The following is a 55,512-nucleotide window of genomic DNA, read 5'->3' as shown; positions in this document are numbered from 1 at the left end:
GCGCTCGGGTACGGCATCGGCGCGGCGGTCGGGGTGGCGATGGCCGACCCGTCGCGGCGCACGGTCGCGCTGATCGGCGACGGCTCCAGCATGTACGGGATCCAGTCGGTGTGGACGGCGGTCCGCGAGCAGGCGCCGGTCACGTTCGTGATCATGGACAACTCGCGGTACGCGGCGGTGGCGGTGCTGGGCGAGGCGGCGGGCGGCGACAAGCTGCCGGGCGTGGAGCTCGGCGGCATCGACTTCGGCGCGCTGGCGACCAGCCTGGGCTGCCCGTCGAAGCTGGTGCGGACGCCGGAGGAGCTCGACGCGGCGCTCGCCGAGGAGTTCGCGGGCAAGACCGGCCCGACCCTGCTGCACGTCAAGGTCGACCCGGGCCAGCGCTACCTGTACTGACCGGAGTTTCGCCTGGCCAGGTCCCGTGAGTGCTTTGGGGCGCTATAGCACCCCAAAGCACTCACGGGCCATGGCCTGCTGAACCATCGGTCCACATCGGACCAAACGGTCTTGGCTGAAACGCGAAGAGCGCCTCCCGCCGGGCTGTCCGGCGGGAGGCGCCCTTCGCGCGTGCTGCGTCAGTTGCGGGCGTCGGCCTTCTCGGCCTCCGCCTTCTCCGCCTCGGCCCACTGCTTCGCAGTGGACTCCGCGTCGTCCACATCGGACTCCGCCGGGGCGGAGTCGGACTTCGCCGGGGCGTGGGCGCTGCGGACGTCGAGGAGGCGGGCCACCTCGCTGCGGAGGTGCACGAACGTCTCCGACTCGCGGGTGGTGATCTGGTCGCGCTCGTCGCCGAGCGGGATCTCCAGGTCCGCCACGATCGACGCCGGGGACTTCGAGAGCACGAAGACCCGGTCCGCCAGGTAGATGCTCTCGTCGATGTCGTGGGTGACCAGCAGGACCGTGCTGTCGAACTGCTTGCGGACCCGCAGCAGCAGGTCTTCCAGCTCGAAGCGGGTCTGGGCGTCCACCGAGGCGAACGGCTCGTCCATCAGCAGCAGCGCCGGCCGGCAGGCCAGCGCCCGGGCGATCGACACGCGCTGCTGCATGCCGCCGGAGAGCTGCCACGGGTACTTCTTGGCCGCCGCGCTCAGGCCGACCCATTCGAGCACCTCGTCGGCCCGGCTGCGACGCTCCGCCTTGCTCAATCCCCTGGAGCGCAGCGGGAATTCGACGTTGGACCGCACCGACAGCCAGGGGAACAGCGACCGGCTGTAGTCCTGGAACACGACGGCCAGGTCCTCCGGCACGCCGTTCACCGGGTTGCCGCCCAGCTTGACGTCGCCGGTGGTCGGCTTGATCAGGCCGGAGATGGAACGCAGCATGGTGGACTTGCCGCAGCCGGACGGGCCGACGATGCAGGCGAGTTCGCCGGTGCGCACCTGGAACGTCAGGTCGGCGATGGCCTGGTGGCCGTTCGCTCCGCCGTAGCGGTGCCCGAGCGCGGAGACGTCGAGCATGATCTTGTTTTCGGTCATGGGGGTTCAGCCTCCGACTACTTGGTGCGCCTGCGAGGGTTGCCAGCTCAGCGCGCGGCGTTCCACCACGAGCAGCAGGGTGTTGAGCAGGTATCCGAGGATGCCCAGCAGCACGATGCCGGCCCACATCGCGGGGAAGTCGAACTGCCGCTGGTCGAACATCAGCCGGTAGCCGATGCCGTTGGTGGAGCCGACGAGCTCCGAGACGACCATCAGCACCAGCGCCAGCGACAGGCTCACCCGCAGCCCGGCGAAGATCTTCGGGGTCGCCGCGGGCAGCACCACGCCGAAGATCCAGTGCGCGCGCGGGATGCGGAACGACCGGGCGGTGTCCACCTTGACCTGGTCGACGGAGCGGACGCCGTCGACGGTGTTCAGCAGGATCGGCCACATCACGCCGAAGACGATCACGGTGATCTGCATCTGCGTGCCGATGCCCAGCAGCACCAGGAAGACCGGCACCAGCACCGGCGGCGGGATGGCCCGCATGAACGCCATCAGCGGCCCGAAGTAGTCCAGCGCGGTGCGGGACCGGCCGAGCAGGGTGCCCAGCGCGACGCCGAGCACCACGGCGACGAGCCAGCCCGCGGCGATCCGCCCGAGGCTGGCCAGCAGGTCGGAGAACGCCTCGTCGGTCAGGAACAGCGACGACGCCGGCCCGCTGAACCACTTCTCCGCGGCCGCGCCGACGATCGTGGTCGGGGGCGGGAAGAACGGGCTCTGCGCGGCGCGGGTGAGCAGCTCCCAGGCCACGATCGCGCCGATGAAGACCACCCAGCGCTGCAGGAATCCGCGCATCTTGATCACGCCGCCTCCCGGTCGACCGCGCTCCACCGGAGGCCGCGCTTGTGCACCTGTTCCAGCACCTCGTTGATGAGGTAGCCGACGATCCCCGCCACCAGCGTCCCGGCCAGCACCAGGTCCATCCGCCCGGCGCCGGTGCTCGCGTCGAGCACGAAGCTGCCGAGGCCGCTGCCGCCGCCGGCCAGGAACTCGGTGCTGACCACCAGGATCAGCGCCACCGCGGCGGACATCCGGATGCCGGTGAGCACGAACGGCGCCGCGTTCGGCAGCGCCACCGTGAACATGATCCGGCCCCGGCCCAGCCCGAAGGAGCGCGCGGTGTCCACCATCACCGGGTCGATCTCGTCCAACGCGTAGATGGTGTTGAACAGGATCGGCCACACCGCGGCGTAGACCGCGAGCGTGATCTTGGTTTCCGGCCCGGCGCCGACCAGCACGATCGCCAGCGGGATCAGCGCCACCGACGGGATCGGCCGGAGGAACTCGATGATCGCCCTGGTGGCGACTCGGATCCAGCGGACGCTGCCGAGCAGCAGCCCGGCGGGCACCGCGATGGCGATGGAGATGCCCAGCGCGATCGCCCAGGCCAGCACGGTGGCGATCAGGTCGAGCAGGAAGCCGCTATCGCCGAGCAGTTCGGCGAACTGGGCGAGCACTGTGGACGGTGGCGGAAAGTATTGCTGGGGGACGATTTCGGAACGGCTGAAGGCTTCCCACAGAACCAGGAAGCCCACCAGACCGACCAATCCCCGGAGTGTTTTCGTCATTTCCCCGAGTTCAGCTCTGCGGCGGCGCGAAGATCATGCTCGCCACGTCGATTTCCTTGTCGATGTAACCGAATTCCAGCATCAGCCGCGGAATGCGCTGCAAGCGGGTGGCGTCGGCGCGGGAATTCATCTTCAGCAGCGTGATGATCGCCGCAGTCTCCTTGTCGATCTTGGCGAATTCGGGCAGCAGCGGTTCGATCTTGCTGCGGTCCTGCGCCTCGGTGACGGCGGAGTCCATGGCGCGCTGGAACGCCGCCACGGTCCTGGGGTTCTCGTCGGCGAACTTGGCCGCCGACACGTAGCCGCCCAGCGGCAGGTCCTCCAGCGGTCCGGTGACGGTGTCCACCACCGGGACGGCGCCCGCGTCGCGGGCGGACAGCGTCAGGAACGGCTCGACCACGAACGCCGCGTCGACCTGGTTGGTGCGCAGCGCGTTGGGCATGTTGATGAACCCCAGCGGCATCCACTGGACGCCTTCGTAGTCCACGCCGTTGGCCTTCATCGAGGCCTTGACCAGGAGTTCGGAGATGGTGCCGCCGCCGCTGATCGCGATCCGCTTGTCGGCCAGGTCCTGCGGCGTGCGCACGTGGGAGTCCGGCGACGCCATGATCATGCAGGTGTTCGGCATGCTCGACGCGCAGTCCGCGACGATCTTCAGCTGCGCGATGCCCTTGGCCTGGGCGGCGAAGATGGGCACGTAGCTGCTGAAGGTGATGTCGTAGTCGCCGCCGATGGTGCTGTTCAGCGCGGTGGCGCCGTCGGGCGCGTTGATGATCTCGACGGTGAGGCCCTCCCGCTGGAAGTGGCCGTTCTTCGCCGCCAGGTGCAGCGGCGCGAGTTCGCTGGTGGGCAGCCCGCCGATCCGCAGGTGCGCCTTCTCCACCTGCGCGTTGCCGCCCTTCTGCTCCTCCGAACCGCCCAGGAGTCCGCAACCGCTGGTGCCCATCAGGGCGCCTGCCGTGACCATCCCGCCGGCGAGTTTCAACAGGTTGCGGCGGGGAAGGGCGCGGGGAAGGGAACTCATCTGGATCCTCCTGGCATCGGGGTGCGGTGCGCGGTGTTCCGTTGTGCCCTGCGCCGGGAGCGGTACGGGTCGGCGTCGATTCCGCTGCCACGGGGTGTTTCTGGTGCGGGGTGGCGGGTTTCGTCGCGATGGTGACCCGGGAGGAAGAGCGGGTGAGCAACGACTCCGGGCGCGGTGGTGCCGCGTCCGGCGGCGGTGCGTCGTTTCTCCCGGTGCGGTGGCGGGTCTTGGTGTCCCGAACTGTAGAAGGTCGGACCACATGCGACAACCAGGCGTAATTAGCTCGTTGTCACGAGTCACTCACAAGCGTTGAGTGATTCACGCCACTCGGTTCAAAGCTGGAGGCGAATTGTGACGGTGAGCTGAATAGCGCTGGGCAATTCGAGCGAACGCGGAATGTCGTCTGGACCAACGGCGCGCTCCGCCGGGTCCGCCGGCCGTGCGTGTTCTGTGCTGCTACCGCGACACGAAGCGCACACGGCCGGCGTGACCAGCGAGAACGTCAGGCCTGCGGAGGCGTCGCGATCATGCTGGCGACGTCCAGGTCGGCGGTGATGAAGCCGAAGTCCTTCATCAGGCGCGGCACCCGCTGCAGGCGGGTGGCGTCGGCGCGCGAGTTGAACTTCAGCAGTGTGATGATCGCCGCGGTGTCCTTGTCGATCTTGGCGAATTCCGGCAGCAGCGGCTCGATCTTGCTGCGGTCCTGCGCCTCGGCGACGGCGCGGTCCATGGCCCGCTGGAACGCCGCGATGGTCTTGGGGTTCTCCTGGCAGAACTTCGCGGTCGCCCCGTAGCCGGTCAGCGGCAGGTCCTCCAGCGGACCGGTGGCGGTGTCCACCACCGGCACGGCGCCGCTGTTGCGGGCGGCCAGGGTGAGGAAGGGCTCGGTGACGATGGCGGCGTCGACCTGGCCCTGCTGCAGCGCGGCGGGCATGTTGATGAACGGGATCGGCGCCAGCTGCACCTTGCTGTAGTCCACGCCGTGGGCGTGCATGGTGGCCTTGACCAGCAGCTCGGTGATGGTGTTGGGGCCGCTGATCGCGATCTTCTTGCCCGCCAGATCCTGCGGGAGGCGGACCTTGGAGCCTGGCGAGGTCATGATCACGGTCGTGTTCGGCGTGGCCGACGCGCAGTCCGCGACGATCTTCAGGTCCGCGATGCCCTTGGCCTGGGCCTGGAAGAACGGCACGTAGCTGCTGTAGGTGATGTCGTAGTCGCCGCCGATGGTGCTGTTCAGCGCGGCGCTGCCGTCCGGGGCGGTGACGATCTCGACCGTCAGGCCCTCCTGCTGGAAGTAGCCGTTGCGGACGGCCAGGTGCAGCGGGGCGAGGTCGTTGATCGGCAGGGCGCCGACGCGCAGGTTCGCCTTCTCCACCAGCCCGTTGCCGCCGCTTTCCGCCTGCGATCCACCGAGGAGCCCGCAACCGCTCGTGCCCAGCAGCGCACCAGCGGTGACGGCTCCGCCGGCGAGCTTCAGCAGACTCCTGCGTGGCAGGGAGCGGTGGGCGAGGGCGGGGCTCATCTGTTCCTCCTTGCATCGGGTGCGACGTGGAGCGGCGGCTGCGGTGGGATGTCGGTGGCGCAGCCGTGCCGAGACGGCGCGAAGTTCACCCCGCGGGACGTCCGGGAGAAGCGTTGGTGCACAGTGGACTGAGCCACGGATCGGGCGAGCCCCGTCGGTCACGTGCGCCGGGGGGTGTTTCGGCCCTTGTGCGAAGTTGTGCGTCTCCCGGGCTGTGACGGGGTGCGGGTGCCCATGAACTGTAGAACGTTGAACTAAACCCGACAACTGGGCGTAACTAGGCACAGGTCACACGGATGGCCCAGTGTTGTCCATACCACTCTTTCGAGTGATGAACACTCTCTCTGGGGGCCTGACTTGTGACGGCCAGTTAAGTATAGTCTCGCCCGTCGAGGTGACTGGCCTCTGCTTCGGGGGATGCACGTTGTGACCAGGGAGTGTGATGGCAAGCCGGGCTGACGGAGTCTGGGTCGTCGGGGACTCGGCGCGAGCCGGAGAACCATCGACCCGCTCGTGGGTACCTGGCGCCGCCGCGTCGGATCGCGGGCACGTTCCCAGCACGAGGATCAACACTGTCGCGGCGCGGAGAGGCAGTTAGCCGTGGCGGTGTCGCACATGTCCGCCGCAGCGCAGGAAACAGGGATGCTCAACAACGACCCCGCTACCGGAGCCGACGCAGCCACCGAACCGGCTGGCCGGTCCAAGACGTGGTGGCTGCGCAACTGGCGCCTCCGGTACAAGATGGCCGCCGTCCTGCTCGTCCCGACCCTGGCCGCGCTCGGCGTCGGCGGCATCCGGGTGTACGACGGCCTCGCCACCCAGTCCCGGCTGACCACCATCGTCGAGCAGGTCGAACTCGGCCAGCAGGCCGCGAACCTGACCCACGAGCTGCAGCGCGAGCGCGACTTCGCGATCGTGTTCACCACCGCCAACGGCGGCAACGCGGGCGCCGACTACGCCGCGCAGAGCCAGCGCGTCGACGCCGCGGTCCAGCAGCTCCGGGCCTACGACACCCGGGTGGCGGACTTCTCCCCGGAGGTCCGCAACGCCTACCAGAGCGCCACCCACCGACTCGACAGCCTCGGCGCCTTGCGCGCCACCATCAACGACCGGTTCACCGGCCCGCAGACGTTGGTCGCCTACAACTCGGTGCTCGACAACCTGCTGCAGATCAACCGGATGGTCGCGACCTCCGCGGTCAACACCCAGGTCAGCCAGACCGCCCGGGCGGCCGAAGCGCTCGGCCGGGCCAAGGAGCAGCTGGCCCAGCAGCGCTCGATCCTGCTCAGCGCCGGGATGCTCAACCGCTTCCTCACCGGGCAGACCGACGCGGTCCGCGCCGCGAACGCCCGCTTCGAGGCCGCCTACGCGGAGTTCGAGAACGCCGCCACGCCCGAGCAGCGCGCCCTCTACGCGGCGCGGGTCGCCGGCGCCGAGGTGGACGACTCGGAGCAGATCGAGCAGAGCGCGCTGATCGCGTCCGACCGCGGGCAGCAGTCGTTGGGCATCAACCCGCTGGAGTGGGGCACGCAGTCGGGCAAGCGCACCGACCTGGTCCGCTCGGTGGAGGACTCGGTGCTCGCCGACTTCCACGACGACGCCACCGAACTCGCCGATTCCGCCTGGTGGTCGCTGGTCCGCGACTCGGCGCTGCTGTTGCTGCTGCTGGTGGTCGCCTTCGGCGTCGCGGCCTACATCGCGCGCTCGATGCTGCGGCCGCTGCGCACCCTCCGCTACGGAGCCCTGGAGATCGCGCAGAAGAGCCTGCCCGAAGCGATCGACAAGGTGAACGAGAACCCGAGCGCCGCGACCCAGATCACGGTGCCGCCGGTGCCGGTGCACTCCAGCGAGGAGATCGGGCAGGTGGCCCGCACCTTCGACGCGGTGCACCAGCAGGCGCTGCGGCTGGCCGCCGAGCAGGCGCTGCTGCGCACCAACGTCAACGACCTGTTCGTCAACCTGGCGCGCCGCAGCCAGACGCTGGTGCAGCGGCAGCTGGCCCTGATCGACCGGCTGGAGCAGGACGAGCAGGACCCGGACCAGCTGAGCAGCCTGTTCGAGCTGGACCACCTGGCGACCCGCATGCGCCGGAACAACGAGAACCTGCTGATCCTCGGCGGCACCGACCTGACCCGCCGGATGATGCGCCCGGTGCCGCTCAACGAGGTGCTCGGCGCCGCGGTGTCCGAGGTCGAGCAGTACGCGCGGGTCGCCGTGGTCGACGCGCCGGACCTGGCCATCCAGGGCCGCGTGGTCAACGACTTCGTGCACCTGGTCGCCGAGCTGCTGGAGAACGCCACGGTGTTCTCCAACCCGGACACCGAGGTCACCGTCCGGACCGCCTACCGCAGGCAGGAACTCGTCATCGAGATCCGCGACCGCGGCGTGGGCATCGACGCCAGCGAGATCGATGAGATCAACGACCGGCTCACCCGGCCGCCGGAGATCGACGTCGCGGTGTCCCGCCGGATGGGTCTGTTCGTGGTCGGGCAGCTGGCCCGGCGCCACGACATCCGGGTCGAGCTGCACAACAACGACAACCTGGAAGGCGGCGTCACCGCGACGGTGCACCTGGCCGGCGAGTTCGTCGTCCAGCTGACCCCGGACGGCCCGAAGCCGATGCCCGACGTGCCGCGCGCGGCGCTCGCCGAGGAGCGGCGCCAGGAGCTCAGCGAGACCGGCACGCACCTCGGGCTGGCCGCGGCCTTCGGCGGCCGCGCCGCCGGTTCCGACCGCGGGATCGACCCGCCCACCGAGCGCGCGCCGCTGCCGTCGCTGGCCGGTATCGAGCAGGCCACCGCGTTCACGCCGATGGCGCAGCAGGAAGAAGACGAACCGGACGTCGACGACACCGAGCTGTCGACCCAGTACTCGGTGACGGTGTCCAGCGGCGATTCGTTCGGCGCCACCGACGTCCCGGACTGGGAGAACGCGTCGAAGGCACCCGCGGACGACGTCCGCGCCGAGGAGTGGCCGAGCGAGGAGAGCGCCGGGGCCCAGTTCGCGGATTCCCAAGGCGGGCGGTGCGGGCCACCTGCCGAGTCCACCGGACCGGCCGACCTGTTCCACAGCCCGTTCGAGGCGGAGAAGACGGCCAACTTCGTGCCGGCCGTGTTCCCGCCCGATCCCGCGCACAACGGCAGCGGACTGAACGGATCAGGCTTGGGCGGTGGCCTCTTCGGCACCGCGGACTCCGACGGCGCAGCGGACAACGGAACCCGGCAGGAGCCGGCCTCGGCGTCCTGGGCCCGAGGGGGCGGCCCGGTCGAAGGCACCGACGGCCCGGCGCCGGCGTTCGCCGACGACGAGCCGAGAGGGGCCGCCTGGGACATGGACGATGCGCCGACGCAGCGACTGCCGATCTACGAAGCCGTGCTCTCGCAGTGGTTCCGGGAGTCCGATGTGGACGATTCCGCGGCCGCGCCGGCGACCCCGGCCGCCCCGGTAGCGGCCGAAGCGCCGGCCGAGCCGGAGCGGCCCAGCGCGCCGGAAGAACCCGTCGTCGACGAGGTGCCGCGCACCACGACCCCGGATCCCGGCTGGGGTTCGGCCGACGACGGCTGGCGGGCCGCGGAGGCGCTGCTGCAGACCCAGCAGGTCCAGGAGACCACCTCCGCCGGGCTGCCCAAGCGCGTGCCCAAGACGAACCTGGTGCCCGGCTCAGCCGCACCGCGCACCCCGCAGGCTCCCCGCCGCAAGCCCGCCACCCCGCGTTCGGCAGACGCCGTGCGCGGCCGGATGGCGAACTTCCAGCAGGGCGTCACACGCGGTAGGCATTCCAAGGCCGAACCGGTTTCCACCGAAACACCCCGCTCGAATCCGAGCCGTCCCGAGGAGCAGGAGTGAACGGGTCCGTGCAGCAACCGACGAGCAGCAACAGCTTCAGCTGGCTGATCACCGACTTCGTGCGTCGCGTCCCCGGCGTGGCGCACTCGGTGGTCGTCTCCGCGGATGGCCTGCTGCTCGCCGGGTCCCAGGGTTTGCCGCGGGACCGAGCCGAGCAGTTGTCCGCTGTCGCCTCCGGGTTGGTCAGCCTCACGCAGGGCGCAGCGCGCTGCTTCGAAGCCGGTGAGGTCACCCAGACCGTGGTCGAGATGGAGCAGGGCTACCTGTTCCTGATGTCCATCAGCGACGGTTCCTGCCTCGCGGTGCTGGCCGCGCCGAACGCCGACATCGGCCTGGTCGCCTACGAGATGACCCTGCTGGTGGAACGGGTCGGCCGGCAGCTCACGCCGGAACTGCGGGCGCAGCTGCAGGGCATGGTTCGCCGGTGAGTCCGGTTGCGGAACTCTGAGGGGAGCTCGCCATGAACACCGGTTCCGAGCCCAGCTGGGACGGTGACCTGTTCCGCCTCTACAACAAGCGGCTGAGCGCCGAGTCCTGGCAGGACGACTTCGTCGACGACGGCGCCGCCGGCCAGGGCGGCGAGTCGATCGGCGGGTACGACCGGGCGCTGTTCGGCGGCCCGGGCGCGGACCTGTTCGGCTCCAGCTACAACTCGGTGCCCGAGGTGGCCGGTCCCCCCAGGCCGGCCGACAGCGGGCCGCCATCGGTGTCGATGCCGTCGATCTCGCAGTCGATGTCGCCGATCTCCCAGTCGATGCCGTCGATTTCCCAGCCGATGTCGGCGATTTCGCAGTCCATGCCGTCGATCTCGGGGTCGATGCCGGCGATCCCGGCCATCGATCCGCAGGAGTCCGACGGCCTGGACGGCGGGTCGTTGGTGCGGCCGTACGCCCGCACGCGTGGGCGCACCCGCACCGATTATGATCTTGCTATCGAGACGCTGGTGACCACCAGCGAACGCGGTCGCACGCAGGCGACCCAGACCAGGGCCGAGCACCGCTCGATCTCCGAGCTGTGCCTGGAGGCTCGCTCGGTGGCCGAGGTGGCCGCGCACCTGCGCCTGCCGTTGGGCGTGGTTCGGGTGCTGATCGGCGACATGGCCGACACCGGCCTGGTTCTGATTCATGACAGTGGCATGGTCGTTGGTGATCGGCCGTCCATGGAGTTCTTGGAAAGGGTGCTCAGTGGGCTTCGCAGGCTCTGATCCCCGATCGAATGCGGCCGGCCAGAAGACCTCGACGAAGATCGTGGTCGCCGGTGGTTTCGGTGTTGGGAAGACGACTTTCGTCGGTTCGGTGTCCGAGATCGTGCCGTTGACCACCGAGGCGGTCATGACCGAGGCGAGCGTCGGGGTCGACGACCTCAGCGCGACGCCGGGCAAGGTCACGACCACGGTGGCGATGGACTTCGGCCGGGTCTCGCTGGATTCGGACTTGATCCTGTACCTGTTCGGCACGCCCGGGCAGCACCGGTTCTGGTTCATGTGGGACGACCTGGTGCGCGGCGCGATCGGCGCGGTGGTGCTGGTGGACACGCGGCGGCTGGCCGACGCGTTCGCCTCGATCGACTTCTTCGACGACCGCGGCCTGCCCTACATCATCGCGGTGAACACCTTCGACGGCGTGCTGCACCACCGCCAGGAGGACATCCGGGAGGCGCTGACGATCGACGCCTCGGTCCCGATGATCACCTGCGACGCCCGGAACCGCGAATCCACCAAGCACGCGCTGATCACCCTGGTGGAGCACGCCATGCGCCAGCGCATGGCCACAGCCCGCTGATCCCGCAGCGCTCGTGAGCGTTTTGGACCGGGGCAGAGGCCGTCCGGGATGTCGTCAAGCGGGGTCGCCGTAGGGCGGCGGTGCCTTCGGGATGGTGGAGTCAACGGCCTGTTCGCCTCGCCTATCGAGACGAACGGGCCGTTCACCTCAACTCCAACGGTGTCCACCGCCTCGGGCGGATGAGGTGAACAGGCCGTTCACCTCTCCTATCGAGGTGAACAGGCCGTTCACTCACGTCAGCCAGCGGGGCGCACCAGTGCGCGGAACGAGTCCTGAGCTCGGAGCTTTCGGTGCTCCGTCAGCGGATGTCGGCGCCGTACACGCGCTCGACCGCGATCGTGATGAGCACCCGGCGATCGGACACCATCACCGACCGGTACTCGTCCCAGTCCGGGTGCTCCCCGGCGGCCTTGCGGTAGTAGTCCACCAGCGCCTCGACCTCGGGGCCGTGCGGATCGGTTCCCGGCCGGGTGAGCGTCGCGGTGCCCTCGGCGGTGGCCCACGTCATGCCGTCGGGGCCGGTGACCTCCAGTGCGGCGCGCGGATCCCGGCGCAGGTTCGCCGTCTTGGCCAGCCCCTCCCGCGTCGAGATGTGGATGGCCCCGGATTCCTCGTCGTAGAAGGGCATGACGGGGGAGAGCTGCGGGCGGCCGTCCGACTTGATCGTCGCGAGGACGCCGAGCCGGCTCTCCGCGAGCAGCGCGCGCGGGTCGAACGATGTGCTGGTCATGGTCGAACCTCCGGAGGCTTGCGGAACCGCTCGATCATCGCCGCGCAACCGTCCCCGCGCAGGGACTCGGCTTCGAACGGATGGCACGATCATCGACCTTCACATCGGTGTGAAGGTCAAGGGGAAGATCAGTCCTCGACGAGCGCGACGGACATGATCCGGTGCAGCGGGAAGTTGCCCACCTCGTCGCTGCTGGTGTCGACGCCCTGCAGGATCCCGCCGCCGACGCTCACCGGCCGCACCACGCGCTGGCTCCGCACCCCGTGCGTGTCGACGAACCCCAGCCACACGCTCCGCTGCTGACGCGCCGCGTCGCGCAGCAGCTGCAGCGTCGCCTCGGCGCTCGGCCGCCCGCGTTCGGGGCTCACGGCGCGGCCGCGCCGCGCCGCCCCCGCCCGGTCGCCGGCTCGCAGCTGCGCCACGAGCTCGCCGAGCAGCTCCCCGCTCGGCGCGGCGATCGCCACCGGCGGAGCCGGGCGGCTCTTACCGCGCACGCGCCGCCCGCTCTCCCGGAGGTCGAGCACGTTGCCGTCCGGGCCTTCGGCGACCGGCGAGAACCCGGCCGCGCGCAGCACGGCGACCACGTCGGCCAGCGGCAGCGGGCTGACCAGCACGGTGGGCGCGATGCGGCGGAGTTCGAGCTCTTCGGCTCCGGGCTTGGCCAGGATTTCGGCCAGCAGCAGCGGATCGTCGCAGCGCAGGAAGGCCGCGGCGGTGCCCGCGCGGAGCCGGCCGTGGCGGCGCGCGACGTCGTCGATGAGGTAGGTCAGCGACTGCGGGATCGGCGTGCGCGAGCGGGTCCGGAACAGCGCGTGCAGGTCGTCGGCGGTGTAGCCGGCGTCGAGCGCGCGCCGGATGCTGCCGTCGCCGACGCGGTAAACCGTTGCGCTGCCGGCGGATTCGACGTCCGCGACGAGCTTCATCTCGATGGCGAGCTCGGGTTCGAGGCGGCCCGGCGCGACGATGGTGAGGTCGGCCTGCACCAGCACGTGGTCGAGCGGTTCGGGCAGCGCGGCGGCGAGCTGGCGGGCCGCCTCGGCGGCGCCGTCGGCGAGCAGGACGCGTCCGGCGGCGGTCAGCGCGTGCAGCGCCACGACGCCGAGGGCGGTCGCTTCGGCGAGCGTCCAGCGGACCAGGTCGTCGCGCAGCCGACCGCCGCGGCGCGGCGCGCGCCAGCCGAGCACGGCGGCGACGTCGTCCGGCCGGGCGCCGTACCCGCCGGGCAGTTCGTCGAGGTAGTCGAGGATGCGGCGGCGGTCCTTCGGCGCGAGCGGCCGGCGCAGATCTTCCGACAGCGGGTTGAGCAGCCGGTCCTTCTCGTCGCGGGCGCCGACCAGGCCCGGCAGGCGCGGCAGGTCCAGCCAGGCCTGGGCCAGCGCGGCCCAGCGCTGCTCGGGCGGCGAGGCAAGCCAGGTGTCGGACTGGATGGTCGGCACCCACTGCGGTTCCGCGCCCTCGCTGTTGGCGATGAGGTTGGCCGCGACCGCGACCTCCACGAGCAGGCCGAGGAGGTTCTCGTCGATCTCGATGGCCTTGGCGGTGCGGCGCAGGTCGCGCACCCCGACCCCGCCGGAGCGCAGCACGTCGGGCGGTTCGTCGCCCCAGGCGTTCAGCAGCCCTTCGACGTGCCGCAGCAGTTCCAGCGCCGCGCCGCCGGCCGTTTTGTCCACAGTGGATTGATCGGTGCCCACCAGGTCCGGGATCGGCTCGTCGGGTTCGACCGCGCCCATCGGCCGGTCACCGCGCACGGCCAGCGCGAGCTGGCGCGGCAGCTCGACGGTCTCCGCGTCGCGCCGCAGCAGCAGGCCCTTGGCGAGCAGCCGTTGCACCGGGTTGGTCGCCTGCTCCAGCGGGACCTGCTTGGCCGCGTCCTTGGTGCGCCCGATCGGCGCGCCGCCGGCGAGCTTCTCGACCAGCCGCCGCTCTTCCTCTCCGAGCTCGCCCAGCGCGGCTTCCGCCGCGGCCGCGGTGAGGTCTTCGGCCGGGCGCCCGAGCCCGGCGGGGAAGGTCGGCAGTGCCTCCCGCGCGGCAGAAGGCACGGCGAGCTCGGCGTCCCCGCCCCAGGCCAGCGCGAGGTCGCGCAGCTGCGCGACCGACCGGCGGGCGCGTTCGACCGTGACGTCCGGGCCGAGCATCGCGGCGACGGCGTCCAGCGACACCGGCGCGTCGTCGGCGTCGAGCAGCACCAGCGCTTCGAGCGTGGCGAGGGCGAAGGAGTCGAGGTCCTCGCAGGCCCGCGCGACCGACGAGCGCACGCCGAGCCGCGTCGCCAGCACCGAGGTGTCGGCCGGCGGCGGGGTCGCGAGGTCGGGCCGAGCGCGGAGCAGCGCGACCAGCTGTTCGTCGCTGCGCTCCCGCAGCCAATCCGCCAGTGATGACATCGGCTCCACGATACCCAGCCGGGCGGTGCCGGCGGGCCGTCTCGAATGCCGGGCGGCCGCCCCGGTGAGACATGCGTCGCAGGCGGCGCGCCCGCCGGAACGTTGCGCTGCGCACCCTTGGGTGAGGTTCGGGGCCCGATCCGGCAAACTGGAAGTGCACCGTAGCCGGAATGCCCAGGAGGAACGACGTGGCCGGCAAGACCAAAAAGGACCGCATTGACCCGTCTTGGCCGAAGGTCGCCGACGGCGAACACCCGGTGAGCGAGTTCCTGGCCGACATCCAGGGCGCGATGTCGCCGTACGGCGACACCACCTTCCCGCTCCGCCAGGACGCCGTTCCCTACGTCCACCCGGTCACGCGCATCAACAAGTGACCCCCCTGCCGGCATCCGCCCCAGCGCGGATCGGCGATCGCCCGTAGACCCGCTCCGTCGTGGCCGTGCCGCTTCGGGGCGGGTTTTGTCAAGGGGAACCGGCCGGTAACGGGACCGGACGTCGCTCACACTCGGGAAAGTTTTAGGCTTTTTCGTGCTGGGTGAAGTTCCGGTCGCTTAGCAAGCCCGAAGGGCTTGCATCCCGGATGAGCGATCTGCTGCGACGGCCCCCGAGGCCGCCCCGGGGACGGCACCCGCCAAGTCCATAGCCGATCAGCTCGACAGGGGTGTGCCATGCCGGTTCCAGGTCCGGGTTATTCGATCACCGTTCGCGTCGAGGCCCCGCCGTCGACGACCGCGGCGGGCGACCTGACCAGCGCGATCGGTCGCGCCGGCGGCGTCATCACGGCATTCGACGTCGTGGAGTCGCACGCCGACCGCATCGTCGTCGACATCACCTGCAACGCGCTGTCGGCCGACCACGCCAACGACCTCGCCGAGGTCCTCGGGACGCTGCCCGGCGTCCGGGTCCGCAAGATCTCCGACCGGACCTTCCTGGTGCACCTCGGTGGCAAGATCGAGGTCAACTCGCGGGTCGCGCTCAACAACCGCGACGACCTCTCCCGCGCGTACACGCCCGGCGTCGCCCGGGTCTGCACCGCGATCGCGGACAACCCGGAGGACGCGCGCCGCCTGACCATCAAGCGCAACGCCGTCGCGGTGGTCACCGACGGTTCCGCCGTGCTCGGCCTGGGCAACATCGGCCCGGAGGCCGCGCTGCCGGTGATGGAGGGCAAGGCCGCGCTGTTCAAGAAGTTCGCCGGGGTCAACGCCTGGCCGGTCTGCCTGGACACCCAGGACACCGAGGAGATCATCCGCGCCGTCGAGCTGATCGCCCCGGTCTACGGCGGCATCAACCTCGAGGACATCGCCGCGCCGCGCTGCTTCGAGATCGAGGCCCGGCTGCGGGAGAAGCTGAACATCCCGGTCTTCCACGACGACCAGCACGGCACCGCGATCGTGGTGCTGGGCGCGCTGCGCAACGCGCTGCGCGTGGTGAACAAGGACATCACCGACTGCCGCATCGTGGTGTGCGGCGTCGGCGCGGCCGGTTCGGCGATCATCCGCCTGCTGCAGCACAAGAAGCCGGCCGACATCATCGCCGTCGACATCGACGGCATCGTCCACACCGGGCGCGGCGACACCGACCCGAACCTGCAGTCCATCGCCGCGGGCACCAACAAGGACGGCCGCACCGGCACGCTCTCCGACGCGGTGCGCGGGGCGGACGTGTTCATCGGCGTGTCCGCGCCGAACCTGCTCACCGCGGACGACGTGGCGACCATGAACACCGACTCGATCGTGTTCGCGCTGGCCAACCCGGACCCGGAGATCGACCCGCTGGAGGCGCAGAAGCACGCCACCATCGTGGCGACCGGCCGCAGCGACTACCCGAACCAGATCAACAACGTGCTGGCGTTCCCGGGCGTGTTCCGCGGCCTGCTGGACGCGCACGCGCACAAGATCACCGACGAGATGATGATCGCGGCGTCGAACGCGATCGCCGACGTCGTGGACGGGGAGCGGATCAACGCCTCGTTCATCGTGCCGAGCGTGTTCGACTCGGCGGTGGCCCCGGCGGTCGCGGATGCGGTGAAGAAGGCGGCGATCGCGTCGAAGGACGGCGACCCGGAGCCGAACGGCGGCGGAACCTCCCTGCCGTGGTCCATGGCCGAGGACGTCGATTTCTGATCCACCGAGGTGCGGGGCGTCCTCTGCCGGGGCGCCCCGCACTCGTGTTCTCAGGCCGCGATGGGCGACTAGGCTCGGGGCATGGCGCAGGACGAGCTCACGCATGTCGACGAGGCGGGCGCCGCTCGCATGGTCGACGTCTCCGGCAAGCAGCCCACGGCCCGCATCGCGGTCGCCAGCGGCGTGGTGCGCACGACGGCCGAGGTGATCGCCCTGCTGCGCCGCGACGGGCTGCCGAAGGGCGACGCGATCGCCACCGCCCGGATCGCCGGGATCATGGCCGCGAAGCGCACCCCGGACCTCATCCCACTGTGCCACCCGATCGCTATCTCGGGCGCCAAGGTCGAGCTGGAGCTCGGCGAGTCGGAGGTGCGGATCACCGCCACGGTGAAGACCACCGACCGCACCGGCGTCGAGATGGAGGCGCTGACCGCGGTGGCGGGCGCCGGCCTCACCCTGCACGACATGATCAAGGCGGTAGACCCGGCCGCGGTCCTCGACGAGGTCCGGGTGGAACGCAAAGAAGGCGGCAAAACCGGCACCTGGACCCGCAACACCTGACCCCCGGCCCCCAGCGGTCCGCAATTTCAATGGAAATCGGACCTTCGATTTCCATTGAAATTGCGGACGGACGCGTTGCCGGGACGTCGGTGCGGTGTGCCACGGAGCGGGCGCGCTTGAGGCCATGTCGGTCGGTCGCGGAAGATGGCCTTGCGGCGGCCGAGCGGACTCCGGCGCCAACACACAGGAGGTCTCCATGACGAGGACAGCGCGAGTGATCGCCGCGTCCAACCGCGCCTCGGCCGGCGTCTACCCCGACCGCACCGGCCCGGTGATCGTCGAGTGGCTGCGCGGGCGCGGCTACGAGGTGCCGGACCCCGTCGTGGTGCCGGACGGCGACCCGGTGGGCGAGGAGCTGCGCCGCGCGGTCGCCGCCGGCGCGGACGTCGTGATCACCACCGGCGGCACCGGGATCAGCCCGACCGACCGCACGCCCGAGGTCACGGCGGCGGTCTTGGACTACCCGATTCCGGGACTGGCCGAGGCGATCCGCTCGGCGGGCCTGCCGGAGGTCCCGACGGCGGTGCTCTCCCGCGGGCTGGCCGGCGTCAGCGGCCGGACGCTGATCGTGAACCTGCCCGGCTCGCGCGGCGGCGTCAAGGACGGCCTCGGCGTGCTGGACGGGGTCCTGGACCACGCCGTCGACCAGCTGCACGGTGGCGACCACGCGGCGCCGAACCGGGCGGTCGCGGACGTCCTGCGGGCCGACGTGACGGAGCAGGTGATCGACGTCGACGACCTGGCCAGATCGGTGGAGCACCGAGCGGCTGGCGCCGTGGTGACCTTCGGCGGGGTGGTCCGCGACCACGACGGCGGACGCGGCGTCCGCGAGCTGGAGTACGTCGGGCATCCCAGCGCGTCCGACGTGATCGCCGAGGTGGCGCAGGACATCGCCGCGCGCTTCGAAGGCGTGCGCGCCATCGCGGTGTCGCACCGGATCGGCCTGCTCAAGATCGGCGACGTGGCGCTCGGCTGCGCGGTGGCGGCGGAGCACCGCAAGCAGGCGTTCAGCGCCTGCTCGGAGCTGGTCGACGAGGTGAAGCGGCGGCTGCCGATCTGGAAGCGCCAGGTCTTCGAGGACAACACCGAAGAATGGGTCAACTGCCCTTGATCCGGTTCGGGCAGGTGAATGCCCGTGAGCGCTTTGGGGTGCCAGAGCGCCCCAAACCGCTCACGGCACGTTCTGGCACTGGGAACCCCGCCCGTCACTCCGGGCGGAAGGCGCGGAGCGCCGCGTCGACCAGGGCGTCGGCGAAGGCGTCGTCGAGCGGGCCGGAGCGCAGCAGCCAGCGCTGGGCCAGCGGGGCGTACAGCACGTCCAGGAACAGGTCCAGGTCCGCGTCGGCCGCGAGCTGGCCCGCGCGCTGCGCGCTGCGCAGGCGCTCCTTCTTCGCTTCCTCCATCGGCGCCGCCATCTTCTCGCGGTAGATCGCGGCCAGCTGGGCATCGTTGATGATCTCGGTGTTGAGCGCCCGGATCGGCGCCTCGAACTCGGGGTCGGCGAACTCGGCCGCCGTCGCGCGCAGCACGGTCTTGAGGTCCGCCTCGATGTCGCCGGTGTCCGGCAGCGCGATGCCCTCGCCGTCCGCGCCTTCGCTGAGCGCCAGCAGGGAATCGAAGACGACCGCGCCCTTCGACGACCACCAGCGGTAGATCGTCTGCTTGCCGACTCCGGCGCGGGCGGCGATTGCCTCGATGGACAGCTTGGCGTAGCCGACCTCGGCGATGAGTTCGCGGGCCGCGGTCAGGATCGCCACCCGGGACCGCTCGCTGCGGCGGGTCACGTCCGGCGTCTTCCGGGATGCCATGCCGACACAATAACGCGCGACGAGACGGTCCGTCTTGACAGTCTGCGAACGGGTGGTGCATGCTCGAAATCAACGAGACGGACCGTATCGTCTCAAATATATCGAGGAGTGCCCGTGCAACACGCATCCACCGGACTCGGACCCCGCACCTGGTTCATCACCGGCGCCTCCCGCGGTCTCGGGCGGGCGTTCACCGAAGCCGCGCTCGCGGCGGGCGACCGGGTGGTCGGCGTCGCCCGCGACATCACGCCGCTGGAGGAGCTCGTCGACCTCTTCGGCGGCCGCTTGATCGCGTTCCCGCTCGACATCTCGGACCGAGAGGCCGTTTTCGCAGGCGTCGAGCGGGCGATCGCGGCCTTCGGTCGCCTGGACATCGTGGTGAACAACGCCGGCGGCGTCCTGCTCGGCATGATCGAGGAGCTCACCGAGGAGCAGGCCAGGGCGCACCTGGACACCAACTTCTTCGGCGCGCTGTGGGTGAGCCAGGCCGTCGTCCCGCATCTCCGAGAGCGGCGCACGGGCCACATCCTGCAGGTGTCCTCGATGGGCTCGGCGGGCGGCTTCGCGGCGACGGGCATGTACGGCGCGGGCAAGGCGGCGCTGGACTCGATGAGCGAGGCGCTGCAGATGGAGGTCGAGCGGTTCGGGATCAAGGTGACGATCCTGCAGCCAGGCGGCTATGAGACCGACCTGTTCACCCGCGGCCTGACGCAGACGGTGGAGCACGAGGCCTACGAGCCGCTGCGCGAATGGCTGGCCGGCCTGTGGGCGGAGTCGGAGGACTTCGACCCGGCGAAGGCGGCGGAGGTGGTGCTCGACGTGGTGAACATGGCGGAGCTGCCGAAGCGCCTGATCCTGGGATCGGCGGCCTACGACATGGTCGACGGGATGACCAAGGCCATGACGGCGGAGCTGGCCAAATGGGAACACCTCAGCCGCCAGGCCGAGTGAGGGCGGCGGCTGTCAGGCCGGGGTCGTGAGTTCTTTCGGCTGTAGTAGCGGTGGTTTGGGACGTGCTGAGGTGAGTAGCGCGGCCTTTTGTCTTTGAAGCGGCGAAGCCGCTTAGCCCACCTACGCAACCCGCACCGCCGCGGGTTCTCAGGGGTCTTCTCGCGAGGACAGCCTCGACGCGACGTTGGACATACGTGTGTCGGGGATCCCGGAGTCGAGAAGGCCCCTGAGGTTCCGCTACCCGCACCGCTATGCAGGATGAGTCCTCCATTTGTTGAAAAGACGGAACCCCCGCCGCTGGGGGGTGCGGTGGGGGTTCCGAGAGTGCGGAGCACGTGCCGTGTCGGGGGGTACGACACGTACTCCTCGCCGGCCGGCTCAGCCGGCCGACCAGATCACTTGATGTCGAGCTGCTGGCCCGGGAAGATCAGGTTCGGGTCGTTGATGACGCTCGAGTTGCGCTGCGCGATGTCCTGGTAGCTCACACCGAACTGCTCGCCGATCTTGCTCAGCGTGTCACCGAGCTGGACCGTGTAGTCCGCGCCGTTGGTCTTCACCGTCGGCGTCTGGGTCTTGACCTTGGTCTCGGTGGTCTTCTTCGGCGTGGTGACCTTCTTCGGCGTGGTCACCTTGGCGGTGACCTTGGTGCCGCCGCTGGTCCAGTTCAGCTTGGAGGTGCAGCCCGGCCACGCGTTGGCGCCCTGCGAGGCGAGGACCTTCTCGGCGACGGCGATCTGCTGCTCGCGGGTCGCCTGGTGCGCGCTGCCGGCGTACTGGGTGCCGCCGTAGGCCGCCCAGGTGGACGCGCTGAACTGGAGTCCGCCGTAGTAGCCGTTGCCGCTGTTGATGCTCCAGTTGCCGCTGCTCTCGCACTGGGCGAGCTTGTCCCAGTTCGGGGCCGCGTTGGCGGGGGCGGCGATCGCGATCGGGGTGGCGACCACCGCGCCGGCGACGGCGACGCGGGCCAGGGTGCGGCCGGTATTGGAAGGCTTTCGGTGCTTGCCTTGGTAGCGAGCCATGTTCCTCTCTCCTGCCGCGCCTGCGAGGTCAGCTGTCGGGTTCGGGCTGAGAGGCAGCCCGGCCGACTCGGGGGAGCCGGCTTCACCCCTAGGGCTTCGGGGAGCCCGGGTGTTGGGTCCCCCGCCCCTGTCCGGTTTTCTTCGTTTCGGGGTCTGGAAGCCCGCCGGACAGGGTTCGGCGCTGCGAGCTTCCGCTCCTTGCTGATCGGTTCGGGGCCGACCGAGGAGCGACACTACGTAACCATCGGGGAGATCGGAAACCTGAGTTCATGTGACGCTGGTCACGTAACAACTGGGGGCAATGCTTCGATCCGAGGTATTTGTGCTGATCAGGGCGCCGTTATCAAGTCGTTTCCAGGCCGATATCGATCACCGTAAGTGAGTCGTGGGTCACCTCGTTGCTCCCTCCGGGCCACCCTCGTCGCAGCGGTTCGCCGCTCCGGCGGCCCGTCCGGGTTCTCGCCCAGGCGTGCCATGACTCCACCGTGGTGGTCGCGAAGAGGATTCGCGTCAATGCGCACGGTAGTGATCTGTGTAGCTAGATCAGGGACTGTTAAGGCTGCCGAAGGACACGGGGCGTGAGTCAAGATCGACATGCCCGGAAGCGAGACCGAAATGTCACCTGGCCGAGCGTGTACGACACGCCGACGCATGTTGTATTCGCGTGCGCGCGCACGCCCGCGCGCGCAGTAATGCAGTGTCGCCCCGAGAGGCCGCTGCAGAGGGGGTTCAGCCGCCCGCGAACGGCGGGAGGACATCGAGGGTCGCGTCGTCGGGAACCGCGATGCCGCGGTCCCGGACGGCGACTCCGTCGAGCAGGAAGCTGCACGCGGGCAGCACGTCCGCCAGCTTCTCGTCGTGCCGGCCGAGCGCGGCGGCGATGACGTCCGCAGCGGTCACGGCGGCGCCGTCCGGGCGCGTGACGTGCACCGTTTCCTCCGAGACCCCGGCGGCCGCGCGGGCGCCCGCGAAGTAGCGCACCTGCACCGTCACGGTCCCGATCTGCTCCGGCAGAGCCGTCATCCGGTCAACCCCCGATTGCGCTCATCGGCCGGGACGGCTGGGCGAACTCGCCCGAATCCATCCCGTGCCCGGCTGCCTTCGCCCACATCGTCTCCTGCCACAGCCGGATCAGTTCGGCGTCCTCGGCCCCGGCCCGCATCGGCCCGCGCAGATCCGTCTCGGTCGTCGAGAACAGGCACGAGCGCAGCTGGCCGTCCGCGGTGAGCCGGGTGCGGTCGCAGGCGGCGCAGAACGGCCTGGTCACCGAGGCGATCACACCGACCGTCGCGGGCCCGCCGTCGACCAGCCAGCGCTCCGCGGGCGCGGAGCCGCGCTCGGCGACGTCCGGGGTGAGGGCGAACTCGCCGCCGAGGCGCTCCAGGATCTCCTCGGCGGTGATCATCTGGCCGCGGTCCCACTCGTGCTGGGCGTCCAGCGGCATCTGCTCGATGAACCGCAGCTGGTAGCCGCGCTCGATGCAGAAGCGCAGCAGGTCGCCGGCCTCGTGGTCGTTGATGCCGCGCATCAGCACCGCGTTGACCTTGACCGGCTCCAGCCGCATCTCCTTCGCCGCGGCGAGCCCGGCCAGCACGTCGTCCAGCCGGTCGCGGCGGGTGAGCTGCTTGAACACGTCGCGGTCGAGGGTGTCGAGCGAGACGTTGACTCGGTTCAGCCCGGCCCGCACCAGCGGTTCGGCGAAGCCGCCGAGGTTGATGCCGTTGGTGGTCAGCGAGGTCGTCGGGCGGCTCGGCAGCGCCGCGGTCGCCGCGATGATGTCCACCAGGTCCTGCCGCAGCAGCGGCTCGCCGCCGGTGAAGCGCACCGTGGTGACGCCCAGCTCCTCCACGGCGATGCGGATCAGCCGGTTCATCTCCTCGGTGTCGAGGAGTTCCGCGCGCTTCAGCCAGGGCAGGCCCTCGGCGGGCATGCAGTAGGTGCAGCGCAGGTTGCACTTGTCGATGAGGGAAACGCGCAAGTCGGTCGCGATGCGGCCGAACCGGTCCACCAGCCGGGTCGTGTCCGGGCGTGCGGACGTATCGGTCGTGCGGCGCACGAGCGGGATTCCCAGGTCCACCGCGGTCACCCCACGACCCTAGCGCTTAGCGGGAGGGGATTTCGATCGTGCGGCCCCAATTTGTGCGGAATCGCCGAGTGATCCGCTGCGGCGTCCGGAGTGGTCGGAGGAAGGCACAAAGTCGTTGCAAGATCCGTGTTTGCGGACAATTTCGCTGGTTTCGCACGCAGCTGCGGAAGTAACGTGGGCGGCTGTGCCGCACTATCGGATTTCGGAGGCCGCCGGGCTGCTCGGCGTCAGCGACGACACGGTGCGCCGGTGGGTCGATGGCGGACAGCTGCCTTCGGAGCGGGACGCAGCCGGCCGGCGAACCGTGGACGGCGCCGCGCTCGCCGAGTTCGCCCGCGCCCAGGCCCGATCGACGCCGGACCCGTCCGGCATCGGCCGGTCCGCGCGCAACCGGCTCGTCGGGCTGGTCACCGAGGTGATCTCGGACCGGGTCATGTCGCAGGTGGAGATCCAGTGCGGCCCGCACCGGATCGTCTCGCTGATGAGCACCGAGGCGGTGCGCGAACTCGGGCTGGTGCCCGGGGCGCTGGCGGTCGCCGTGGTCAAGTCGACCAACGTCGTGGTGGAAACACCGGGAGAAGGATGATGTCGAAGCTCAAGATGATCGCCGGCGCGCTGGTCGCGCTCGTGGTGCTGGCCGGGTGCGGGCAGGCCCAGCCGCAGCGCACGCTGACCGTGCTCGCGGCCGCGTCCCTCACCGAGTCCTTCGACGAGCTCGGCACCCGGTTCACCGAGCAGCACCCCGACGTGCGGGTGCAGTTCGACTACCAGGGCTCGTCGACGCTCGCCGAGCAGATCAAGCAGGGCCGCGCCGCGGACGTGTTCGCCTCGGCGGACACCAAGAACATGGACAAGGTGCGGGACCTGGTCGGCACGCCGGAGGTGCTCGCCACGAACCAGCTGACGATCGTGGTCCCGCCGGGCAACCCGGCCGGGATCGCCTCGCTCGCCGACCTCGCGGCGCCCGGCCGGACGGTCGTGGTCTGCGCGCCGCAGGTGCCGTGTGGATCGGCCACGCAAAAGGTGACGCAGGCCTCCGGCGTGCAGCTGAAGCCCGCCAGCGAGGAGGACGACGTGAAGTCGGTGCTGCAGAAGGTCGTCGCCGGCGAGGCGGACGCAGGGCTGGTGTACGTCACCGACGCGAAGGCGGCCGGGGACAAGGTGCAGGCGGTGGACTTCCCGGAGTCGAAGCAGGCGATCAACACCTATCCGATCGCGACGATCACCGCCGCGCCGGAGGCGCAGCTGGCGGCGGAGTTCATGGCGTTCGCGCGCGGCCCGATCGGCCGCGAGGTCCTCGGCGAGCACGGCTTCGGCGCTCCGTGAGCAGTGCCCCGTCAGGTGTGGACCGTCTGCAGTTTCAATTGAAACTGCGGACGACCCGGGTGTGAGGTGAGGTTTCAATTGAAACTGCGGGCATCCCAGGTGCCGGTGGTGCTGTGGGTGCCGGCCGCGCTCGCGCTGGCGCTCGTGGTCCTGCCGGTCCTGGGGCTGCTGACGCGCGTCGACCCCGCGCGCCTGCCGGAGCTGTTGCTCAGCCCGGCCGCGCTCGACGCGCTGCGGCTCTCGGTGGTCACCGGGCTGATCTCCACCGCGCTCGCGCTGCTCCTGGGCGGCCCGCTGGCGCTGGTGCTCGCGAGGTCCCGCATGCGCGGGCTCCGCGTGGTGCGGGCCTTCGTGCTGCTGCCGCTGGTGCTTCCGCCGGTCGTCGGCGGCCTTGCCCTGCTCTACCTGCTGGGCCGCACCGGTCCGATCGGGCAGCTGCTGGACGTCGTGGGAATTCGCTTGCCCTACACGACAACCGCCGTGGTGCTCGCGCAGACGTTCGTCGCGATGCCGTTCCTCGTGGTCGGCCTGGAAGGCGCGCTGCGGACCGCTGGCGGGCGGTACGAGCAGGTCGCCGCGACGCTGGGCGCCGGGCCCTGGCTGACGTTCCGGCGCGTCACCGTGCCGCTGCTGCTGCCCGCGCTCGGGTCGAGCCTGGTGCTGACCTTCGCGCGGGCGCTGGGGGAGTTCGGCGCGACGATCACCTTCGCCGGTAGCTTGCAGGGCACCACCCGGACCCTGCCGCTGGCCATCTACACCACGGCGCAGTCCGATGTGGACGCTGCGGTCGCGATGTCGTTGCTGCTGGTGGTGGTCGCGCTGCTGGTGATCGTGGTGGCCCGGCCCAAGGCGGTGGAGGGACGGCTGTGAGCGGATTGCGCGCCGACATCGAGTTCCGGCGCCCCGACTTCACGCTGCGCGCGGAGTTCGAGGTGGCGCCCGGCGAGGTCCTGGCGGTGCTCGGGCCGAACGGGGCGGGCAAGTCGACGCTGCTGTCGGTGCTGGCCGGGCAGCTCGTCCCGCACCGCGGGCGCGTCGAGCTGGACGGCACCGCGTGGCTGGACACCGAGCGCGGGATCAACGTGGCGACGCACCGCCGCGGTGTCGGGCTACTCGCGCAGAACGCGCTGCTGTTCCCGAACCTGACGGCGCTGGAGAACGTCGCATTCGGACCGCGCGCGGTCGGTGTCCGCAAGGCCGATGCGCGGGAGGCAGCCGAGCGCTGGTTGTCCGAGGTGGACGTCGCCGAGCTGGCCGCGCGCAAGCCCGGGCAGCTCTCGGGCGGTCAGGCGCAGCGAGTGGCGCTGGCCCGGGCGCTGGCGGCGAATCCGCGGTTGCTGCTGCTCGACGAGCCGCTGGCCGCGCTCGACGTCGACGCCGCTCCGGCCATGCGCGGGCTGCTGCACCAGGTGCTGCGGCGGCAGGAGAAACCGACCGTGCTGGTCACCCACGACGTGCTGGACGCGGTCGTGCTCGCCGATCGGCTCCTGGTGATGCTCGACGGCTGCGTCGTCGAGCAGGGCCCGACCCGCGAGGTGCTGGCCCGCCCGAAGGAGGCGTTCACGGCGCGGGTGGCCGGGCTGAACCTGGTGCCCGGGGTAGCAGCGGCGGACGGCGTTTCCTTCGGCGACAGCACGATCAGCGGCCGGATCGCCGAGGAGCTGGAGCACGGCGAAGCCGCTGCTGCGGTGTTCGCGCCGTCGGCCGTCGCGGTGCACCGCGAGCGCCCGCACGGCAGCCCGCGCAACGCGATCCCGGTGCGGTTGGCGGCGCTCGAACCGCGCGGCGACGTCGTGCGGGTGCGCGGCGTGGTGCGGGACTGCTCGCTGGCCGCCGACGTGACCCCGGCGGCCGTCGCCGACCTGCGGCTCACCCCCGACGACGAGGTCTGGTTCGTGGTGAAGGCCGCCGAAGTAGCAATTCACCCCACATCAGGTGGATCATCTGGGGCGTGACTGAGCCATCCCCCTGGACGTACTTGATGGACATGGACGGCGTGCTCGTGCACGAGGAGCACATGGTGCCGGGCGCGGACGCCTTCGTGGCGGCGCTGCGCGAGAACGGCATCCCGTTCATGGTCTTCACCAACAACTCGATCTACACCCCGCGCGACCTGCGCGCCAGGCTGTCGCGCACCGGGCTGGACGTCCCGGAGGGCGCGATCTGGACCTCCGCGCTGGCGACCGCGCAGTTCCTGGAGAAGCAGCGGCCCGGCGGCACGGCCTACGTGGTCGGGGAGTCGGGGCTGACCACGGCGCTGCACAACATCGGCTACGTGCTGACCGATCGCGATCCGGACTACGTCATCCTCGGCGAGACCCGCACCTACAGCTTCGAGGCGATAACCAAGGCGATCCGGCTGGTCGAGGGCGGCGCGCGGTTCATCGCCACCAACCCCGACGAGAAGGGGCCGAGCCGGGAGGGCACGCTGCCCGCCACCGGTGCCGTCGCCGCGCTGATCGAGCGGGTGACCGGCCGCGCGCCGTACTACGTGGGCAAGCCGAACCCGCTGATGATGCGGTCGGCGCTGCGCCACCTGGGCGCGCACTCGGAGAACACGCTGATGATCGGCGACCGGATGGACACCGACGTGCGGTCCGGCCTGGAATCGGGCATGCAGACGATCCTGGTGCTGTCCGGGATCTCCGACGAGCACACCGCGGACCTGTTCCCGTACCGGCCGACGAAGGTGATCAACTCGATCGCCGACCTCACGGGCCACGTCCTGGATCCGTTCAAGGCCTGATCGCTACGACGGCGTCGCGGGCGGGGCGGGTTTCGGCACGGCGATGGCGCTGGTGACCTGGTTGAGCTCGTCGGCCAGGCGCTCAGCGGCATCGCGCACGAGCTCGGCGCGGCGGCTCAGCGAGCCCGACCAGTGGCGCTGCGCCGCCGCCAGGCGGTCGAGCAGGTCCGCCTGCAGCCGCAGCCGTTCGACGTGCGCCCAGTCCTGCCGTGCCGGACCGCGGAAGGCGCGCTCGACCGCCGCCGCGACCCGCTCCAGCTCCAGTTCCAGTTCCGTGATCATCCGAATCCCCAAGTCGCCGATTCCTATGACTGTGGGACTGCATTCGGCCGATCGGTCGTACGCCGATGTGTCGTACGTCACCTGGGATGCATGAACGCGTACACGTCGTCGGCGTCCACGATGCGCTTGCCCAGCGGCAGCAGCGAGACCGGGACGAGCTTGAAGTTCGCGATGCCCAGCGGGATGCCGACGATCGTGACGCACAGCGCGATGCCGGTGAAGATGTGCCCGAGCGCCAGCCACCAGCCGGCCAGCACCAGCCAGAGGACGTTGCCGATACCTGCCATCGCGCCCGAGGTGGGCTCGTCGACCAGCCGCCTGCCGAACGGCCACAGCGCGAAGTTGGCCATCCGGAAGGAAGCGATGGAGAACGGGATGCCGATGATCGTGATCGCCAGGACGACCCCGGCGACCGCGTAGCCGAAGGCCATCCAGAACCCGCAGAGCACCAGCCAGATGATGTTCAGCAGCAACCGCATGCCTCCACGGTGCCAGCCCCGCATCCCGGTCGCCGAACCGAGGTAGTGGATCACACACCGGACCGTCTCGCAGGCGCGCTCCGAGCGGGTGGGTCCGCAATTTCAATGGAAATCGGACCTCTGATTTCCATTGAAATTGCGGGAGTTGTCCACAGGCACCGGTGTGTCGTGGTGCGACACGCCGATGGGGTGCAGTTTCAATTGAAACTGCGGTGGGTCGGACCGGGTGGTGGGTCGGACCGGGTGGTGGGTCGGACGAGGTGGTGGGTCAGACGAGGAGGTTGCCGCTGAGGACCGTGACCGCGCGGCCTCGGAGGCCTACGCGGTTTCCGCGGAGGGCCATCTGGACGATGCCGCCTCGTTGGGACGCCTGCTCTCCGACGAACGTCGTGTCGTGCTCGTCCTTCCCGAGCTTCGCCGCCCACCAGTTCGCCAGCGTGCAGTGGGCCGAGCCGGTCACCGGGTCTTCCGGGATGCCGACCTGCGGGGCGAACACCCGGCTGACGAAGTCGATGCCCGGTCGGTCTCCCGGCGCCGTGATGATCACACCGCGCGACGGGACGTCTGCCAGCATCGCGAAGTCCGGTCGCACCGCGCGGACCTCCGCGGCGGATGCGGCGAGCGCCAGCACCTTGGTCTCGCCCTCCGCGGCCTCCTCGATGGTGATGCCGGGCAGCCCCGCGGCCAGCGCCGAGGGCGGCTCCACCGGCTCGGCGCGGTCGACCGGGAAGTCCATCTCGATCCAGCCGTCGTCCTGCGCGGTGCAGGTGAGCACGCCGCTGCGGGTGTCGAAGCGCTGGTCGCCGCCGAGCACGTGCGCCGTCGCCAGGGTGGCGTGCCCGCACAGCGGCACCTCGGTCGAGGGGGTGAACCAGCGCAGCGGCTTGGGTTCGCCCTCCGGGCCGCCGGTCACGACGAATGCCGTCTCGGAGTGCCGCAGTTCGGCAGCGACCGACTGCATCCACTCGGTCTTGGCAGGGGCGTCCAGCAGCACGACGCCGGCGGGGTTGCCGGCGAAGGCGCTGTCGGTGAAGGAATCCACGACGAAAGCACGCATCCCTGAACGGTACGCAACCCCGGGCCGGCCACTACCCGCATCCGGGGGTGGCCGACGGGCGTCCGGCCAGGACAAGATGGGTGACCTGCATCACTGAGTTTTCGGGAGGTCGTCGACGTGGATGCCGTCGAACCAGCTCAGCCCAGCTACGCCTCGGGCATCTCGGACGTGCCGCTGTTGGGCGACACCATCGGCGAGAACCTCGACCGGACGGCGGCGCGCTTCCCCGACCGCGACGCGCTCGTGGAGTTCGCGACCGGGCGCCGCTGGTCCTACCGGGAGTTCGTCGCCGAAGTGGACGCGCTGGCGGTGAGCCTGCTGGACGCCGGGATCGGCAAGGGCGACCGGGTCGGGATCTGGGCGCCGAACCGCGCCGAGTGGACCACGACCCAGTACGCGACGGCGAAGATCGGCGCGATCCTGGTCAACATCAACCCGGCGTACCGGGTGCACGAGCTGGAGTACGTGCTCAACCAGTCCGGGGTGCGGCTGCTGGTGTCGGCGCGGTCGTTCAAGTCGTCGGACTACGTGGCGATGGTGGAGCAGGTGCGGGCGAAGTGCCCGGGCCTGGAGCAGGTGGTGTTCCTGGATTCCCCGGAGTGGGCGGAGCTGGCCGGCGGCTCCGGCGATCCGCAGCGGCTGGCGGCGATCCGGCTGTCGGCCGACGACCCGGTCAACATCCAGTACACCTCGGGCACCACCGGATTCCCGAAGGGCGCGACGCTGTCGCACCACAACATCCTGAACAACGGGTTCTTCGTCGGCGAGCTGTGCGGTTACACCGAGGCCGACCGGGTGGCGATCGTGCCGCCGTTCTACCACTGCTTCGGCATGGTGATGGGCAACCTGGCGTGCACCAGCCACGGGTCGGCGATGGTGATCCCGTCGGAGGGCTTCGACCCGACGGCGGCGCTGTCGGCCGTCGCCGCGGAGCGCTGCACCTCGCTGTACGGGGTGCCGACGATGTTCATCGCCGAGCTCGACCACCCGGATTTCGAGTCCTTCGACCTGTCCTCGCTGCGCACCGGGATCATGGCCGGCTCGCCCTGCCCGGTGGAGGTGATGAAGCAGGTCATCGGCCGGATGGGGATGAGCGAGGTGTCGATCTGCTATGGCATGACCGAGACCTCGCCGGTGTCGACGCAGACCCGCGCCGACGACTCGCTGGAGCGGCGGGTGTCCACGGTGGGCCGGGTCGGGCCGCACCTGGAGATCAAGATCGTCGACCCGGCTACCGGCCTGACCGTGCCGGTGGGCACGCCGGGCGAGCTGTGCACCCGCGGCTACTCGGTGATGCTCGGCTACTGGGAGCAGCCGGAGAAGACCGCCGAGGTGGTGGACGCGGCGCGCTGGATGCACACCGGCGACCTCGCCGTCATGGACGAGGACGGCTACGTGAGCATCACCGGCCGGATCAAGGACATGGTCATCCGCGGCGGCGAGAACGTCTACCCGCGCGAGATCGAGGAGTTCCTCTACACGCACCCGGACATCCTCGACGCGCAGGTCATCGGCGTACCGGACGCGAAGTACGGCGAGGAGCTGATGGCCTGGGTGCGGCTGCGCGAGGGCGCCGCGTCGCTGACCGCCGAGGCGCTGCGCGAGTTCTGCGCCGGCAAGCTCGCGCACTACAAGGTCCCGCGCTACGTCCACGTCGTCGACGAGTTCCCGATGACGGTCACCGGCAAGATCCGCAAGATCGAGATGCGCGAAACCGCGAAGAAGCTCCTCGACCTCGACTGATCTAACGGTGGGCGCCTTCGGCCGAAGGCGCCCACCACCGGGTCAGCGCTGGGCGTCGAGCTTGGCGAGTTCGGCTTCGTCCTCGGCGCCGAACTGGTCTTCCAGCTGCTCGGGGGAGGCGTCGACGTCGATCTGGGCCAGCGGCACGCCACGCGCACTGGAGATCGCGCCGAGGCGGCGGGTCGCGCGATCCGAGGCGTAGGCCGTGAGCTCGTCCTTGTCCAGCTCGAAGGGCAGCACCTCGGGTGCGTCCTCCGGCTTCCACTGGACCTGGGCGATGGCGTGCGGCAGCAGCTTGGCCATCTGGTCCTGCACCACGTCCCAGTTGCGCTCGTCGGCGGCCACGTGGCGGCGGCAGGTGAACGTGCCCCACGCCATGTGGCGGCGCTCGTCGTCGCCGATGCGCCGGATGACCTGCTGCATGCCGGGCAGGATGCCGCGGCTGACGCAGATCTTGTGCCAGGCGTAGTAGCCGGTCAGGGCCAGGGTGCCCTCGACCACGTGGTTGTAGGTGACCGACGCGCGCACCTGGTTCTCCGGGCTCGGGTCGGCGTGCAGGGCGTGCAGCGATTCGGGCAGCGCCCGGTAGAAGATCTCGCGGTAGCCGGGGTTCTCCTCGACGAGTCCGTGCAGGTCGTCGGTGAGCCCGATGGCGTCCAGCCACAGCCGGAAGACCTGGGTGTGCTTGGCCTCCTCGAACACGAACTGCGTCAGGTACATCTCGTCGCCGAACCGGCCTTCGGCGGCCATCGCGGACACGAACGGCTGGAGGTCCTGCGTCACGGCTTCCTCGCCGGCGATGAACTGCGCGCACAGGCCCGCCACGCTGCGCTGCTCGGCCTCGTCGAGCCGCTGCCAGTCTTCGGCGTCCTTGCTGAAGTCGATGTCGGCGGGGTTCCAGAACTTGGCGTTGCCCTTGTTGAACAGCCGCAGCGGCAGCGAGTCCCAGTTCAGGCCGCTGGCCTTCAGTGAGTGGAACCCTTCGCGGTGGGCGGGGTGCGCGGTGGTGCTCGTCATTGAACGACTCCAGCTCGCCAAATTGTGAGGAATATTATGACCGTGATTTTCGATACTGCGCAGTTTCGAGTCAAGGGGGCGCGCGTCCCCCGAACGTAGGGTGGTGCGCGTGGCAGAACAGCGCAGTGCGCCGGTGGTCGGTTTCGACCTGGACATGACCCTGATCGATCCGCGACCGGGCGTGGTCCGCGCGATCGAAGCCCTGAACGAGGAGTTCGCGCTGTCGCTGGACGGCGAGGCAGTCGCGGCGCACCTGGGGCCGCCGCTGGCCGACACGATGCGCGGTTACGGCTTCGACGAGCCGATGGTCGAGCGGCTCGTCGGCCACTTCCGCGAGATCTACCCGTCCGTGGTGGTCGGGCTGACCAAGCCGATGCCGGGCGCCGAGCGGGCGCTGGAGGCGGTACGCGAAGCGGGCGGGCGAACCCTGGTGATCACCGGGAAGTACCAGCCGAGTGCGGCCCTGCACCTGAAGGCGTTCGGCTGGGACGTCGACCGGCTCGCCGGCGACGTCTTCGCCGCGGCGAAGGGCGAAGTGCTGCGCGAGGAGGGCGCGACGATCTACGTGGGCGACCACCTCGGCGATGTCGTCGGCGCGAAGGCCGCAGGGGCGGTCGCGGTCGGCGTGGCCACCGGGCCCTACGGCGCCGACGAGCTGGTGGAAGCCGGCGCCGACGTCGCGCTGCGCGACCTCACCGAGTTCCCGGCATGGCTCGCGCAGCTTTGAATCAGCGCTTGCGGCTGCGCAGGACCGTGGCGATCACGCCGAAGATCAGCCCGGCAGGGCACAGCAGGGTCGCGAGGTTGAGCCAGATCGGCATGTTCTCGTAGCCGGCGGCGAACAGCGCGAAGATCGCGATGATCGCCAGCAGTCCCAGCCCGAACAGGATCATCGAAACCGGGAGGATCACGGACCTGGGCGTAGCGGCTGCCATGCTGAGCAGCGTATTCAGCGACTGCGCCGAGTGCCGCAGCGGGCCTTGGTCGATAAGGACGGGTGTTATCGGCTGGGTACGCGGTACGCTTGCTGTGACGCGTCCCGGCGCGCCCAACTGTGCGGCGTTTTCGGGGCGCTTTCGTCGTGCCGGGGCCATTGGGTTCCGCTCGGCGGACAGCCAGAGGGACGACGAGGACCCGGAGACCGGGCCAGCACATTCGACAGGGAACGGTGAGGACAGTGCCGACCGGCAGGGTCAAGTGGTTCGACGCGGAGAAGGGCTTCGGCTTCCTGACCCAGGACGGCGGGGAGGACGTTTACGTGCGGTCCTCGGCGCTGCCGTCGGGTGTGGAGGCGCTCAAGACGGGCCAGCGCGTCGACTTCGACATGGCGCAGGGGCGCCGCGGCCCGCAGGCCCTCAAGGTCAAGCTGTTGGACCCGCTGCCGTCGGTGGCGGAGGCGCACCGGCGTTCCGCCGACGAACTGCACGGCATGGTCGAGGACATGATCAAGCTCCTGGAGCTGAAGATCCAGCCCGACCTGCGCCGCGGCCGCTACCCGGACCGCAAGATGTCGAAGCGGATCGGCGAGGTCGTGCGCGCGGTCGCTCGGGAGCTGGACCCGGGCGGCAACTGACAGGCTTCGAAGGCCGGGCGCATCGCGGTGCGCCCGGCTCTTTTGTGTCTTTCGTCAGGGGTGGTGGTGGTCGGTCGGCAGATCCGGCCGGGGTGTCCTGATCCATAGGTTCACCTGCATGAAAGCCAAGATCATCGCGCTCGCCGTGGCCATCGGGGTCTCGATCGGCCCCGCCACCGCGCAGGCCGCGCCCGAACCGACCGCACCGGCCATCGACGACTACCTGACCCGCGCGCTGGAATCCACCGACATGCCCGGGTTCTCGGTGGTGGTCACCAAGGACGACAGGATCGTGCACGCCGCCGGTTACGGCCACGATTCCGACGGGCGGCCGGTCACGGCCGACACCCCGATGCGGGTCGCGTCGGTCAGCAAGTCGTTCACGGCCATGGCGGTCATGACCCTGGTCGACGCGGGCAAGATCGCGCTGGACCGGCCGGTCGTCGAGCAGCTGCCCGGGTTCGCCATGGCCGATCCGCGCTTCCGCGAGGTCACCGTCCGGCACCTGCTGAACCAGACTTCCGGGTTCTCCGACCGCACCATCGACATCAACGCGCTGGAGGAAGCGGGCTCGCTCGCCGAGTACACCTCGCGGCTGGGCACCGGCTCGCTGGCCGCCGAACCGGGCGCGCACTGGGAGTACTGCAACGTCAACTACGACCTGGCGGCCCGGCTCGTCGAGGTCGCCGGCGGCCAGACCTTCGACGACTACATGCAGCAGCACGTGTTCGGCCCTCTCGGGATGAGCCGCAGCGCGCTTCGCGATGAGGTCGTCCGGCCCGCCGACGGCTACAACTCGCTGTTCGGTGCGTGGCTCTCCCGCCCGGAGCTGCCCGGATTCCTCGACGGCAGCGGTGGCGGCGGCGTCATCACCACCGCCGCCGACATGGGGAAGTGGCTGATCGCGCAGGGCGGCCACGGGCGTCAGCTCGTCGCACCGGAGAGCCTGCGCGCCATGCACAGCCCTTCCGACGTGCACGAATACGGCATGGGCTGGGGCATTGACAAGCCCGCCGACGGCCCGGAAAGGCTGGTGCACGACGGGAACCTGTTCACCTACGCCGCGACGGAGATGATCATCCCGGAGACCGGTTACGGCTTCGCAGTCATGGCCAACAACGCTTCCCTCAACGGCGACTACTACGGCATCCTCACCGGGCTGGTGGCGCTGAGCGAGGGGAAGACGCCCGAGGTGCCCGGCGGCACGCGGCAGCAGTTCGAGCTGGTGCTGGGCCTGATCGGGCTGGCGGCCGTGGGGCTGGGTGTGCTCGGCGCGGTGCGTTCTCGTCGCTGGGCGGCCAAGCGCGCCGGGCGGCCGGCTTGGCGGATCGCGTTGCGGTTGGTGCCTGTGTTGCTCCCGGTCGCGGTGTTCCTGGCCTACCCGAGCCTGATCTCGTTCATCAGCAACGGCCGCACGGTCACCTGGGCGCAGATGACGTACTTCCCGCTGCCCTTGACGGTCGTGCTCCTGGTTGCGGCGCTCGCCGGGCTCAGCACCGCGGCGTTCCGGCTGCTGAGGCTGCGCGCCGTAAGGTCGTCCGGGTGAGGAACGGCGCGGCACTGCTGGTCATCGCCGGGGTGTGCGTGCTCGCCGGTTACGGGCTCGACGCCGAGGTGTGGCGGCTGCTGCTGCTCGTGGCGCTGGCCGTGGTGGGTTACCTCCACGGTCGGCACCTCCCGGTTCGCCGCGGCTGGGCCTGGCTCGCGGTCGCCGCGCTGGGCGGGGTCGCCGGCGCGGTCGTGGACTTCTGGGCCGGCTTCAGCTCCCTGCTGTGCCTGACCGTTTTCGTGGCCTTGCCGTGGCTGGCCGGGCAGTTCCGGCGGCAGCAGGCCGAGTTGATCGTCGCAGGTCAGCAGCGGGTCGAGCAGATGGAGCGGGAGCAGGAGTTCGTCGCCGAGCGCGCGAGGCTGCGGGAACGCGCCCGGATCGCTGCGGACATGCACGACTCGCTCGGCCACGACCTGGCGTTGATCGCGCTGCGCGCCGGATCCCTCGAACTGGCCCCCGAAATGACCGAAGCCAACCAGCAAGCGGCCGCCGAGCTGCGCGCCACGGCGGTCGCCGCCACCGACCGGCTCCGGCAGACGATCGGGATGCTGCGGGAGAACGGCACGCCAAGCGTCGAGCCGCCGGACGAGTCGGTGGAGGCGCTGGTCGACCGCGCGGGCAGCGCCGGGATGGCGGTGTCGCTGCTGCGCAGCGGCGAGCCGCTCGCGGTGCCGCCGGAGGTGGACCGCGCAGCGCACCGGGTGGTGCAGGAGGCGTTGACCAACGCCGCCCGCTACGCGCCCGGGGCGGAGGTGACCGTGCGGGTCGAGCGAATTCCCAACGGGCTCAACGTCATCGTGCGAAACTCGGCCGTCGACGCGCCGCCCGTGCTCGACGGCGGAAACGGCAGCGGGCTGTTGGCGCTGGCAGAGCGGGTCCGGTTGCTCGGCGGCACCTTCCGGGCCGAGCCCGGCGACGGCTTCACCGTGATCGCTCGGCTGCCCTGCCCGGCCGTGCCCGCGACGAAGGAAGACGAATGATCCGCGTGCTGTTGGCCGACGACGAGGCCATGATCCGCGCCGGGGTCCGGTCGATCCTGGCGACCGACCCGGAGATCGACGTGGTCGCCGAAGCCGAGGACGGGCGGCAGGCCATCGAACTGGCCGCCGAGCACCGACCGGACGTCATCCTGCTGGACATCCGGATGCCCCGGCTCGACGGGCTCGCCGCCGCCGCGGAACTGGCCCGCGCGCAGCCCGAGGTCAAGGTCGTCGTGCTCACCACCTTCGACGAGGACGAGTTCGTGGCGCGGGCGCTCGGCGACGGCGCCCGCGGATTCCTGCTCAAGGCCGCCGATCCGCGCGAACTCCTCATCGGCGTTCGCGCCGTGGCCGACGGCGCGGCGTACCTGTCGCCCCGGATCGCGCAGCGGGTGATCGCCGGGATGCGCGGTGGCCAGGCCGCCCGGCGAACCGCCGCCCGCGACCGGGTGGCGACCCTGACCCCGCGGGAACGCGAGGTGCTGGCGCTGGTCGGCGCGGGACTGTCCAATCAGGACATCGCGCGGCGGCTGTTCCTGGCCGAAGGCACCGTCAAGGCGCACGTCAGCACGATCCTGCAACGCCTGTCCGCGAACAACCGCGTCCAGGCCGCGATCACCGCGTACGAGGCCGGGCTGGTCGACGACTGAAACGGCCGCCGGATGTCACTGCTGGACGTTCAGGATCCAGCTGCCGCCGATGCCGAAGTCGACGCCGCCGTCGGCGCCGGGCGTCAGCACCGCCGAGAACTTCTGGACCTCCACGTGCTCCAACCGGCCGCCGTCCGGCGGCAGCTGCAGCGTGTAGGCGTGCTGCGAGTCGGGCGGGAAGACCTGGCTGCGGCCGTCCAGCTCCTCGCCGCCCAGCCCGCGGTAGATGAACACCACCTGCCACGGCGCCGCCGCGACCTCGCCGGGGACTGAGATCTGCAGCGGGCTGCGGTCGGGCACCCGCAGGTCGCCGACCGGGTTCTCCGGCGGAGTCATGCAGTTCTGCCCCGTCGCGTCGCAGTACTGGGCGGGGTTGACGGTCACCGAGTTCCCGTGGGAGTAGAAGGTGACCTGCGGTTCGCTGGGGGCGGCACAACCGGTGGCGAGCGCGATGCCCGCCACCGCCAGCAGCGGCTTCAGTCCACGATGCACGGTTCGAGCCTACGACTTGGTCCGTAATCGCGCGGTGGCCGGTGCGGACCGGCGCGGGAGGCGTGGCAGCAGCGTGCCGCCACGGCCGGCCGCGATCGTCTGCGCCAGCATCAGCGCCAGCGCGGCGGAGACCACCGCGAACCCGATCCAGTAGACCGGTGGCAGCAGGACGCCCAGCGCGCCGCCGAAGACCCAGCTGAGCTGCAAGATCGTCTCGGACCGGCCGAACGCCGAGGCCCGCGACCGCTCCGGCATGTCGTGCTGGATCACCGCGTCCAGGCAGACCTTGGCCAGCGCGCTGGCCGTCGCGCCGACCAGGCCGACCACCACCGCGAGCGGGAACCCGGCCAGCACCGCCGCGCACACCGCGACCGCCAGCGCGCTGCCCAGGCAGGCGATGATCACCCGGTCCGGCTTGCCGAAGTGCATCTTCGAACCCAGCCCGTTGCCGAGGAAGCTGCCGACCCCGGCCGCACCGCCGATCAGGCCGAGCAGCACCAGCTGCATGAACGGCTCGTGCTGGGTGCTCTGCTTGATCACGAACGCCGCGAACAGCGTCAGGAACCCGGTCAGCAGCCGGATGCCGCCGTTGCCCCACAGCGCCACCACCACGTGCCCGCTCAGCGGAACCTTCTTGGTCTGCGCCGGGTTCGAGCCGATCGACGTCGGAACCTCGCCCTCGGTGCTCTCCACCCAGCCCGGGATCCGCAGGCACAGCCACACGCCGCCGGCCGCCATCGCGGCCATGAACCACAGCGCGCCCTCGGAACCCAGCAGCCAGGCGAAGCCGGACGCGATCGCGCCGAAGATCCCGCCCGCGGCCATGCCGAACGCGGTCAACCGGGAGTTGGCCTTGGTCAGCGTGATCTGCGTCGGCAGCACCCGCGGCGTCATCGCCGCCTTGAGCACGCCGAAGGACTTCGACAGCACCATGCAGCCCAGCGCCGCCGGGTAGAGCAGCCAGCTGTTGAAGTTCAGCGCCATCACGGCCGCGAGCAGCACGCGGATCGCGAACGACGCGGCGAGCGCGAAGCGGCGGCCCTGCTGCAGCCGGTCCAGCGCCGGGCCGATCACCGGGGCGATCACCGCGAACGGCGCGACCGTGATCAGCAGGTAGAGCGCGACCTTGTCCTTGCTCTCGCCGGTGGCGGCGGAGAAGAACAGGGTGTTGGCCAGCGCGACCGCCATCGCGGCGTCCACCGCGTAGTTGCCCATCACGGCGTAGGTGAACTTCGCGAGCCCGGACCGGTCGGCGCCGTCGGCGTGCGCGAGCGAGAAGAACATCCGCATCGCGCGTTGCGTCAGGTCCCGGCTGCGCCACGCGGCGACCCGGGTGACCGTCAGCTTCCGGGGCGGTGCCGTGCCCCGGGGCTGCTCGGGTTCGGGTTCTTCCTCGGCCCGGCCGGGGTGGTCTTCCGGCAGCGGCGGCAACCGCCGGCCATGACTGCGCGGCCGGTCGTAGTCCGGATCGTCCTGCCACGGATACCGCCGGTCGGCTCGCTGCTCGCCGCTGCTCGACGCCTCGAACCGGTGCTCGGCGCGCTGCGGCTCGTCGCGCTGCTCCGAGCCGTGCTCGGACGGCGCCTCCCGGCCGCCTTCGGCGTACCAGCCGCGCTTGCCGCGCTGCCCGGCGCCCCAGCCCGATCGGCCGCGCGAGGCGTCCGACCGCTGGTCGTGGCGTCGCAAACCCATACCGTTCATCCTGCCTCACCCGCCTCCGGCCGTTCGGGCGTCCGCCGGATTTCGGCGGTCCCGCGAATAAAGAGGACGGAACAGGCCCGCCAGATACACCTGGACACCATCGAGCGACATAAACGGCCTGAAACCACCCCGTCAGGGTGATCAGGGGTCGTGAGTGGCAGTAGTCGCCAGAGCGGCCATAGCCACTCACGAGGACGGGCTGATCAGGCCGGCGTGAGGCGCCAGTAGCCGTAGGGGTTGAAGAAGATGTCCTCGTCGTCGTAGCGGTCGCACGACTGCTGCCGCAGCAGCCAGCGCGGCGAGTCCTCGGTGAGCCGGAAGCCCTCACCGTCGCGGATCTCCGCCGCCCGCGGCTCGGTCAGCAGGTAGCCCGCCAGGCCGTCGATCAGCTCCACCCACTCGCCGAGCCGGTTCTCGTCCAGCAGCCCCTCGGCCTCCAGTTCCACGTCGGGCACCCCGAGCAGGTGCATGCCGCAGGTGTGGAGCACCTCGCCGCTGTAGATCGGCCGCTTCACCCAGGCCTGGCGCAGGACATCGGGCTCGGCGGCGTCCGCGGCCAGCGCCAGCCACGTCTCCCGGCCGTGGGCGAGGCCGCTGCTCTCGCTCTTGATCGCGGTGGCGCCGCAACGCTCGAACAGCTCCGCCGCCACCGCCAGCATCCGCTCGGAGATGAAGGAGGCGTCCTCCTGCCCGCCCTTCGCGAGCACGTACGCGACCGAGTCGTGCTCCTCGACCGCGGTCCAGTCGTCGTCGGTGAAGGTCAACTGCGCGAGGCAGGCCTCGAACGCGTCGGGCATCCGCGGGTCGTGCTCGTGCTCCGACGACTCCCGGTCCAGCGAGAAGAACGGCCCGCCGAACGCGCGGGCGGCCGCCTCGACCACGTCGAAGTCCATGCCGGTGCCGAGCACGCAGAGCACGTGCAGCGGCTCCACCAGGTCATCTTGATCATCCATGCGGCGACCGTACTAACGATCACGCCGGGACGAAGCGAACTCGGAAAATCGTCGGCCAGTACTTGCCGGTGAGCAGGAACTCGTCGGTGCCCGGGATCGCGGCGATGCCGTTGAGCACGTCGGTGCCCGCCCGCTCCCAGGAGCTCAGCAGCCCGGACGCGTCCACCACCGCGGTCACCTGCCCGGTCGCCGGGTCGATGCGCAGGATCTCGTCGCTGCCCCAGACGTTGGCCCAGACCTGGTCGCCGACGCACTCCAGCTCGTTGAGCTCCTCCACCGCGGATCCGCCGCGCCGCACGTCGACGCCGCCGATCGGCGCGAACGTTGCCGGGTCCCGGAAGGTCAGCCGGTCGCTGCCGTCGCTCATGACCAGCCGCGCCCCGTCGAAGCACAGGCCCCATCCCTCGCCCGAGTACTCCACACGGCGCAGCTCGTCCAGCGTCACCCGGTCTCGCTCCAGCGCAACCCCTTCCTGCCAGGTGAGCTGCCAGATACGGTCACCCGTGACGGTGATGCCCTCACCGAAGAGCTCGGCCGGGAGCCGGGCTTCGCGGCGCACCTCGCCGGTGGCGAGATCGGTGGCGCGGAGCAGCGACGAACCGTGCATGCCGGTGCCTTCGTAGAGGGTGCCGGCGGCGAGTTCGAGGCCCTGAGTGAATGAGGAGCGGTCGTGCGGGAGCACGGAGATCACCTCCGCTCGGAGGTGTGGCAGGCTTCCCGCGTGCCCAACGCCCTGATCGGTTTGCTCGCGGTCGTCCTGGCCGTCGTGTTGCGCTGGTACCTGCGGCGTGCACGCCACCAACCCCAGCCCGATGGCGAGCACCCAGCCGCACAGACTTCGTCGAGTCGGGAGGAGTCGCACCCCGAAAGCTTGACACGGGCGGCGGCAGCGACGACCACGTACGGCACAATCGAGCATGTGACGCCTATGCCTGCTCCGATGACCAGCCCAGGCGCGGATGCCCCGTTCGAGGACGTGGGGCAGCCTGCGCCCGTGCCGCCGAACCCGGAGCTCGCCGCCGCCGAGGACGTCGCGCGAGCTGCGGCGGAGGACGAGGCGCGGCCCGGGGACGACCCGATCGGCTCGCCGGTGCTGACCCTGGACGCCGAGGCCGGCGCCTCGGTGGGGGCGCACGTCGGGATCGAAGCCGAGGGCCCGCACGCGGTCACGCACTACTTCGAGTCGAACTACCCGGGCTACGTCGGGTGGCGCTGGGCGGTCACGGTCGCCAGCGTTGGCCCGGGCGAGCCGGTGACCGTCAGCGAGGTCGTGCTGCTGCCCGGTCCGAGCGCGCTGACCGCGCCGGAATGGGTGCCGTGGAACCAGCGCGTGCGCCCCGGTGACCTCGGCGCGGGTGACCTGCTGCCGACCACCGCGGACGACCCGCGGCTGGCGCCCGGCTACCTGACCAGCGACGACCCCGCGGTCGAGGAGGTCGCCCACGAGGTCGGCCTCGGCCGCAAACGGGTGCTCAGCCTGGAGGGCCGGCTGGAGGCCGCGGACCGCTGGCACAACGGCGAGTTCGGGCCGCGCGCCGACATCGCCAAGCTGGCCCCGGGGGCCTGCGGCACCTGCGGTTTCTTCCTGAAGCTGGCGGGTTCGATGGGCGGCGCGTTCGGTGTCTGCGCCAACGAGCTCGCGCCCGCCGACGGTCGCGTGGTCAGCGTCGAGTTCGGCTGCGGCGCGCATTCGGAGGTCGAGGTGGACACCTCGTCGACGGTGCCGGTGGCCGAGGTCGTCTACGACGACGCCACCCTGGACTTCGAGCCGCGCGGGTGAGCGGAGCGGATCCGTTCGGTACGGCCGAGCTTCGGCGGGCCGTGCTGCAGTCCTGGGAGTCTTCGCCGACCCGGTTCCGCGAGGACGCCAACGCCGAGGAAGACCTCAGGCTCGGCGGCTACCGCGACCGGCTGCTGGTCGAGTTGGCGCAGAACGCCGCAGATGCGGCGGGCGCCGACGGCGTGCTGCGCGTCGAGCTCGTCGGCCGTGAGCTGCGGGTCGCGAACACCGGGTCGCCGCTGACCGCGGAAGGCGTGGCGGGCCTGGCTTCGCTGCGCGCGTCGGCCAAGCGCGAGGGCGCCTCGGTCGGCCGGTTCGGCGTCGGGTTCGCCGCGGTGCTGGCGGTGTCCGACGAGCCGCAGATCGTGTCGACGTCCGGCGGCGTTGCGTTCTCCGCCGAGCGGACCAGGGAAGCGGCGTTGGAGCTGCCGGGCCCGGCGGAGGAGCTGGCGGCGCGGGAAGGCGCGGTGCCGGTGCTGCGGCTGCCGTGGGCCGTCGCCGACGAGCCGCCCGCGGGCTTCGACACCGAGGTGCGGTTGCCGCTGCGCCCCGATGTGGTCACGGACGCGCTGATGGCGGCGTTCACCGACCAGGCCCCGGATCTGCTGATCGCGCTGCCCGCGCTGACCGAGATCCGGATCGGCGAGAAGACGTGGCGGCGCGTGGACGAAGGCGCCGATCGGCTGGTCGTGCACGGCCCCACCCGCAGCGACCGGTGGCTCGTGCACCGCGCGACGGGCACGTTGAGCGAGACGGCGCTGGCCGGTCTTGGCGTCGAGGCCCGGCACGCCACGGAGTGGCGCGTGACCTGGGCGGTGCCGCTGGACGAGGACGGCACGCCGATCCCGCTGGCCGAAGACGTGCTGCACGCGCCGACACCGACCGAGGAGCGGCTGTCGCTGCCTGCCCGGTTGCTGGCGAGTGTGCCGGTGGAGCCGGACCGGCGGCGGGTGGCGGCGTCGGCCGCCACGGACGCGGTGCTGACGTTCGCCGCCGAGTGCTATCCCGGGCTGGTCGGCAAGATCGCCGTGGAGCACCGGACGGCGCTGGTGCCGCTGCCGGGCTTCCCGCTGTCCGATGTGGACGACAAGCTGCGGCAGGGCGTGAACGACCGGCTGCGGGTCGCGGCTTGGCTGCCCGCGGCGAACGGGAACCTGGTGGCGCCGCTGGAATCGCGGGTCCTCGAATACATCTCGCCGGAGCTCGCCGAGCTGCTCAAGGACGTGATCCCGGGCCTGCTCACGGCTGAGCTGGCGGATGCCCGGCACCGCAGGTCGCTGCACGTGCTGGAGGTCCGGCGGCTCGCCGCGGCGGAGATCGTCGACGCGGTCACCGGCCTGCAGCGGCCGCCGCAGTGGTGGTACAGCTTCTACGACGCGCTGGTCCCGATCGAGAGCGCGGATCCCGTGGCGCGCGAGGAGTTCTCCGCGCTGCCGGTGCCGCTGGCGGACGGCCGCACGGTGACGGGCGTGCGGGATGTCCTGCTCAGCCACCGGGACGCGGACCCGGACCCGGCGGCGCTGCTGTCCACTCTGGACATCTCCGGGCTGCGCATCGCGCACCCCGATGCGACGCATCCGCTGCTGGAGAAGCTCGGCGCGCACCCGGCCGGCCCGGCGGAGCTGCTCGATGCCCCGTCGCTGGAGGAGGCGGTGCGCAGCAGCGTCTCCGACGCGCGAGCCGGAGCGGACGTGCGGCCGTTGGCGGAGGCGGTGTTGCGGCTGGTCGCGAGCGCGCAGCCACGCGACTGGTTGGGCGCGCTGGCGCTGCCGGACGCGAACGGCGACTTCCGCCGCGCGGACGAACTCCTGCTGCCCGACGCGGCGCTGCTGGAGGTCATCGACGCCGAGTACATCGGTGCGGACGGGCCGCTCGCGGTGCTGGACGAGGCATTCGCCGCCGACCGGCCCGCGGAGCTGCTGCGGGCGATCGGCGTGCTGGACGACTTCGCGGTGCACGTCGAGGAAGACCCGGTCGAAGCGGACGACGACTTCCCGGACTCGCGCCACTGGTGGGCGGAGCAGGAAGCCGCGCAGCCCGAGAACTGGCCACCGGCCAGGTTCATCGGAATCCGGGACCTGGACCTGGTCGCCGACGACTGCTGGCCGGCGGCGATCCGCCTGCTGGTGCGGAACCCGGAAGCCCTGCGCGCCCTGCGCGAACCGAACAGCTACTCGGCCTGGTGGATCGCGCGCTACGCGCTGCTCGCAGGCCAGCCGCCCCGGCACTGGCGCCTCGCGGCTGCTGGGGAGCTGGCGGGCCTCTTCGACGCGGTGCCTGACGTCGGCCTCGACGACGAGCAGCTGAGGATCACGGGCGTGCGCAGCGAGCTCGTCATCGACGATTCCGACGACGCTGCGGACCTGCTGGAACGCCTCGGCGACCCGGATCGCCCCGTGCGCGCCGGAACTGCGCTGCGCGCGCATCAAGCGCTGGCCGACGCGGTCGCGTCGGGTGTCGTGGACCCGGCCGAGATCGATCTCCCGGAGATGGTGCGCTCGGTGTCGGGCGCGGTGGTCAGCACCGGGCGAGCGGTGGTCCTCGACGAGCCGTGGATGCTGAGCGTGCTGGAAGCGCCGCTGGTGATCGCGGGCGGCAGCCCGGACCAGTTCGACGCGGAATCCCTGGCGGAACTCCTGGATCTGCCGCTGGCATCGGAAGAGAACACGATGCAGGTGGTGGACGAGGGCCGCGCCCAGAGCTGGCCGGAGGTGGCGCGCGTCCCGGCGGCGTGCGAGCTGCTGGGGATCGCGGTGCCGACCGGTGAGGTCAGGCTCCACGACACGCTGCGAGTCCGGTCGTCGACGGGGGAGCAGCGGGTGCACTGGTGGGTCGACAGGACGGGGAAGGTCCACGCGGAGCGAACCCCGGACGGCCTGGCCCGAGCCCTGGCCTGGGCATCGGGGTCCTGGCACGAGAGGTTCGCCCTAACGGCCCTGCTGGCGGACCCGGAAGCGGCAACCCTCCTGCGCTGAGCGCTTCACCCGAAGCGCTCAGCCTTGACGGCGGCTAAGAAAACACCCCAAGCCTGCGGCCGAAGGGCCAAGGTCCCCCCGTCGCGATCCTTGGTGTCCCGAACCCCGACGACATCAGGCCCTGCGCCGACCTCGACGCAGTCTCCCTCCTCGCCGCTGTAGGTGGACTTCCGCCAGTTAGTGATCGGCGACATGGCGTTCCTCCATCTTCTTCGCGCATGCAGCGATAAGATCGGTGGATTCGCGAGGGCTCAACGCTGCTTTGGTCAGACTAGCCACGGACTCGACGAACGGGGAAGTGTCGGCCGGATCGTCCAGGAAGGTACCAGCGCGGCGATGCTCCAAATAGACGATGGTTCGCTGCCGTTGGAACTTCATGACCAGTTGGTTGCCGTTCAGGCCGACGTGCGCGCCTAGCTCGTAAGGGATTACCTGGACCGTGATGTGCGGGCGAAGCGTCATACGCGCGATGTGCCTGAGCTGTTCTCCCATCACGTCGTTGCCCCCGACCGGCCGATGCAGGACTGACTCATCGATCAGAGCGTGGAACTCCACTGGCCTCTTGCCAGTTAGGACACTCTGCCGACCGAGCCGCAGAGAGACTCTGGATTCGACTTCGCTGTCCTTGAGTCCGCCAGCAACCATGATCGCCCGGGTGTAGTCGGCGATCTGAAGCAAGCCAGGTACAAGACCAAGCGACACGTTAGTGATCTCGGATGCGCTGCGTTCAAACTCCAGCAGCGCCACGAGTTGCTGTGGCAGTCCTGGGTTTCCCACTTCCCACCAGTGCGGCTTGTGCGCGTCCTCGGCGAGTTCAAGGATGCGCGTTCGCTTCTGCCCCTTGATACTGAGTGTTCCCAGGATGATTGCTATCTCAGTTTCTGAAGGAACCTTGGCCCCGACCTCGATCCGGCCGAGCGTCGCCCTTGACCAATCACACTGCTCCGCCAGTTCCTCTAGTCGCAGGCCAGCTTCCTTTCGGAGCTTGCGAATCTCGGCACCCAGACCTCGTGAACGTGCAGTTGTCATATGCCCACGCTATTTCAGGGCCTGAGATTGCGCTATTACACATAACGGTGAACCAGCTTGATCGGAGAAAGCTGGGCCGGTCTCATCTGGTCAGAGACCACAAAAGGAGGTCCAGTGTCCGACTACTTGACCTACATCTGGCGCCCGGTCACGGGAGGCCGCCACGCTTTCCCCATCGCAGCAACGAAAACCCCTACCGGAAAGCCGGTGGTGGCGTTCTGCGGAGCAGAAGCGGACGCAGCCGAGCTGCACGACCGCTCCGAAGTGGACTGGATCCGCGAAGACACCTGCATGCGCTGCTGGCGGCGGATCACCGCCGGGTGGGCCACAGGCCCGTGAGTACTTATTGCTGCTATAGCGACACAAAGTACACACGGACCCTTACCAGCAAAAACAGCAACTTCAACGGTACGGAGAAACCAATGTTCTGGATCCAGCTCAGCACGTTCGTCCTGTTCAACCTGCTCATCCTCGCCATGCTCACCACCCAGATCCCCGCCCGAGCCATCGCCTTCACCACAGGCCAGCACGCCGGAGGCGGCGAAGGCGCCTACACGGTCTGGCATCTCATAGCCGACATCGAAGCCGAAACCCGCGAAGCGGCAGACAAGCACCGGCCGGAACGCGAACATCCCCGCATACCACCAGAATTCCCCACCACCGACCCCGATGAGCCCACCGGGCGCCACCACCTGCGCCCGTAACGGCCCGTGAGTGTTTTGGGGGCGCTAGAACACCCCAAAACACTCACGGCCCAAGCCTCCCGAGCAGGGCCGGTGCGGTGACCTCCCCCAATCCCACCCGCACCGGCCCACCCCGGTGACCGGGCGCGACCTCCCCCGACCCCACGCGCCCGGTCACCGGCCAAACCCGCGGCTCAAGGAGAACGCGATGACGCGATCGACCGAGAACGGCCCCGAAGAGCGAGTCGGCTACTGGGCCGCCTTCGGCTACCAGAACCACGTGATCCCGGTCGAAGACCCGCGCCGCGAAGGCCGAGACCTGATCGCGCTCTGCGGCGTGATGACGGCCCCCGACGACGTCACCGCCCGAGACAGCCGCCCAACCTGCGGCGTCTGTGCAACCGAAGTCCGAAGTGGACGAATAGATGTGCGGCGGTGACGTTCGGCTGAAGGTCGCTTTTCCGGCATCTTGGTCGGGCATAATGCCGTCTGGCCTGGTTGCAGGCCGTATTTGGGGGAGCGCTCCGATTCTGCGCGAGCGCGTTCATGCCGAGGGGAGCATGTCGAAGTGACTCATCAAGGCTGGCCGGGAAACCAAGGCCCGCAGCCCTATCCGCAGCAGCCGTACCCGCCGCAGTACCCGGCCGGTCCGGCCGCGATGCCGCCCAAGAAGCGCTGGACGTGGGTGCCGTTCCTGATCATCGGCCTCGTCGTGGTCCTGGTCGGCGGCGGCGTGGCCGGATGGCTCGCGTTGCGCGCCAGGTACGGCCCGAGAGATGAGGACCAGCGGCAGGCGGCGACGCTGCTCTGGAAAGAGAGCCCGACGATGGAAGAGAAGCCCTTCAACAGCTGGGCTTCCGACGGAATCGTCGCGGTGATGCACGAAGACTGGCTCGACGCGTTCCACGCGGACACCGGCGAGGGCGCCTGGGACCTGGAACCGCCGCTGCGGGCCGGGGACGACGCGAAGATGAGCCGGTTCTGCGGCATGAGCCACGAGGTGAAGAACGGTCTCGGCGTCATCGCCTACGGCCCGTACAAGAAGGACACCTACGGCGGCACCGGCTGCTCGACGATCGCCGTCATCGACGTCAAGACCGGTGCCGTCAAGCGGCAGTTCGACATGCCGGTCGTCGAGAACAGGGGCACGACGAACTTCACCGACCCGGAGATCGTCGGCGACGTGGTGGTCTTCGCGCTGCACGACACCGTGTTCGGGATGAGCCTGACCAGCGGTAATGAGATCTGGCGCCACGACCAGGAAGTGAACCGAGGCTGCATGGTGTTGGGGCCGGCCATCAGCGAGAGGACCGTGGCCGTCCCGCTTGACTGCACCACCGACGGCCCCGCCCAGGAACTTCTCTTCCTGGACCCGGCGAACGGGGCGGAACGCGGGCGAGCGACGTACGAATCGCACAGCCCGGTCGGGATGATCTCCGCGGACCCGCCGATCGTCGAGATCGCGACGAGCGAGGATGACGAGGTCCCACGAACCCTGCTCGTCTTCGATGAAACGGGGCGTCAGACGGCGGCCATTCCGGAAGACGTTCCCGCAGGGCGGCTGAACATTGCGCCGATCAACAACCGCGTCGACAACAAATCACGCAAGAGATATCGCGTTGTGCTCGCCGATGGGATGCTCATCGCGCCGACGATGAGCAAGCCCGTCAGCGCGTACCGCGAAACCAACAAGATCGTGGCAGTCGATCTGGAAACCGGCGAGCAGCGTTGGGCTGCGGAACTCGGGCCGGAAGTCGTCGGTATGCCATTCGCCGTTACGGGCAACGGCGTGCTCACGATCAACCAGCACACGTACGAGAATCCGTCGCAGGTGTTCGAGATCCCGATCAACGGTGGGAAGCCCAAGCAGATCAGCGGACTGTTCCCGGATCTGGGCACCTTGGTGGACAACTACAACCTGCATTGGGACGAGCACGCGGTTTACGGCGCCTACATGGGCCCCGGCACTGCGTCAACGCCGATCTTCGCCGTGCGGTAGCCCCTGAAAGCGCTGGCCGCGCACCGGAATCGGTGCGCGGCCAGTTCGCTTCGGTCGACCTCAGCGGATGTTGCTCACTCGCCGAAGACCGGCGGGGCGACCTTGGGCAGGCCCAGGTCGTCCCAGGCCTCGTCCGTGTCGACCCAGTACTTGTCCTCGTGCTCCTGGTCTTCCTCGCCCTGCTTGCCCTGGCCGCGACCAGCACCACCAGCGCCCATGCCGCCGGCGCCACCACGACCGGCCGCACCAGCAGCGCCACCGGCACCGCCGGCACCGGAACCGCCACCGAGGCCGCCGAGACCGGCGCGCCCACCGGCACCCAGGCCCGCGCCGCGGCCGCCGGCGCCACCGGCGCCGAGCCCACGACCGCCACCTGCACCGGCACCACCGGCGCCGCCGCCGGGCGGCATCATGCCGAGCCCGGCACCGCCCATGTTCGGGCCCGTGCCGACGTTGGGGCCGGGGTTGACGGGCAGGCCGGGACCGTTGGTGACGGGCGGCGAGGACCACTGCGACGTGTTCTGCGACGGAGTCGTGTAACCGTCGCCAGGGCCGCCGGTGCCACCAGTGCCGCCAGTGCCGCCGCTACCGCTGCCGCCGCCGAGGCTGCCGCCCCAGCTGCCGCCACCGCCGCCACCACCACCAGGACCGCCGCCGGGAATCCCGGAACCGTTCGGAATGCTGCCAACGGTCGGGTTCGTCCCGGTGCTGCCGGAGCCCTGGTCGTACGCCATCTCGGGAGCCTTCGGGTAGAAGGCCAGGTTCTGCGAGACGTTCGTGGTGCTGTTGCTGTAGTTGTCGTAGTGCTGCTTGGCTTCCTGAGCCTTCTCAGTGGCCTCGCGCTCCTGCTTCTGCAGGTCGGTCTCGCCACCGACCAGCCAAGCGCCGCCCTTCTCAAGCAGGTTGTCGGTCGCATCGACCTTCACCGGCTCAGGCATGCTGTTCTTGACCCTGCTGAAGTTTTCGACCTGGTTATCAGCGGCAACACCGACGGATTCCGAGACGCCCTTGGCATCTTCGATGAACTGCGCCATCGGCTGCAGAGTGGAGCCGTGCTGCTCTGCAGCCTGACCGGTCCAGGCGAGCTTGGCTTTGTTGTTGGCGGCGTCCAGGATGTTGTAGACGTCGGTGAACTGGCCACCGATTTCGTTCTTCCAGTCCAGCACCTTGCGGGAAAGATCTTCCGATCCGTTCCCTTCCTTGATCTGCCGGTACTTCTCTGGGTGGTTGAAGCCCACCTTCTGCATGATCTCGTCCGTGTTACCACGGTCCGATTCACGTGTGAGCAGATAGCCGCCGACAATGATCGGTAAAACCATGGTCACACCCCCTTGTCAGTAATCGTCTTCGTGGCGCGCGGACGCGATCAGGCGTCCGGGATGTTTTTCAGAACTTCGCCGGTGATCTTCTCGGCGTAACCGCACGGGTCGTTCATCTCCGGCGTGCCGCCAGCGTTCTTGAAGTAGTTGACCTCGAGCGACTGGTCGTCGGCGACGGCCAGCTCGATCCGGCACAGGTCGCTTTGCTCGTCGACGCGTGCCCCTTGGTAACCGGCCAGCTGTGTCAGCTTGTAGTTCTGGCGGTTCTCCGCGTTCTGCTGGATCTTCGCCAAACCCCCATGTTTGGTGTTGATCGAGGCAGCCGCCGTGAAGGCATCGGTCGCCCACTGACACCTGGACTCGCCGTACGAGTTGGTGCTCTTCTCGGGAGGCCTTCTCTCGCTGACGCCACCGAGGTCCTTGACCTGCTGATCTGTCAGCAGTTGACATGCGTCGGTGATCGCCTTGAGGTTCTTCGGGTTCTCCACCTTCGGCGCAGCTGTGGTGGTGTCCGAGGCGCTGCTCGAGGGGACGGATGTCTCGGGGTTCTTCCCGCCAGGAGCGCAAGCCGAAGCGCTCAGTACGGCGAGTAGCGACACTGCGGTCAGCGTTGCGCGGCGTAGCACGTGAGATCTTCCTTAAACCTGGCGGATCGAAGCGTCTTCGTCGGTGTTCTGGTAGGTGCCGAGAGCAGCCTTCAGCTGATCGATCTGCGACTGGATGCGAGCACGGGCGTCGTTGACGGCCCACGAGAGGCATCCTTCGTTGTTCCCCGCCATCTCGCCGAGGTCGGTCGCGAGCTTCTGGCTGGCTTCGTCGTCCCCAGGCGGCGCGACGTTCTGAAGGTCCTGCGCTTTCATCAGGATGTCGCCCAGCTTGTCCTGGGCCTTCTCGTACTCGGCGATCAGGCCCGGAATCTGCTCGATGTCGACAGTGAACGACGCCGCCTGCGCAGAGCCGCCCGAGTTGATCGCGGTGTGGATCGTCGCCTGCCGCACAGCCTTCTGCGCTGTCGTGACGACCCCGTCGAAGAATGACACCTCTCACTACCCCCTTTGTCCCCTGAATCAGGTACACGTCGCGCTTAGCTTGCCAGGTCTTTGCCCGTTCGTGCACAGGTGTGACGATGCTTCGCGCTGATCGGTTCCCAACTCGTTGTCGGATTGGTCCTTTTGGCGGAGTGACGTTGGTCGCTACCAGGCAGCTTCGCGCTGGGTCTTCGTCGCCAGCTCCCCGAGCACCCTGGTGAACGTGCTCATGTCCGCCCCCGCGAACATCCGCTGGGTCCCGCTGTTGTAGACCGCCGTGCGGCCCTGCTGCAGGTCGATGATCCGCAGCGTCTGGTCTCCCCGGCGCTCGCGGCGGCGGTCGTCCCAGATCGTGACGCCCGCTTCGCCGAGGCCCAGCCGCGGGCCTTCGAGCAGCTGCGTCATCTTCCGGAAGCTCGCCACGTTCACGCCGCGCGCTCGCAGGCTCTGCTCGATCGCCTGCGGGTCTTCGTCCCCGCGGCGGCGCACGTCGGCCATGGCCGCGCGCATCTCCGCCAGGTCCACGCTCAGCGCGGGGCGGATGCGGGCCGGCGGGTGTTCCGGGAGCACCGACACCAGCGACGGGATCAGGTCGTTCGGGTGCACCGGCTCCAGGATGATCCGGTCGCCGTCGACGACCGTGCGCACCGCCGTCTTGTTCGCCTTCGACACCGCGGCGCGCAGTTCGCTGCCCTTCTGCGAGGAGAACCGCAGGTCGTATTCGACCGTCACGTGCGCGTAGATGCCGAGCAGCTCCATGACCCGGTCGTTCACGCCGCTCGGGTTGATCAGGCCGCGATCGCGGACCCGCTGCTCCGCCGCCTCGAACTCGCGAGGCATGTCTTTCACGGTCGTCCCGTAGTTGCTGTACGACGCGATCATCGGGATCCGGCTGAGATCGGCGCGTTCGGCCAGGATCGCGAATTCGAGTCGGTCGACGTCGAGCTTGGGCACTGGTGCTGCGCTCCCGCGTTAGGGCATCGGAACTTGATGTCGACTGTGCAGACTAACTGGTCGCGGGGCTGTTCGGAGCAGATTTGGGCAGGCTCAGCCGTCGAGTCCGGACAGGCCCTTCCAGGCGCCCCGGGAACCGCGGCGCGCCGCCGAGCGCTGCCAGCGGAACACGCCGTAGCCGATGATGCCGAGCACGCCCCCGGCCAGGCAGGTCCAGAACTGGATGCCGGCCCAGTCGCGGATGCCGAACAGCACCACTCCGGCGAACCACAGGGCCGTGCCGAACAGCACCACCGGGGTGGGGTCCGCGAGCCTCCGAGGCAGCGGCGGAACCGGCCGGTGACCCGGCGCCGAGGGGGTGGATTCGCTGTCCTGTGCCACGTCAGGCAGGCTACTCCCGGTAATGAACGCGCGCGCAGGCGCGGTGATCGGGAAGTACTGATGGTGGATCGAGACGTTTCCAAGAAGTCGCTGCTGGACCGGTATTTCAAGATCACCGACCGCGGGTCCAGCGTCGGGCGGGAAGTACGCGGCGGCGTGGTCACGTTCGTCACGGTCGCCTACATCATCGTGCTGAACCCGCTGATCCTCGGCAGCTCCTCGCCCGACGACGCCGGTGCCAAGCGCGACGTGCTCGGCAACATCCTGCCGGTTTCGCAGGTCGCGGCGACCACCGCGCTGGTCGCGGGTGTGATGACGATCCTGTTCGGACTGATCGCCAACTACCCGTTCGCGATCGCCGCCGGGCTCGGCATCAACACGCTGCTGGCCGTGACCATCGCGCCGCAGGTCACCTGGCCCGAGGCGATGGGCTTGGTGGTGGTGGACGGCATCATCATCCTGATCCTGGTCGCCACCGGGTTCCGGACCGCGGTGTTCAACGCGGTGCCACCCGAGCTCAAGGCCGCGATCGCGGTCGGCGTCGGCGTGTTCATCACCTTCGTCGGCCTGGTCGACGCCGGTTTCGTGCGGCGCCTGCCGGACGCCGCCAACACGACCGTGCCGGTCGGGCTGGGCATCGACGGCTCGATCGCCTCGTGGCCGACGGCGGTGTTCGTGTTCGGGCTGGTGCTCACCTCGGTGCTGGTGGCGCGCAAGGTGCGGGGCGCGATCCTGATCAGCGTGGCCGTCACCACGGTGCTGTCGATCATCATCGAGTCGATCTTCCACGCGGGCCCGTCGAAGGGCGTCAACGCCTACGGCTGGAACCTCGGCTACCCGGCGGTGCCGGAGCACGTCGTCGGCCTGCCCGACCTGTCGCTGGTCGGCGACATCTCCTTCGGCGCGTGGACGCGGCTGCCGGCGCTGGCCGCCGCGATGCTGGTGTTCACGCTGGTGCTGGCGAACTTCTTCGACGCCATGGGCACCATGACCGGCCTCGGCAAGGAGGGCGGGCTCGCCGACAAGGACGGCAACCTGCCGGGCATCGGCAAGGCGCTGGCCGTCGAGGGCGTCGGCGCGGTCGCCGGCGGGTTGGGTTCGGCGAGCTCCAACACCGTGTTCGTGGAGTCCGCGTCCGGTATCGCGGAGGGGGCGCGCACCGGCCTGGCGAACGTGATCACCGGCCTGCTGTTCCTGGCGGCGATGTTCTTCACGCCGCTCTACCAGATCATCCCGGTGGAGGCGGCGGCTCCGGCGCTGGTCGTGGTCGGGGCGATGATGCTGACCCAGATCCGGCAGATCGACCTGTCCGACTTCAGCATCGCGTTGCCCGCGTTCCTGACGATCGTGGTCATGCCGTTCACGTACTCGATCGCCAACGGCATCGGCGCGGGCTTCATCAGCTACGTGCTGCTGCGGGTCTTCACCGGCCGCATCCGCACCGTGCACCCGCTGATGTGGGTCGTGTCGGCGGCGTTCGTGCTCTACTTCTGCTCCGGCCCGCTGCACGTGCTCTTCGGCATCTGATCCGCCCGTTCTCGCAGGTGATCGCCCGTGCGCGTTTCGTGTCGCCAGAGCAGCACAAAGTGCGCACGGGGCCTGGCCGGGCGAGACGAGAGCCTTGGGCCGTTCGGAGCAGTGCGTCGATTGGGTTGCGATTCCGGGGGCGGGGTCGTCGGCTGGCTATGGTGGACGGCCACTGATCAGGCCTGATCAGTTTGTCCGATTCCCCGAAATAGTTTGGTAGACTAACGACGTGTCCGATATCGCGGAGCGCGAGCGCACCTTGGCGAGTCGGCTGCGGCTCGCCGTCGTCCGCCTGAACCGGCGGCTGCGCGCGCAGAGCACCGACTCGAAGATCACGCTGTCCCAGCTGTCGGCGCTGTCCTGTCTGCACAAGGCCGGCGCTTTGACGCCCGGCGAGCTGGCGGCCCGGGAAGGCGTCCAGCCGCCGTCGATGACCAGGGTGATCTCCGCCCTGGAAGACGCCGGGCTGGTCGCGCGTCGGCCGCACCCCACCGACGGCCGGCAGGCCATCGTGGAGCTGACCGAGGCGGGCCAGGCCCGCATAGAGGAAGAGGTCTCGATCCGGGAGCGCTGGCTGGACCAGCAGCTCGCGGACCTGACCGAGGAAGACCGCCGCGTGCTGTTCCAGGCGGCGGAGATCATCGACCGGTTGGCCGGCCGATGACCGGAGTCCGATGAGAGGCGGTACGCACGAGCGTGGTTGACCGATCCGCGGCACGCGAGGGAACCGACCCGAGCGGAGATCCGGCCAACCGCAAACCTCCGTCCACATCGGACCGATCCGGCGGCATGTTCCGCTCCCTGCGGGAGCGCAACTACCGCTACTACGCCTCCGGCCAGGTCGTTTCCCTGACCGGCACGTGGATGCAGCGCGCCGCGCAGGACTGGCTGGTGCTGGAACTCTCCGGCGGCAGCCCGGCCGCGCTGGGCGTGGCGGTCGCCCTGCAGTTCGCCCCGACCCTGCTGCTGACGCTGTGGGCGGGCGTCTTCGCCGACCGCTTCGACAAGCGGCGCATGCTCGTCGCCACCCAGAGCGCGCTCGGCGCCTGCGGCCTCGTGCTGGGGCTGCTCGACGTCACCGGTGTCGTGCTGCTCTGGCACGTCTACCTGCTGTGCTTCGTGCTCGGCTGCTTCGCCGCGGTCGACGCGCCGGTGCGGCAGTCCTTCGTCGTCGAGATGGTCGGGCCCCGGCAGCTCACCAACGCCGTCGCGCTGAACTCGATGACGTTCAACCTGGCGCGCATCGTCGGCCCGGCGATCGCCGGGGTGCTGATCACCGCGATCGGCACCGGCTGGGTGTTCCTGCTCAACGGGTTGAGCTCGGCCGCCGTGGTCGCCGGGCTGGCGCTGATGGACGCGTCGGCGCTGCACCGGGCCAAGCCGCCGCCGAAGGAACGCGGCCAGCTGCGCGCCGGGCTGCGCTACGTGCGCGGGCGGCCGGACCTGCTCGTGGTGATGGTGCTGGTGTTCTTCGTCGGCACGTTCGGGATGAACTTCGAGAGCTCCTTCGCCGTGATCGCGCGCAACGTCTTCGGGCGCGAAGCCGACGGCTACGGCCTGCTGATCACCATGCTCGCGGTCGGCACGCTGACCGGGGCGTCGCTGGCGGCCCGGCGCAGCGGCCGCGGGGTGCCGAGGCTGCGGCTGATGCTGCTGGGCGCCGGCGTTTTCGGCGTGCTGGAGGCCGCGGCGGCGCTGATGCCGACCTACGAGCTGTTCGCGGCGTCGCTGGTGCCGGTCGGGATCGCTGTGATGACGTTCACCACGAGCGCGAACGCGACCGTCCAGCTGGCCGTGGAGCCGACCATGCGCGGCCGGGTCATGGGCCTCTACATGCTGCTGTTCCTGGGCGGAAAGCCGCTGGGCGGGCTGGCTTCGGGATGGCTCGCCGAGGTGCTCGGGCCGCGCTGGCCGATCCTGCTGGGCGGGCTGGCGTCGCTGGCCGCCGCGCTCGTCGGCGTCGCGGTGCTGGCTTGGCGGCGGAGAACGCGGTTGCCCCATTCTAAAGGTTAGGCTAACCTAAAACACATCCGCTTCGTGGTGGGAGCGGTAGTCAGTTCGGGAACAGATCGGGCCCCGGCCTCCTGCGGGAGGCCGGGGTCCGGTCGTATCCAAGAAGACTTCGGGGCCCTCCCGGAGGAAGGCCCCGAAGTTTCGGCAGTGGGCTTGTCGGAGCACTCACCACCGAGCGGTGGGGCCGTGAGCGCTTTGTGCTGCCATGGCGACACAACGCACTCACGGCTTCTGACCAGCGAGAACCTAAGGCGCGGTGGTTCTGCCTGTCAGGAGGTGGGAAGGCGGAGGCCGTTGTAACCGGCGCGGGCGTCGGCGAAGCGCTTGGAGACCTCGTCCCAGTTGACGACGTTCCACAGGTGCTTGACGTAGTCCGCCTTCACATTGCGGTACTG

Annotated in this window: 58 protein-coding genes and 1 riboswitch (1 of these 59 only partly in view); of the genes, 30 read left to right on the top strand and 28 right to left on the bottom strand. The window is 69.9% G+C overall.

Translation table 11 applies throughout. The features are described 5' to 3' along the window. A protein-coding gene (gene mdlC, locus ACWEV3_RS36600; protein ID WP_452618288.1) for a benzoylformate decarboxylase crosses the window boundary here: on the top strand, positions 1-396 show its final stretch. The gene continues 1,200 nt to the left of window position 1, outside the view; the window shows 396 of its 1,596 coding nt (coding positions 1,201-1,596); its start codon lies off the left edge, out of view; it ends in the stop codon at positions 394-396. Positions 397-575: 179 nt separating this feature from the next. On the opposite strand, the gene ACWEV3_RS36595 is transcribed toward mdlC, so the two are convergent. From ACWEV3_RS36595 to ACWEV3_RS36575, 5 genes are all read right to left on the bottom strand, one after another. Then, positions 576-1,457 (bottom strand): ABC transporter ATP-binding protein, encoded by an 882-nt coding sequence (locus ACWEV3_RS36595; RefSeq protein ID WP_452618296.1) that lies wholly within the window; start codon positions 1,455-1,457, stop codon positions 576-578. 24 nt (positions 1,458-1,481) lie between these two features. After that, on the bottom strand, positions 1,482-2,282 hold the full coding sequence (locus ACWEV3_RS36590; protein WP_452618287.1) for an ABC transporter permease: 801 nt from the start codon (positions 2,280-2,282) through the stop codon (positions 1,482-1,484). Then, entirely contained in the window at positions 2,279-3,046 is a 768-nt protein-coding gene (locus ACWEV3_RS36585; RefSeq protein ID WP_452618286.1) for an ABC transporter permease, read from the bottom strand. Before ACWEV3_RS36585 ends, ACWEV3_RS36590 begins: the two co-directional genes overlap by 4 nt. Before the next feature lie 10 nt (positions 3,047-3,056). Beyond that, positions 3,057-4,070, bottom strand: a complete 1,014-nt coding sequence (locus ACWEV3_RS36580) for an ABC transporter substrate-binding protein (RefSeq protein WP_452618285.1) — start codon at positions 4,068-4,070, stop codon at positions 3,057-3,059. Positions 4,071-4,572: 502 nt separating this feature from the next. After that, positions 4,573-5,592, bottom strand: coding sequence for an ABC transporter substrate-binding protein (locus tag ACWEV3_RS36575; protein ID WP_452618284.1), 1,020 nt, complete (start codon positions 5,590-5,592; stop codon positions 4,573-4,575). Positions 5,593-6,207: 615 nt separating this feature from the next. Between ACWEV3_RS36575 and ACWEV3_RS36570 the strand changes: the two genes are divergently transcribed. The 4 genes from ACWEV3_RS36570 to ACWEV3_RS36555 are packed head-to-tail and all read left to right on the top strand — an operon-like array spanning position 6,208 to position 11,219. Further along, the gene (locus ACWEV3_RS36570) at positions 6,208-9,438 is read left to right on the top strand and encodes a sensor histidine kinase (RefSeq protein WP_452618283.1); all 3,231 of its coding nucleotides are present in this window, start codon (positions 6,208-6,210) and stop codon (positions 9,436-9,438) included. Beyond that, on the top strand, positions 9,435-9,866 hold the full coding sequence (locus ACWEV3_RS36565) for a roadblock/LC7 domain-containing protein (RefSeq protein WP_093268627.1): 432 nt from the start codon (positions 9,435-9,437) through the stop codon (positions 9,864-9,866). Before ACWEV3_RS36570 ends, ACWEV3_RS36565 begins: the two co-directional genes overlap by 4 nt. Before the next feature lie 32 nt (positions 9,867-9,898). Continuing rightward, positions 9,899-10,642 carry a DUF742 domain-containing protein gene (locus ACWEV3_RS36560; protein WP_452618282.1) on the top strand — a complete coding sequence of 248 codons (744 nt, stop codon included), beginning with the start codon at positions 9,899-9,901 and terminating at the stop codon, positions 10,640-10,642. Further along, positions 10,623-11,219 (top strand): GTP-binding protein, encoded by a 597-nt coding sequence (locus ACWEV3_RS36555; protein WP_358580541.1) that lies wholly within the window; start codon positions 10,623-10,625, stop codon positions 11,217-11,219. Before ACWEV3_RS36560 ends, ACWEV3_RS36555 begins: the two co-directional genes overlap by 20 nt. 298 nt (positions 11,220-11,517) lie before the next feature. Here the strand turns inward: ACWEV3_RS36555 and ACWEV3_RS36550 are convergent, their stop codons facing one another. Both ACWEV3_RS36550 and ACWEV3_RS36545 read right to left on the bottom strand, forming a co-directional pair. After that, positions 11,518-11,949 carry a PPOX class F420-dependent oxidoreductase gene (locus ACWEV3_RS36550; RefSeq protein ID WP_452618281.1) on the bottom strand — a complete coding sequence of 144 codons (432 nt, stop codon included), beginning with the start codon at positions 11,947-11,949 and terminating at the stop codon, positions 11,518-11,520. 128 nt (positions 11,950-12,077) lie between these two features. Beyond that, positions 12,078-14,330: a helicase-associated domain-containing protein gene (locus ACWEV3_RS36545; protein WP_452618280.1), complete on the bottom strand. Its 2,253-nt coding sequence runs from the start codon at positions 14,328-14,330 to the stop codon at positions 12,078-12,080. A 170-nt stretch (positions 14,331-14,500) separates the two neighbouring features. Between ACWEV3_RS36545 and ACWEV3_RS36540 the strand changes: the two genes are divergently transcribed. From ACWEV3_RS36540 to ACWEV3_RS36525, 4 genes are all read left to right on the top strand, one after another. Beyond that, positions 14,501-14,704, top strand: coding sequence for a hypothetical protein (locus ACWEV3_RS36540; protein WP_452618279.1), 204 nt, complete (start codon positions 14,501-14,503; stop codon positions 14,702-14,704). Positions 14,705-14,998: 294 nt separating this feature from the next. Continuing rightward, positions 14,999-16,456 (top strand): malic enzyme-like NAD(P)-binding protein, encoded by a 1,458-nt coding sequence (locus tag ACWEV3_RS36535; RefSeq protein ID WP_452618278.1) that lies wholly within the window; start codon positions 14,999-15,001, stop codon positions 16,454-16,456. Positions 16,457-16,537: 81 nt separating this feature from the next. Continuing rightward, complete coding sequence (gene moaC, locus ACWEV3_RS36530) at positions 16,538-17,017, top strand: cyclic pyranopterin monophosphate synthase MoaC (RefSeq protein WP_452618277.1); 480 nt, start codon at positions 16,538-16,540, stop codon at positions 17,015-17,017. Between the two features lie 196 nt (positions 17,018-17,213). Then, on the top strand, positions 17,214-18,128 hold the full coding sequence (locus ACWEV3_RS36525; protein WP_452618276.1) for a molybdenum cofactor biosynthesis protein MoaE: 915 nt from the start codon (positions 17,214-17,216) through the stop codon (positions 18,126-18,128). Positions 18,129-18,222: 94 nt separating this feature from the next. Here ACWEV3_RS36525 and ACWEV3_RS36520 read toward each other — a convergent pair whose 3' ends face one another. Next, on the bottom strand, positions 18,223-18,825 hold the full coding sequence (locus ACWEV3_RS36520; protein WP_452618275.1) for a TetR/AcrR family transcriptional regulator: 603 nt from the start codon (positions 18,823-18,825) through the stop codon (positions 18,223-18,225). 114 nt (positions 18,826-18,939) lie between these two features. On the opposite strand from ACWEV3_RS36520, the gene ACWEV3_RS36515 reads away from it, so the two are divergent. Further along, on the top strand, positions 18,940-19,776 hold the full coding sequence (locus tag ACWEV3_RS36515; protein ID WP_452618274.1) for an SDR family NAD(P)-dependent oxidoreductase: 837 nt from the start codon (positions 18,940-18,942) through the stop codon (positions 19,774-19,776). 395 nt (positions 19,777-20,171) lie between these two features. On the opposite strand, the gene ACWEV3_RS36510 is transcribed toward ACWEV3_RS36515, so the two are convergent. From ACWEV3_RS36510 to moaA, 3 genes are all read right to left on the bottom strand, one after another. After that, positions 20,172-20,795: a transglycosylase family protein gene (locus ACWEV3_RS36510; RefSeq protein ID WP_452618273.1), complete on the bottom strand. Its 624-nt coding sequence runs from the start codon at positions 20,793-20,795 to the stop codon at positions 20,172-20,174. A gap of 1 nt (position 20,796) precedes the next feature. Continuing rightward, positions 20,797-20,957, bottom strand: a riboswitch (cyclic di-AMP (ydaO/yuaA leader). A gap of 567 nt (positions 20,958-21,524) precedes the next feature. Next, the gene (locus ACWEV3_RS36505; protein WP_452618272.1) at positions 21,525-21,818 is read right to left on the bottom strand and encodes a MoaD/ThiS family protein; all 294 of its coding nucleotides are present in this window, start codon (positions 21,816-21,818) and stop codon (positions 21,525-21,527) included. 4 nt (positions 21,819-21,822) lie between these two features. Further along, positions 21,823-22,881, bottom strand: coding sequence for a GTP 3',8-cyclase MoaA (gene moaA / locus ACWEV3_RS36500; protein ID WP_452618271.1), 1,059 nt, complete (start codon positions 22,879-22,881; stop codon positions 21,823-21,825). A gap of 184 nt (positions 22,882-23,065) precedes the next feature. On the opposite strand from moaA, the gene ACWEV3_RS36495 reads away from it, so the two are divergent. From ACWEV3_RS36495 to ACWEV3_RS36475, 5 genes are all read left to right on the top strand, one after another. After that, positions 23,066-23,467, top strand: coding sequence for a TOBE domain-containing protein (locus ACWEV3_RS36495; RefSeq protein ID WP_358580515.1), 402 nt, complete (start codon positions 23,066-23,068; stop codon positions 23,465-23,467). Then, on the top strand, positions 23,464-24,207 hold the full coding sequence (gene modA / locus ACWEV3_RS36490; protein WP_452618270.1) for a molybdate ABC transporter substrate-binding protein: 744 nt from the start codon (positions 23,464-23,466) through the stop codon (positions 24,205-24,207). Before ACWEV3_RS36495 ends, modA begins: the two co-directional genes overlap by 4 nt. Before the next feature lie 78 nt (positions 24,208-24,285). Continuing rightward, the gene (locus ACWEV3_RS36485) at positions 24,286-25,077 is read left to right on the top strand and encodes an ABC transporter permease (RefSeq protein WP_452618269.1); all 792 of its coding nucleotides are present in this window, start codon (positions 24,286-24,288) and stop codon (positions 25,075-25,077) included. Next, the gene (locus tag ACWEV3_RS36480) at positions 25,074-26,162 is read left to right on the top strand and encodes a sulfate/molybdate ABC transporter ATP-binding protein (RefSeq protein ID WP_452618268.1); all 1,089 of its coding nucleotides are present in this window, start codon (positions 25,074-25,076) and stop codon (positions 26,160-26,162) included. The genes ACWEV3_RS36485 and ACWEV3_RS36480 overlap by 4 nt, the downstream gene beginning before the upstream one ends. Before the next feature lie 26 nt (positions 26,163-26,188). Continuing rightward, entirely contained in the window at positions 26,189-26,953 is a 765-nt protein-coding gene (locus tag ACWEV3_RS36475; RefSeq protein ID WP_207954447.1) for an HAD-IIA family hydrolase, read from the top strand. Between the two features lie 3 nt (positions 26,954-26,956). Here ACWEV3_RS36475 and ACWEV3_RS36470 read toward each other — a convergent pair whose 3' ends face one another. From ACWEV3_RS36470 to ACWEV3_RS36460, 3 genes are all read right to left on the bottom strand, one after another. Next, on the bottom strand, positions 26,957-27,235 hold the full coding sequence (locus ACWEV3_RS36470) for a hypothetical protein (RefSeq protein ID WP_452618267.1): 279 nt from the start codon (positions 27,233-27,235) through the stop codon (positions 26,957-26,959). A gap of 77 nt (positions 27,236-27,312) precedes the next feature. Beyond that, the gene (locus ACWEV3_RS36465; protein ID WP_452618266.1) at positions 27,313-27,714 is read right to left on the bottom strand and encodes a YccF domain-containing protein; all 402 of its coding nucleotides are present in this window, start codon (positions 27,712-27,714) and stop codon (positions 27,313-27,315) included. Positions 27,715-27,982: 268 nt separating this feature from the next. Then, positions 27,983-28,771: a PhzF family phenazine biosynthesis protein gene (locus ACWEV3_RS36460; RefSeq protein ID WP_452618265.1), complete on the bottom strand. Its 789-nt coding sequence runs from the start codon at positions 28,769-28,771 to the stop codon at positions 27,983-27,985. Positions 28,772-28,888: 117 nt separating this feature from the next. On the opposite strand from ACWEV3_RS36460, the gene ACWEV3_RS36455 reads away from it, so the two are divergent. Beyond that, entirely contained in the window at positions 28,889-30,514 is a 1,626-nt protein-coding gene (locus ACWEV3_RS36455; protein ID WP_452618264.1) for an AMP-binding protein, read from the top strand. Between the two features lie 42 nt (positions 30,515-30,556). On the opposite strand, the gene ACWEV3_RS36450 is transcribed toward ACWEV3_RS36455, so the two are convergent. Beyond that, positions 30,557-31,531, bottom strand: a complete 975-nt coding sequence (locus ACWEV3_RS36450; protein ID WP_452618263.1) for a R2-like ligand-binding oxidase — start codon at positions 31,529-31,531, stop codon at positions 30,557-30,559. Positions 31,532-31,640: 109 nt separating this feature from the next. Between ACWEV3_RS36450 and ACWEV3_RS36445 the strand changes: the two genes are divergently transcribed. After that, the gene (locus ACWEV3_RS36445) at positions 31,641-32,258 is read left to right on the top strand and encodes an HAD family hydrolase (RefSeq protein ID WP_452618262.1); all 618 of its coding nucleotides are present in this window, start codon (positions 31,641-31,643) and stop codon (positions 32,256-32,258) included. Position 32,259: 1 nt separating this feature from the next. On the opposite strand, the gene ACWEV3_RS36440 is transcribed toward ACWEV3_RS36445, so the two are convergent. After that, entirely contained in the window at positions 32,260-32,466 is a 207-nt protein-coding gene (locus ACWEV3_RS36440; protein WP_452618261.1) for a hypothetical protein, read from the bottom strand. 242 nt (positions 32,467-32,708) lie between these two features. On the opposite strand from ACWEV3_RS36440, the gene ACWEV3_RS36435 reads away from it, so the two are divergent. The 4 genes from ACWEV3_RS36435 (at position 32,709) to ACWEV3_RS36420 (ending at position 36,283) form a co-directional block, all read left to right on the top strand. After that, entirely contained in the window at positions 32,709-33,104 is a 396-nt protein-coding gene (locus tag ACWEV3_RS36435) for a cold-shock protein (protein WP_452618260.1), read from the top strand. 118 nt (positions 33,105-33,222) lie between these two features. Further along, on the top strand, positions 33,223-34,650 hold the full coding sequence (locus tag ACWEV3_RS36430; RefSeq protein ID WP_452618259.1) for a serine hydrolase domain-containing protein: 1,428 nt from the start codon (positions 33,223-33,225) through the stop codon (positions 34,648-34,650). After that, entirely contained in the window at positions 34,647-35,633 is a 987-nt protein-coding gene (locus ACWEV3_RS36425; protein ID WP_452618258.1) for a sensor histidine kinase, read from the top strand. Before ACWEV3_RS36430 ends, ACWEV3_RS36425 begins: the two co-directional genes overlap by 4 nt. Continuing rightward, positions 35,630-36,283 carry a response regulator gene (locus tag ACWEV3_RS36420; RefSeq protein ID WP_452618257.1) on the top strand — a complete coding sequence of 218 codons (654 nt, stop codon included), beginning with the start codon at positions 35,630-35,632 and terminating at the stop codon, positions 36,281-36,283. Before ACWEV3_RS36425 ends, ACWEV3_RS36420 begins: the two co-directional genes overlap by 4 nt. 15 nt (positions 36,284-36,298) lie before the next feature. Here ACWEV3_RS36420 and ACWEV3_RS36415 read toward each other — a convergent pair whose 3' ends face one another. From ACWEV3_RS36415 to ACWEV3_RS36400, 4 genes are all read right to left on the bottom strand, one after another. Further along, complete coding sequence (locus tag ACWEV3_RS36415) at positions 36,299-36,775, bottom strand: DUF2771 family protein (RefSeq protein WP_452618256.1); 477 nt, start codon at positions 36,773-36,775, stop codon at positions 36,299-36,301. 9 nt (positions 36,776-36,784) lie between these two features. After that, positions 36,785-38,467: an MFS transporter gene (locus ACWEV3_RS36410; protein ID WP_452618255.1), complete on the bottom strand. Its 1,683-nt coding sequence runs from the start codon at positions 38,465-38,467 to the stop codon at positions 36,785-36,787. Positions 38,468-38,679: 212 nt separating this feature from the next. Further along, positions 38,680-39,429 carry a hypothetical protein gene (locus ACWEV3_RS36405; protein WP_452618254.1) on the bottom strand — a complete coding sequence of 250 codons (750 nt, stop codon included), beginning with the start codon at positions 39,427-39,429 and terminating at the stop codon, positions 38,680-38,682. Positions 39,430-39,448: 19 nt separating this feature from the next. Then, entirely contained in the window at positions 39,449-40,111 is a 663-nt protein-coding gene (locus tag ACWEV3_RS36400) for a glutaminyl-peptide cyclotransferase (RefSeq protein WP_452618253.1), read from the bottom strand. A 258-nt stretch (positions 40,112-40,369) separates the two neighbouring features. Between ACWEV3_RS36400 and ACWEV3_RS36395 the strand changes: the two genes are divergently transcribed. Then, a complete protein-coding gene (locus tag ACWEV3_RS36395) occupies positions 40,370-41,209 on the top strand; it encodes a DUF3027 domain-containing protein (RefSeq protein WP_452618252.1) in 840 nt (279 codons plus the stop codon). Further along, positions 41,206-44,184: a sacsin N-terminal ATP-binding-like domain-containing protein gene (locus ACWEV3_RS36390; protein WP_452618251.1), complete on the top strand. Its 2,979-nt coding sequence runs from the start codon at positions 41,206-41,208 to the stop codon at positions 44,182-44,184. The genes ACWEV3_RS36395 and ACWEV3_RS36390 overlap by 4 nt, the downstream gene beginning before the upstream one ends. 5 nt (positions 44,185-44,189) lie before the next feature. Here ACWEV3_RS36390 and ACWEV3_RS36385 read toward each other — a convergent pair whose 3' ends face one another. Both ACWEV3_RS36385 and ACWEV3_RS36380 read right to left on the bottom strand, forming a co-directional pair. Beyond that, positions 44,190-44,378, bottom strand: a complete 189-nt coding sequence (locus tag ACWEV3_RS36385) for a DUF397 domain-containing protein (protein ID WP_452618250.1) — start codon at positions 44,376-44,378, stop codon at positions 44,190-44,192. Further along, complete coding sequence (locus tag ACWEV3_RS36380; protein WP_452618249.1) at positions 44,362-45,213, bottom strand: helix-turn-helix domain-containing protein; 852 nt, start codon at positions 45,211-45,213, stop codon at positions 44,362-44,364. Before ACWEV3_RS36380 ends, ACWEV3_RS36385 begins: the two co-directional genes overlap by 17 nt. 114 nt (positions 45,214-45,327) lie before the next feature. On the opposite strand from ACWEV3_RS36380, the gene ACWEV3_RS36375 reads away from it, so the two are divergent. The 4 genes from ACWEV3_RS36375 (at position 45,328) to ACWEV3_RS36360 (ending at position 47,895) form a co-directional block, all read left to right on the top strand. Next, positions 45,328-45,552: a zinc finger protein gene (locus ACWEV3_RS36375; RefSeq protein ID WP_452618248.1), complete on the top strand. Its 225-nt coding sequence runs from the start codon at positions 45,328-45,330 to the stop codon at positions 45,550-45,552. Between the two features lie 83 nt (positions 45,553-45,635). After that, positions 45,636-45,917, top strand: a complete 282-nt coding sequence (locus ACWEV3_RS36370) for a hypothetical protein (RefSeq protein WP_452618247.1) — start codon at positions 45,636-45,638, stop codon at positions 45,915-45,917. A gap of 187 nt (positions 45,918-46,104) precedes the next feature. Next, positions 46,105-46,335 carry a hypothetical protein gene (locus ACWEV3_RS36365; RefSeq protein ID WP_452618246.1) on the top strand — a complete coding sequence of 77 codons (231 nt, stop codon included), beginning with the start codon at positions 46,105-46,107 and terminating at the stop codon, positions 46,333-46,335. Between the two features lie 129 nt (positions 46,336-46,464). After that, positions 46,465-47,895: an outer membrane protein assembly factor BamB family protein gene (locus ACWEV3_RS36360; protein ID WP_452618245.1), complete on the top strand. Its 1,431-nt coding sequence runs from the start codon at positions 46,465-46,467 to the stop codon at positions 47,893-47,895. 74 nt (positions 47,896-47,969) lie between these two features. On the opposite strand, the gene ACWEV3_RS36355 is transcribed toward ACWEV3_RS36360, so the two are convergent. The 5 genes from ACWEV3_RS36355 to ACWEV3_RS36335 form a co-directional block, all read right to left on the bottom strand. Beyond that, the gene (locus ACWEV3_RS36355) at positions 47,970-49,142 is read right to left on the bottom strand and encodes a hypothetical protein (RefSeq protein WP_452618244.1); all 1,173 of its coding nucleotides are present in this window, start codon (positions 49,140-49,142) and stop codon (positions 47,970-47,972) included. A gap of 119 nt (positions 49,143-49,261) precedes the next feature. Further along, on the bottom strand, positions 49,262-49,840 hold the full coding sequence (locus ACWEV3_RS36350) for a DUF3558 domain-containing protein (protein ID WP_452618243.1): 579 nt from the start codon (positions 49,838-49,840) through the stop codon (positions 49,262-49,264). A 12-nt stretch (positions 49,841-49,852) separates the two neighbouring features. Then, positions 49,853-50,254, bottom strand: coding sequence for a hypothetical protein (locus ACWEV3_RS36345; protein ID WP_452618242.1), 402 nt, complete (start codon positions 50,252-50,254; stop codon positions 49,853-49,855). Positions 50,255-50,407: 153 nt separating this feature from the next. After that, the gene (locus ACWEV3_RS36340) at positions 50,408-51,196 is read right to left on the bottom strand and encodes an ESX secretion-associated protein EspG (protein ID WP_452618241.1); all 789 of its coding nucleotides are present in this window, start codon (positions 51,194-51,196) and stop codon (positions 50,408-50,410) included. A gap of 93 nt (positions 51,197-51,289) precedes the next feature. Then, entirely contained in the window at positions 51,290-51,577 is a 288-nt protein-coding gene (locus ACWEV3_RS36335) for a DUF2530 domain-containing protein (RefSeq protein WP_093268532.1), read from the bottom strand. 60 nt (positions 51,578-51,637) lie between these two features. On the opposite strand from ACWEV3_RS36335, the gene ACWEV3_RS36330 reads away from it, so the two are divergent. The 3 genes from ACWEV3_RS36330 (at position 51,638) to ACWEV3_RS36320 (ending at position 55,117) form a co-directional block, all read left to right on the top strand. Beyond that, positions 51,638-53,104 (top strand): NCS2 family permease, encoded by a 1,467-nt coding sequence (locus ACWEV3_RS36330; protein ID WP_452618240.1) that lies wholly within the window; start codon positions 51,638-51,640, stop codon positions 53,102-53,104. 229 nt (positions 53,105-53,333) lie between these two features. Next, a complete protein-coding gene (locus tag ACWEV3_RS36325) occupies positions 53,334-53,768 on the top strand; it encodes a MarR family winged helix-turn-helix transcriptional regulator (protein WP_452618239.1) in 435 nt (144 codons plus the stop codon). Positions 53,769-53,800: 32 nt separating this feature from the next. Next, a complete protein-coding gene (locus ACWEV3_RS36320; protein WP_452618238.1) occupies positions 53,801-55,117 on the top strand; it encodes an MFS transporter in 1,317 nt (438 codons plus the stop codon). Between the two features lie 269 nt (positions 55,118-55,386). On the opposite strand, the gene ACWEV3_RS36315 is transcribed toward ACWEV3_RS36320, so the two are convergent. Further along, positions 55,387-55,512 (bottom strand): Fe-Mn family superoxide dismutase (locus ACWEV3_RS36315; RefSeq protein ID WP_452618295.1); only part of this gene is annotated, 126 nt, incomplete at its 5' end.

The sequence above is a fragment of the Saccharopolyspora sp. NPDC003752 genome (genome assembly GCF_053605825.1).
This window is presented reverse-complemented; position numbering and strand designations above follow the sequence as displayed.

Coding starts and splice junctions, on each gene's coding strand:
- ACWEV3_RS36465 (WP_452618266.1), bottom strand. CDS start 27,714: ATGCGGTTGCTGCTGAACATCATCTGGCTGGTGCTCTGCGGGTTCTGG.
- ACWEV3_RS36440 (WP_452618261.1), bottom strand. CDS start 32,466: ATGGCAGCCGCTACGCCCAGGTCCGTGATCCTCCCGGTTTCGATGATC.
- ACWEV3_RS36580 (WP_452618285.1), bottom strand. CDS start 4,070: ATGAGTTCCCTTCCCCGCGCCCTTCCCCGCCGCAACCTGTTGAAACTC.
- ACWEV3_RS36430 (WP_452618259.1), top strand. CDS start 33,223: ATGAAAGCCAAGATCATCGCGCTCGCCGTGGCCATCGGGGTCTCGATC.
- ACWEV3_RS36525 (WP_452618276.1), top strand. CDS start 17,214: ATGACGAGGACAGCGCGAGTGATCGCCGCGTCCAACCGCGCCTCGGCC.
- ACWEV3_RS36410 (WP_452618255.1), bottom strand. CDS start 38,467: ATGGGTTTGCGACGCCACGACCAGCGGTCGGACGCCTCGCGCGGCCGA.
- ACWEV3_RS36450 (WP_452618263.1), bottom strand. CDS start 31,531: ATGACGAGCACCACCGCGCACCCCGCCCACCGCGAAGGGTTCCACTCA.
- ACWEV3_RS36545 (WP_452618280.1), bottom strand. CDS start 14,330: ATGTCATCACTGGCGGATTGGCTGCGGGAGCGCAGCGACGAACAGCTG.
- ACWEV3_RS36420 (WP_452618257.1), top strand. CDS start 35,630: ATGATCCGCGTGCTGTTGGCCGACGACGAGGCCATGATCCGCGCCGGG.
- ACWEV3_RS36585 (WP_452618286.1), bottom strand. CDS start 3,046: ATGACGAAAACACTCCGGGGATTGGTCGGTCTGGTGGGCTTCCTGGTT.
- ACWEV3_RS36365 (WP_452618246.1), top strand. CDS start 46,105: ATGACGCGATCGACCGAGAACGGCCCCGAAGAGCGAGTCGGCTACTGG.
- ACWEV3_RS36355 (WP_452618244.1), bottom strand. CDS start 49,142: ATGCAGAAGGTGGGCTTCAACCACCCAGAGAAGTACCGGCAGATCAAG.
- ACWEV3_RS36595 (WP_452618296.1), bottom strand. CDS start 1,457: ATGCTCGACGTCTCCGCGCTCGGGCACCGCTACGGCGGAGCGAACGGC.
- ACWEV3_RS36510 (WP_452618273.1), bottom strand. CDS start 20,795: ATGGCTCGCTACCAAGGCAAGCACCGAAAGCCTTCCAATACCGGCCGC.
- ACWEV3_RS36395 (WP_452618252.1), top strand. CDS start 40,370: ATGACCAGCCCAGGCGCGGATGCCCCGTTCGAGGACGTGGGGCAGCCT.
- ACWEV3_RS36470 (WP_452618267.1), bottom strand. CDS start 27,235: ATGATCACGGAACTGGAACTGGAGCTGGAGCGGGTCGCGGCGGCGGTC.
- ACWEV3_RS36405 (WP_452618254.1), bottom strand. CDS start 39,429: ATGGATGATCAAGATGACCTGGTGGAGCCGCTGCACGTGCTCTGCGTG.
- ACWEV3_RS36540 (WP_452618279.1), top strand. CDS start 14,501: ATGCCCAGGAGGAACGACGTGGCCGGCAAGACCAAAAAGGACCGCATT.
- ACWEV3_RS36560 (WP_452618282.1), top strand. CDS start 9,899: ATGAACACCGGTTCCGAGCCCAGCTGGGACGGTGACCTGTTCCGCCTC.
- moaC (WP_452618277.1), top strand. CDS start 16,538: ATGGCGCAGGACGAGCTCACGCATGTCGACGAGGCGGGCGCCGCTCGC.
- ACWEV3_RS36460 (WP_452618265.1), bottom strand. CDS start 28,771: ATGCGTGCTTTCGTCGTGGATTCCTTCACCGACAGCGCCTTCGCCGGC.
- modA (WP_452618270.1), top strand. CDS start 23,464: ATGATGTCGAAGCTCAAGATGATCGCCGGCGCGCTGGTCGCGCTCGTG.
- ACWEV3_RS36330 (WP_452618240.1), top strand. CDS start 51,638: ATGGTGGATCGAGACGTTTCCAAGAAGTCGCTGCTGGACCGGTATTTC.
- ACWEV3_RS36570 (WP_452618283.1), top strand. CDS start 6,208: ATGTCCGCCGCAGCGCAGGAAACAGGGATGCTCAACAACGACCCCGCT.
- ACWEV3_RS36520 (WP_452618275.1), bottom strand. CDS start 18,825: ATGGCATCCCGGAAGACGCCGGACGTGACCCGCCGCAGCGAGCGGTCC.
- ACWEV3_RS36505 (WP_452618272.1), bottom strand. CDS start 21,818: ATGACGGCTCTGCCGGAGCAGATCGGGACCGTGACGGTGCAGGTGCGC.
- ACWEV3_RS36380 (WP_452618249.1), bottom strand. CDS start 45,213: ATGACAACTGCACGTTCACGAGGTCTGGGTGCCGAGATTCGCAAGCTC.
- ACWEV3_RS36385 (WP_452618250.1), bottom strand. CDS start 44,378: ATGTCGCCGATCACTAACTGGCGGAAGTCCACCTACAGCGGCGAGGAG.
- ACWEV3_RS36550 (WP_452618281.1), bottom strand. CDS start 11,949: ATGACCAGCACATCGTTCGACCCGCGCGCGCTGCTCGCGGAGAGCCGG.
- ACWEV3_RS36575 (WP_452618284.1), bottom strand. CDS start 5,592: ATGAGCCCCGCCCTCGCCCACCGCTCCCTGCCACGCAGGAGTCTGCTG.
- ACWEV3_RS36370 (WP_452618247.1), top strand. CDS start 45,636: ATGTTCTGGATCCAGCTCAGCACGTTCGTCCTGTTCAACCTGCTCATC.
- ACWEV3_RS36535 (WP_452618278.1), top strand. CDS start 14,999: ATGCCGGTTCCAGGTCCGGGTTATTCGATCACCGTTCGCGTCGAGGCC.
- ACWEV3_RS36475 (WP_207954447.1), top strand. CDS start 26,189: ATGGACATGGACGGCGTGCTCGTGCACGAGGAGCACATGGTGCCGGGC.